This window comes from Streptomyces aureus, from assembly GCF_000725495.1.
GTDB classification, from domain to species: domain Bacteria; phylum Actinomycetota; class Actinomycetes; order Streptomycetales; family Streptomycetaceae; genus Streptomyces; species Streptomyces aureus_B.
Genome location: NZ_JNZD01000034.1, coordinates 1 through 57671, shown reverse-complemented (window position 1 = coordinate 57671; position 57671 = coordinate 1). Strand labels below are relative to the sequence as shown.

The window sequence follows — 57671 nt, the reverse complement described above, 5'->3', positions numbered from 1 at the left end:
TGCCTGCCGTCGCCTTTGGCCGGCGCCGCCCCAAGAGTCCGACAAGCGAGGCCCCCGCAGCAGCAGCCGCCGCCCGCCTTCCGCCGCCTGCCTGGGCCTGCCCGCCGGCCGCGAGGCCACCGGCCCGCCGTCGCGCGGGCCCGTGGCGCGCCGTGCGGCCCGACGCAGGTCGCGGGCCCGGGCACAGCCCCCGTTGATGTCCGGCGTGCACGGTCCGCCCGTACCGCACGCTGGTGGGCCCGCCCATGGCGCGGGACAGGGCGGGCACGCCCCTTCGGCGCGGGACAGGGCGGCCGAGAACCCACGGCGCGGGACGGCGGACCCCGTCGCGCAGGGGCGTGTCATGACTCTGGCCGTCTGACGCTCCGTCAGCTAACGTCCCCCTCCACCCACGAAGGGGGCTCCCCATGCCCGTCACGGTCGTGCGCTTCAACCTCGTCGAACCCGACGCCACCCCCGCCTCGCTCGGCGCCCGCTACCGGGCCGCCGTCGAGATGGCCGCGTACGCCGACGACCGCGGGATCACCACGGTGCAGACCGAGGAACACCACGGCGTCGCCAACAACTGGCTGCCCGCGCCGTTCGCGTTCGCGGGCGCGGTCTTCGGGGCCACCCGGCAGGTCGCGGTCACCGTGTCGGCGATCATCGGCCCGCTGCACGACCCGCTGCGGCTCGCCGAGGAGATCGCCGTGCTCGACCTGCTCAGCGGCGGCCGTCTGGTGACCGTGGCCGGCATCGGCTACCGGCCCGAGGAGTACGCGCAGTTCGACGTGGACTGGAAGCGGCGGGGCGAGCTCCAGGACGAGCTCCTGGAGACACTGCTGAAGGCGTGGACCGGCGAGGAGTTCACGTACCGGGGCCGCACGGTACGGGTCACCCCGCGCCCGCTCTCGGACCCGCACCCCCTGCTGCTGGTGGGCGGCTCCTCCCGGGCGGCGGCCCGGCGCGCGGCCCGGCTCGGGCTGCCGTTCTTCCCCAGCGCGCACCTGCCCGAGCTGGAGGCGTACTACAAGGAGCGGCTCGTCGCGTACGGCACCGAGGGCTGGACCATGATGCCCGCGGCCGAGACTCCGTTGCTGCACATCGCGGAGGACCCGGACCGGGCCTGGGCCGAGTACGGCCGTCACTTCCTGCACGAGGCGCGGACGTACGCCTCCTGGCAGTCCGGCGAGATCCGCTCCGCGGTGAAGTCGGCGGCCACGACGGTCAAGGAGCTGCGGGCCGAGGGCGTCTACCGCGTCCTGACGCCCGACCAGTGCGTGGAGCTGGGCCTGGAGAGCCTCGTCCTGCATCCGCTGTCGGGCGGGATGCCCGTGGACGAGGGCTGGCGGAGCCTGCATCTGTTCTGCGAGAGCGTGCTGCCCCGGCTCTCCTGACCTGACGGTCGAACCGGGGCGACACGGCCTCTTCACGAGTACGGGGAGAGGGGCAGCGGGGACTTGGCCTCTCTCCCCGGGTTCCGGGGAGTGCCACCGGCGGCCGTGGGGGACCGCCGGTGACCTGGCGGTCGTGGGGAACCACCGGGGGACACGACGGCCGTGGGGAGCCGCCGGGGTGCGAGGGGACGGGCGGTCAGCCCATCTCCTCCAGCGCCTTGCCCTTCGTCTCCTTGACGAACTTGAGGACGAACGGGATGGAGAGCACGGCGAAGCACGTGTAGATCACGTAGGTGGCGGAGAGGTTCCAGTCGGCCAGCGACGGGAAGCTCGCGGTGATGGCCCAGTTGGCGATCCACTGCGCGGAGGCGGCGACACCGAGCGCGGCGGCGCGGATCCGGTTCGGGAACATCTCGCCGAGGAAGACCCAGACCACGACGCCCCAGGAGAGGGCGAAGAAGAGGACGAAGACGTGCGCGGCGATCAGGGCGACCCAGCCCTGGGTGGCCGGCAGCTTGCCGTCGACCAGGTCGAAGGAGAAGGCCCACGCCTCCAGGCCGAGACCGATGGCCATACCCACCGAGCCGATGAGGGCGAGCGGCTTACGGCCGATGCGGTCGACGAAGATCATGGCGATCACGGTGCCGATGATGTTGATGATCGACGTGGTGAACGAGTAGAAGAACGAGTCCGTCGGGTCGACACCGACCGACTGCCACAGCGTCGAGGAGTAGTAGAACGCGACGTTGATGCCGACGAACTGCTGGAAGACCGAGAGTCCGATACCGATCCAGACGATCGGCAGGAAGAGGAAGCTGCCGCCGAGCAGGTCCTTGAAGGTGGACTTGTGCTCGCGCTTCATGGCCGTCTCGATCTCCTGGACCCGTGCGTCCAGGTCGATCTTGTCGCCCTCGACCTCCTTGAGCACCTCGCGGGCGCGGTCCCTGCGGCCCACCTCGAGCAGGAAGCGCGGGGACTCGGGGATGACGAAGGACAGCAGACCGTAGAGGACGGCCGGGACGACCATGACGCCGAGCATGACCTGCCAGGCCTCGACGCCCAGCAGATGACCGCGCTGGTCGCCGTCGGCGGCCTTCAGGATGGCGTAGTTGACGAGCTGCGAGATGGCGATGCCGACGACGATCGCGGCCTGCTGGAACGAGCCGAGCCGTCCGCGGTAGGCGGGCGGGGAGACCTCGGCGATGTAGGCGGGGCCGATGACGGAGGCCATGCCGATGGCGAACCCGCCGATGATGCGCCAGAAGGCGAGGTCCCACAGGGCGAAGGGCAGCGCCGAGCCGATGGCGCTGACGGTGAACAGGCTCGCGGAGATCTGCATGCAGCGGATGCGTCCGATGCGGTCGGCCATGCGTCCGGCGGCGGCGGCGCCGATGGCGCAGCCGATCAGGGCGATGGCGATGACCTGGGCCAGGGCCGCGGAGCCGATGTCGTAACGGTCCCGGATGGCCTCGACCGCACCGTTGATCACGGCACTGTCGTAGCCGAACAGGAAGCCGCCCATCGCGGCCGCGGCCGCGATGAAGATGACATGCCCGAGATGCTCGGGATGAGCCTGCGTGGCTCCTGGCACAGGTGCCTGCGATGCGCTGGTCACGTAAGACTCCTCGGGCCACCGGCCTCGCTGCCGGGGGTGGGGGGCGAAAGCCTTCGCTGGTGGTTACCAGTGGCGCACAGGTTGGCGCGAGCCACCACCTGAAGGTAAAAGCAACGTCGGAGAGACTATGCCTTCAATTTTCGAAGTCAAACGCGGGGTCTGGTGAACATGAGCAGCACCGCATGAGGTAGTTGTGTTCAAGAGTTGAACATCAAGTGCCCGAATGGGTCCTTCGGTGAAGGTGCCGTTCGCGTTGCCCGCGGCGGCGCGAGCGGGGAGGATCCGGGCATGCCGCAGACCACGGTCGTCAATCTCAAGGGTCACCGCGACGATCCCGCGTACGCCGATGTGGTGTACGTCGGCCGTGCCATGCACCGGGGCGGCTGGCATCTGGCGGGCTCACCGCTCGCGAGCCCCTTCCGTCCGGGCCACGACGGCACCCGGGAGGAGGTCGTCGCGATGTACCGCGCCTACGTGCTGGAGCGCCCGGAGTTGCTGGCCCGGCTGCCGGCGCTGCGCGGGCACCGCCTCGGCTGCTGGTGCGTCCCCGAGCGCTGCCACGCCGAGGTGCTGGCCGAACTCGCCGACGAGGGCGTGGGCGAGGACCTTCCGGCGCCGGACGACGAGGCGTAGGCGGGCGCGGTCCGCGACCGGGGCCCGGGTCGAGGTCGGGGTTGGGGCCGGGACCGCCGGATCCGGACGCCTCCGCGCCCGGCGCCCGGTGCCCCGGCGGTCAGCGCAGCCGCTGGCTGATGACCTTCGAGACGCCGTCGCCCTGCATGGAGACGCCGTACAGCGCGTCGGCGACCTCCATCGTGCGCTTCTGGTGGGTGATCACGATCAGCTGGGAGGCCTCCTGGAGCTCCTGCATGATCCTGATCAGCCGCTGGAGGTTGGTGTCGTCCAGCGCCGCCTCGACCTCGTCCATCACGTAGAACGGGCTGGGGCGCGCCTTGAAGATCGACACGAGGAGCGCGACGGCGGTCAGTGAGCGCTCGCCGCCCGACAGGAGGCTGAGCCGCTTCACCTTCTTGCCCGGCGGCCTGGCCTCCACGTCGACGCCCGTGGTGAGCATGTTGTCGGGGTCGGTCAGGATCAGCCGCCCGTCCCCGCCCGGGAACAGCCGGCTGAAGACGCCCTCGAACTCCCGGGCGGTGTCCCGGTACGCCTCGGTGAAGACCTGCTCGACGCGCTCGTCGACCTCCTTCACCACCTGAAGGAGGTCGGCGCGCGTCTTCTTCAGGTCCTCCAGCTGCTCGCTGAGGAACTTGTGACGCTCCTCCAGCGCGGCGAACTCCTCCAGGGCCAGCGGATTGACCTTGCCGAGCTGCTGGTACGCCCGTTCGGCCGACTTGAGCCGCTTCTCCTGCTCGGCGCGGTGGAAGTGCCGGGGCTGGTTGCGCGGGTGCTCGGGGTCCTCGGGCAGTTCCTCGCCCTCGGCGGGCAGCGACGGCGGCACGAGCTGGTCGGGGCCGTAGTCGGCGACGAGTCCGGCGGGCTCGACGCCGAGCTCCTCCAGCGCCTTCGTCTCCAACTGCTCTATGCGCATCCGCTTCTCGGCACCGAGCACCTCGCCCCGGTGCACCGAGTCGGTGAGCTTGTCGAGCTCCTCCTTGAGGTCGCGGCCCTGGCTCCGCGCGGCGACGAGCTCCTGCTCGCGGCGGGCCTTCGCGGCGTCGGCGGCGGTCCGCTCCTCCTCGGCGCGGGCGAGCGAGATCTCGACGTGCGCGAGGAGCTGCCGCGCGCCGGAGGCGACGGCCGAGGCGACGGCCGCCTCATGACGGAGCCGGGCGCGCCGCTGTTCGGCACGCGCGCGTGCCTCGCGTTCGGCGCGGGCGGCCCGGTCCAGCGAGTCGGCCCGTCCGGCGAGTCCCTTGACCCGCTCCTCGTGCGTACGGACCTGGAGGCGGGCCTCCATCTCCGTCTGGCGGGCGTTGGCGCCGTCCGCGGCGAGCCGGTCCCGCACCGAGGTGTCGGGTTCCTCCTCGACCGGCATCTCCTCGGCCACGGCGAGCCGTTCGGCCAGTTCCTCCGCCTCGGATACGGCCCGGTCGAGCGCGTCCTGGGCGCGGGCGGCGGCCGCGGTGCTCCGCTCGGCCTCGCCCGCGGCGCCGCGGGCCTGCCCGGCCAGCCGGCCGAGCTGCTGCGCGACGGACGACTTCTCCCGCTCGGCGGCCCGCCGCCTCTCCCCCAACTCCTCGACGAGTTCGGCCCGTTCGCCGCGCAGCTCGGCGGCGAGACGCTGTGTCTCGGCGAACTCCTCGCAGCGGACGGTCAGTTCCTCGATCTCGGCGGTCGCCTCGTCCACGGAGGCCTGTACCTCGAGCAGGCTCGGGGCACCGGCGGACCCGCCGTGCGCGAAGTGCGCCCCGAGCAGGTCGCCCTCGGCGGTCACCGCGGTGATCCCGGGCCGCGCGTAGACCAGGTCCTCGGCCTCCTCCAGGGTGCCGACGACGACGATTCCGCGCAGCAACCGCCGTACGGCGGGCATCAGTTCGGCGGGGCCCCGGACCAGCTCGGCGGCGTACGGCGGCCCGTCGGCTCCGTCCCCTGCCGGGCCCTGGTCCTGGTCCGGGCCGTGTCCACGCTCGCGTGCGTGCTCGTGCTCGTACTCGTGGAGGCGTGCGTCCGTGGGGGTGCCGTCCGCCGGTGCGGCAGCGGCGCCGGGTGTCTCGGGAGCCGACGCGAGCAGCAGGGCCGCGCGGCCGGCGTCCTGCTTGCGCAGCAGCCGGATGGCCTCCGCGGCCGCGGCGGGGGTGGCGACCGCGACGGCGTCGGCGGCTGCTCCGAAGGCGGCGGCGAGGGCGACCTCGAAGCCGGGGGTGACCGTCAGCAGTCCGGCGGCGGGGCCGAGCACGCCGGTGAGCCGGTCGGTGGCGCCGAGCAGCGCTCCGGTGCCGTCCTTGCGGCGCAGGCCGAGGGCGAGGGCGTCCCGGCGGGCCTGGGTGGCGGCCCGCTTCCGTTCGGCGGCGGTGGCGGCCTCGCGGGCCGCGCCGAGGGCGGCCTCCGCGTCGGACAGGGCGCGCCGGGCCGCCTCGTGCTGCTCGGCGAGGTCGGCGTCGCCCGCGTCGAGGCCGTCGACCTCGGCCTTCAGCTGCTCGTACTCCTCCTGGGCCGTGAAGGCGCGCTCCTGGGCCTCGTCGCGGGCGGCGGCGAGGCGGTCGATCTCGGCCTGCGCGGAGGCGGCGCGCGAGCGGGCGGCGTTGACCTGGCCGCCGAGGCGGGCGAGACCCTCGCGGCGGTCGGCGATGGCCCGGGCCACGTCCTTGAGGCGGCGCTCCTCGACGGTCAGCTCGCGCTCCAGCTCGGCGCGGTGCGCGACGGTGTCCTCCAGGGCCCGTTCGGCCGCCTCCAGGGCGGCTTCGAGTTCGGCCTCCTGCTCACGGACGCGGACGGCCTCGCGCTCCATGTCCTCGGGGTCGCGGCCGCGCCGTTCCTCGGCGGGCACCGAGGTGGCGCTCTTGACCCGGGCGTCGGCCAGCGACACCGTGCCGCGCACCCGCTCGGCGAGCTGGGAGAGTTCGTACCAGGTCTGCTGCGCGCGCTGCAGGCGCGGGGTGAGCTGCCGGACCTCGTCCTCCAGCAGGGCCTCCCGCTGGAGCGCCTTCCTCAGCTCGGCCTCGGCGGTCTCCTTGCGCTCCTTGAGCGCGGCCTCGTCGGCGATCTCGGACCGGAGCGCCCCGCGCAGCCGGACGAGGTCGTCGGCGAGCAGGCGCAGCCGGGCGTCGCGGAGGTCGGCCTGGATGACGGCGGCGCGGCGTGCCACGGCCGCCTGCCGCCCCAGCGGCTTGAGCTGCCGGCGCAGCTCGTCGGTGAGGTCCTGGACGCGGGCGAGGTTCGCCTGCATGGCGTCCAGCTTCCGCAGCGCCTTCTCCTTGCGCTTGCGGTGCTTGAGGACGCCCGCGGCCTCCTCGATGAAGGCGCGGCGGCCCATGGGGTCGGCGTGCAGGACGGAGTCGAGCTGGCCCTGTCCGACGATGACGTGCATCTCGCGGCCGATGCCGGAGTCGGACAGCAGTTCCTGGATGTCGAGCAGACGGCAGGTGTCGCCGTTGATCTGGTACTCGCTGCCGCCGTTGCGGAACATGATCCGCGTGATGGTGACCTCGGCGTACTCGATGGGCAGCGCCCCGTCGGAGTTGTCGATGGTCAGCGACACCTCGGCACGGCCGAGCGGCGGACGCCCGGTGGTGCCGGCGAAGATGACGTCCTCCATCTTGCCGCCGCGCAGGGACTTGGCCCCCTGTTCGCCCATGACCCAGCTGAGCGCGTCCACGACGTTGGACTTGCCCGAGCCGTTGGGGCCCACGACACAGGTGATGCCCGGCTCGAACCGCAGCGTGGTCGCGGAGGCGAACGACTTGAACCCGCGGAGGGTCAGGGCCTTGAGGTGCACGCCGCCGGACTCTACCTTTCGGGCCGGTCTCACTCCATGAACGCGCGGTTTCGCCCATGAACGCGCAGGGCAGACCAGACGTTGAAGAGGGGGGTACGTGGGGGAAAGAAAGAAGGGACGCCTGCGGGCGTCCCTTGCAAATCTGACAACTGAGCGGTTGATTCGGGCTGCCCAACCACTGCTGTCGTGGTGTGCGGTGGCAGTGATCAGGTGAGCGCAGGCTCCGCCTGGGGTACGTCGATGCTCTCGAGAAGCGAGTCGTGAGAAGCGGCAGCCGCGAGCGCGTCGTTCTCGGCCTGGATCCGTACGAGCTCGGATTCGAGGTCCTGGACGCGCTGCTGGAGCCGTCGCATCTCGGCAATGAGTCGCGGGTCGGAACCGCCGACGTAACCGAGAAGCGCCTTTGCCATGATGGATGGTCCTCCACACTGAGTGACCGACCGAAGCGGTGTGGGTCGTGAGGGAATCGCACCCGCGATGCTTGACACTGCTGATGTCCTGCTGCCGTTCCACATGCCAAACAGCTAAGGTGCGCGGGGCTTTCAGCGTCTCACCAAAAAGTTTGACGGTCAACACGATCACGCCCTGTATCGGCGGGCAACCCACGGTCGCGCGGCGTTCGAGACGGCGGCGCGGCGACTCCGGCGGGGCCCTCAGGGCGTCGGGATCATCGTTATCTCGGGAGCCTGCCACTTCGTGTCCTCGTTGGCAACCACCAGGGAGTTTCCACTACTGACGGGTGCCGGAGGCATACGCCACGCCACCTTCGGCGGGCCTCCCGGGCGTCGTCGTCAGCGGATCGCGAAGCCGTCGTAGATGCCCCGGGGCGTGTCCCAGATCTCAGTGACTCCGTCCACCCGGCCGGGCGTGTCGTCGCCCTGGAGCCAGTCGAGCAGACTCTGGCAACCGGTCCGGGGGCCCTCCGCGACCACCTGGACCCGTCCGTCGTCGAGATTGAGAGCAAAACCACTCAGCCCGCCGATCTCCAGGGCCCTGGCCCGCGTGAACCAGCGGAAACCCACACCTTGGACGCGTCCGCGGACCCAGACGACCAGCCGTGAAACCTCGTTCATGGCTGCACGCTAACCGGACAATGTCTCCTGGAGCACATCCTCCCCTTGCGCCATGCGGTACCGTCCCGACCCAATGAGTCTCATCAGAAACTCACTCTTTCGGGTGAGGATCAGGTGAGGATCGCTGACTCAAGATCGAGGAAGGCCCAACAGATGGGACGCCACCGACGCTCCGACGCCGGCCGCGCCGCCACAGGGCGCGCCACCGGAGTCACAGAAACGAGCGGGACCCACACGGAAAGCTACGGCCCGGAGAACCTGTACGGCTACGCGGCCGTCGCCGATCTCCCGTCCGCCTCCGCGGCCCGCTCGCACCGCAAGCGGAAGGGTCCGAGCCCGGTCAAGACCGGACTGCTCGGCGTCTCGGCGGCCGTGGCCCTCGGCACCGTGGCCGTCGCGGCCGGTGTCGTGCCGGGCAGCGACAACTACGCGCTCGGCGGTGGCAGCAACAACTCCGACACCATCCAGTCCGCGGGCTCGCCCTCGAGCGTCGCCACCCAGCAGGGCGGCACCTCGGGCAGCGCGGACTCCCGCGAGGGAACGTCGACGAGCCGTGGATCCGGGCGCGCGACCACGCCCGCGACGGTCGAGCCCTCGGCCTCCGCCTCGGCGCCGGCCGCTCCGGCGACGACGGCACCGCCGAAGGAGAAGGACAACCAGGGCAAGGGGGCCGGAGCCTCCAAGGAGAAGGAGACGAAGGAGCCCAAGGCTCCGAAGCCTTCGAAGACCGAGACCAAGGCGCCCGTCGCCAAGACCCCGGTGAACGTGTCCGCCGAGGCGGCCGCCGAGGCCGAGGTCCTCAAGCTCGTCAACGACGAGCGCGCCAAGGTCGGTTGCAGCCCGGTGGCCGCGAACAGCGCCCTGACGGACCTGGCCTCCGCGTTCAGCGAGGACATGGCGGCGCGGGACTTCTTCGACCACACCGACCCCAGCGGGCTCACCCCGTGGGACCGTGCGGCGAAGGCTGGGATATCCAGCCTCGGCGGCGAGAACATAGCCCGCGGCCAGGCCGACGCGGCGGCCGTCATGGACGCCTGGATGAACAGCCCCGGCCACAAGGCCAACATCCTGAACTGCGACTTCAAGACGCTCGGCGTCGGAGTCCACTTCGGCGAGGGCGGCCCTTGGTGGACGCAGGACTTCGGCTACTGAGGTAACCGCAGGTCAGAGGGCCGAGCGTCCTCCTGAACCGTGTCCGGGCCGCCGTGGACGGCATCCTCCTCCGTGAGGATGCCGTCCACGGCGGCCCGTCTCCGTTGTGGCCCGCGTCCGTTTCCCGCCGGTTCCCGGCCGAGCGCCCGGACCGGGAAGGAAGGCGGAACCGGCCGGAATCGAACCGGCGTCCTCGCGATTTTGGAGACCGCGCGCGTCGACCTCTGCGCTACGGCTCCGCCCCGCGGGCCATCCTAGGGATCCGGTCCGCAGCCGAGGCGGTGTTCGCGCCGCCCGCGACGCGCGTTCCGTCCGTTGCTGTCGGATCCGCCCGTTCCGCCGGGTCCGTGGGGAGATCTATCTCTCCAAACGGCTGGAGCTCTGGCACCGGGGGGTCCTCGTCCGTCATGGTGCACGTGAACGGCGACATGGCCGACCCGCTCGGGGGGTCGGCCATGTGGCGTTTGAGGGGACGTCCGGCGCGGACCGCCGCCGCCGACAGCCCGCTAACCAGGAGTCAGCGCAACCTTCTGGATGGCGCTGTGGCTGAGTATGCTGGCGTCATGGAATCGTCCGCGCCGATCACGGAGCGCCCCACCGGCGACGAGGGCACGGCGTGCGCGGGCGGCAAGGACCTCCCGTACAACGTGTTCGCCCGCGGGTGTCCGTCCCGGGGCACGCTGGAGCACGTCACCGGCCGCTGGGGCTCCCTCACCCTGGGGGCGCTGCACGACGGCACGGCCCGGTTCAACGAACTGCGCCGCCGCGTGGACGGCGTGAGCGAGAAGATGCTCTCGCAGACCCTGCACGCGCTGGAGCGCGACGGTCTGGTGCACCGTGACGCACGGCCCACGAACCCGCCGCGCGTCGACTACACCCTCACCCCGCTCGGGCGCGAGGTCGCCGAGCGACTGCTGGCCCTCATCGACTTCGTCGAGGGCCGGATGGACGACGTCCTGGCGGCCCGCGAGACCTACGACGAGGCCCGCGAGGCCCGGCCCGGGGCCTAGCCCCCCTCGACCACGGCGACCCGGCACGGGAGCCGCGCCGCCGGACGGGCGCGGAGCGTCCAACCAACGGGCGCGGTGCGTCAGGCGGACGCGCGCGGTGCTCGCTGGCAGCGCGGGCAGAAATAGCTGGAGCGGTTCATCCAGGCCTTGCGGCGCATCGGCGTCCCGCAGCGGCGGCAGGGCTCGCCCTCGCGCCCGTACGCGTCGAGCGAGCGGTCGAAGTAGCCCGACTCGCCGTTGACGTTGACGTACAGGCTGTCGAAGCTGGTGCCGCCGGCGGCGAGGGCGTCGTTCATGACATCGCGGACGTGGCCGAGGAGTTCGGCGGTGCGCGGCCGGGTCATGGTCCCCGCCGGGCGTTCGTAGTGGAGCTTGGAGCGCCACAGCGCCTCGTCCGCGTAGATGTTCCCGACGCCGCTGATCAGCGACTGGTCGAGGAGGGCGCGCTTGAGGGTCGTACGGCGGGCGCGCAACGCGGTGTGGAAGGCGGCGTCGTCGAACAGGGGGTCCAGGGGGTCGCGGGCGATGTGCGCGATGACGTCCGGGAGGCCGTCCGGGGTGTTCTCGTGCAGCGACAGCCCGCCGAAGGTGCGCTGGTCGACGAACCGCAGCTCGGTGCCCTGGTCGTCCTCGAAGCGGACGCGGATGCGCAGGTGCTTCTCCTCCGCCGCGTCCTCGGGCTGTACGAGGAGCTGTCCGCTCATGCCGAGGTGGGCGAGGACGGAGTACGGGGAGTCGTCGAGCGGCAGCCACAGGTACTTGCCGCGGCGCATGGCCTCGCCCACCCGGTGCCCGGCGAGGGCCTTCGCGAAGCCGTCGGGCCCCGCCAAGTGCCGCCGCACGGCGCGCGGATGGCGGACGTCCACCGAGGCGACGACCCGCCCGCTGACCCAGCGCTCCAACCCCCGCCGCACGACTTCGACTTCGGGCAGCTCGGGCACGGGACTCCTCCGGGGAAGCGGCGGGGGCGGACGATGCCGGAAGGGTACATCGCCCCGGACGGCGCCCGCCGAGAAGCACCCTGCCACGCGAGAGCACCCAGGGTTACGAGGCCGGCCCAGGCCCGCCGGGATCCCCGGCACCCTCGCCTGCCGGGAAGCAGGGCCTGTCAAGGAGCGAGCGGCCCCGCGAGAGCACCCACGGCACGAAACCGGCCGGGTCCACCGGGATCCCCGGCACCCTCGCCCGCCGGGAAGGGGGGCCGGACGGGGAGCGGGGCCCGTTGGGGAGCAGCCCACCTCGCGAGAGCACCCACGGCACGAAGCCTGCCCGAACCTTCCGCGGTCCCCGGCACCCTCACCCGCCGGGAAGCGGGCCCGCCGGGGAGCGGAGGCCCGTCCGGGAGCGCACAGCCTCGCGAGAACGCCACGCCACGAAGCCTGCCCGCACCGGCCGCAGTCCCCGGCACCCTCGCCCGCCGGGAAGCGGGCCCGCCGGGGAGCAGCCGGCCTCGCGAGAACGCCCACGCCACGAAGCCTGCCCGGCCTCGCTGGTGTCCCCGGCAAACCCGCCCGGGGCCACCGAGCACCCCCGGCAGGCACCCTGCTCCCCGGCTGCGCCGGGGTCCCCGGCAAACCTGCCGAGCCCGCCAAGCCCGCCGAGCCCGCCGAGCCCGCCGAGCCCGCCGAGCCCGCCGAGCCCGCCGAGCCCGCCGAGGATCCTCGCAAACCCACCCGGGCCCGCCGAACGCTCCGGCAAACCCGCCCGGGGCCCGCCAAGCACCCCGGACAGGTGCCCCGGTCCCCCGGCCCCGCTCAAGGCCCCCGGCCCGGAAAACGCTTCGGACCCCGTCGCGGCGCGTGAGCGTCGGGGCGGGGTCCGGTGGTGCGGGTACTACGGGTGCCGGCCGTGCCGCGGAGGCCGCGGCACTTCAGCCGGCCGAAGGAGTCAGGCCGTGGCCGTGTCGGTCGTCGGCGTCGAGGAGACGTCGGCGGTCTCCTCGCCGTCCTGGGCCGCCTGCTGGGCGGCACGGGCCACCTCTTCGGCGGCCTGGGCCGACTTCGCGCGTTCGTCCGCGGCGGAGTGGATGGCACGCCACGCGGATTCCGCGGCCTGCTGCTCCGCCTCCTTCTTGCTGCGGCCGGTGCCGGTGCCGTACGAGACGCCTCCGACGCGGGCGGCAGCAGTGAAGACCTTCTCGTGGTCCGGGCCGGTCTCCGAGACCAGGTACTCGGGAACCCCGAGCCCCTCGGTCGCGGTGAGCTCCTGGAGACTGGTCTTCCAGTCCAGGCCGGCACCGAGATTCGAGGACTTCTCGATCAGCGGGTCGAAGAGCCGGTGGACGAGTTCGCCCGCCGCTTCCAGCCCCTGGTCGAGATAGACAGCGCCGATCACCGCTTCGAGGGTGTCGGCGAGGATGGACGCCTTGTCCCGGCCTCCCGTGCCTTCCTCGCCCCGGCCGAGCCGGATGAAGGAGCCGAGTTCGAGGCCGCGCCCCACCTCCGCCAGCGCACGAGAATTGACCACCGCGGCCCGCAGCTTGGCCAACTGGCCCTCGGGCAGGTCCGGGTGGGTGCGGTACAGCGTGTCCGTGACCACGAGGCCCAGCACGGAGTCCCCGAGGAACTCCAGACGCTCGTTGGTCGGCAGACCGCCGTTCTCGTACGCGAAGGAACGGTGGGTCAGCGCACGCACCAGAAGGGCGGACTCGAGCTTGTAGCCGAGCCGCCCTTCCAGAAGCGTGTGGGACGAGGCTGTGTTGTCCGCCGGACCGCCCCCGCTCGCGCGGGGAGAGTGCTTCTTGGCGTCAGACATCAGACCTCTCACCAGCCGCTCAGACCTCGAGGACCTGGCGCTTGTTGTAGGTGCCACAGGCCGGGCACGCGATGTGCTGCAGCTTGGGCTCGTGGCAGCGCTCGCACGCAACCAGGGTGGGGACCGCAGCCTTCCACTGCGACCGGCGGTGGCGCGTGTTGCTGCGCGACATCTTCCGCTTCGGAACAGCCACGGCTACTTCTCCTGCTTCTCGTCGACGCCAGGTTCGGCGCCGCTCAACTCGTCCTTCTCGCCATCTTCGAGTGAACCGGCGAGTCCCTGCAGTGCCGCCCAACGGATGTCGACGGCGTCATGGTGGTGGTCCGGGTCGTCCGCCAGCCGGGCTCCGCATTCGGAGCACAGGCCGGGGCAGTCGTCCTGGCACACCGGCTGCATCGGCAGTGCGAGCACCACCGCATCACGCAGCACGGGTTCGAGGTCGAACAGGCCGTCCTCGAGGAAGAGAGTCTCCTCGTCGTCCTCGGCGTCGTCGACCGGCTCCGCCTTGGGGCGGCCCCGGTCATCGGCGTCAGGGTACGAGAACATCTCCTGGAAGTCCGCTTCGAGCACCTGCTCAAGCGGCTCCAGACACCTTACGCACTCCCCCTTCGCCGATGCACGGGCGGTGCCTGTGACAAGCACCCCTTCCATGACCGACTCCAGTCGGAGGTCGAGCTCCACCGGGGCGCCTTCCGGCACTCCGATGACTCCCTGGATCCCGAGGTCCGTGGGAGCGTCGATCGTGCGGGTCAGGCGCTGCAGCGCGCCAGGACGCCGCCCCAGCTCGTGCGTGTCGAACACGAGAGGATTGCGGTGGTCGAGGCGGGCGTTCAGAGCCATTCCTGCTTTCGATCTTCCAACTCGAGGAACGCCGCCCTCGGTGTCCCTGGGGCAGCGCTGATCGCGGACGTACACGCGACCGAAGAGCCAGGATACTGGACCTTTCGCTCTCGGCCCAATCCGGTCCGTGGCGGCTCCCCGGACAGGTCCGTGGCCGCGCCCCGGGCGACGGCTCGCGCCCCTCCTGACCGCGTGGTCAGTGTCCGCCGCGCCCCTGCTCGTACGCCCTGAGCTGGTCCGCGCTGATCATGCTGGTGTCGAAGAGGCTGACCTCGTCGAGGGGATGGTTCTGCTGGTCCATGGCGTGACCCTGCTGCTGGCCGTAGACCTGCTGGTTCTGGTCGTACCCCTGCTGGTCGTAGCCCTGCTGCTGGTAGGCGGCGTACGGGTCGGCCTGCTGGTAGCCGTAGGCGTCCTGCTGCTGGGCGTACTGCTGCTGGTAGCCGTAGGGGTCGGCCTGCTGCTGATAGGCGTAGGCGTCCTGCTGCCCGTAGGACGGCTGGGAGGCCGGTTCCGGGGTCCGGGGGGCCTGCTCGGGCTCGTCCGCGAGCTCGGCGAGGCCGGCGAGGTAGTCGGCGTCGCTGGTGTGCGCCCCGGGCGTCCCGTCGTCGCCGAAGGAACCGAGCGTGCCGAGGTCGTCGGTGGCGGTTCGGCCCTGGAGCTTGTCCCGGCCGCGGCCGACGGCCTCCAGGGTCTTGGCGAGGACGGCCTCGAAGGCGCCGAGCTTGGCGTCGACGTATTCGTCGGCGTTGCGGCGCAGGGTGTCCGGGTCGTAGCTGCGCTCGGGGGCGTCCTCGTCCTCGTAGCCCTCCTCGTCGAGGCCGGGACCGGTGCCGAGGAGCTTCTCGCGGCCGCGGCCGACGGAACCGAGGGTCTTGGTGAGGACGACCTCGAAGTTGGCGAGCTGGGAGTCGACGTAGTCGTCGGCCTCCGCGCGGATCTCCTCGGCCTCCTTGCGGGACTCGTTCAGGATGCGGTCCGCCTCGTTCTGCGAACGGCGGGCGACCTCGGTGTCGGAGATCAGCGACCCGCGCTCGGCGTGCGCGGTCTCGATGATCCGCTCGGCCTCCTGACGGGCCCGCTCGACCATCTCCTCGCGGCCGCCGATCAGCTCCTGCGCCTGGGCGAGCGAGCCGGGCAGGGCCTGGCGCACCTCCTCCAGCATCGAGAGCAGTTCGGCGCGGTTGACCACGCACGACGCCGACATGGGCATGGAGCGGGCGCTGCCGACCGCCGCGACGATCTCGTCGAGCTTCTTCTGAACGTCCACCGGTGCTCGCCACTCTCTACAGCTGTGTTGGAGACGGACGGGACGACTGTACGACCACTCCCGCACCGGCCGACACCGGGTGACGGACTGTCAGTCGCTCAGTCCTGGCCGAGCCGCTCCGTGAGGGCTTCCAGGACCACCGGCGGCACCAGGTGCGAGATGTCGCCGCCCCAGTTCGCGACCTCCTTGACCAGCGAGGAGGACAGGAAGCTGTAGGTGGGACTGGTCGGGATGAACAGGGTCTCGACGCCCGAGAGGCCGTTGTTCATCTGGGCCATCTGGAGTTCGTAGTCGAAGTCGCTGACCGCGCGGAGGCCCTTGACGATGGCCGGGATGTCCCGCTGCTTGCAGTAGTCGACGAGGAGGCCGTGGTAGGCCTCGACCTGGACGTTGCCGAACTCGGCCGTGACCTCGCGGATCAGCTCGATCCGCTCGTCGACCGTGAACAGGCCCTTCTTGGACTGATTGATCATCACGACGACGTGCACGACGTCGTACAGCGCGGAGGCGCGGGCGATGATGTCGAGATGTCCGTTGGTGATGGGGTCGAATGACCCCGGACAGACGGCGCGGCGCAACAGTGGTCCCTCGCTCTCCGGTCCGGTCATCGTGCGTCTTCGCACGTTGAGGCGGCGCGACCGTACCAAAAGGTGCCCTCGCCGTAGCGACGGGCCCTGAGGGCCTCAAAACCCTCGGGCCAGCCGAATTCACCGCCTCTGGTGCTGCGCTCCACGGTGACGAGCGCTTCCTCCGCGAGCCAGCCCTCCGTGCGGAGTGTGAGCAGAATCTCCCGAAGATCGTCGTCCGGAACGACGTACGGAGGGTCGAGGAAGACCAGGTCGTACGGCTCCGAGGGCGGCGCCGTGCGCACGATCTGCTCCGCTTTGCCCGCTCTGACCTCGGCGCCGGGCAGGCCCAGCGTCCTCACGTTGTCGCGGATGACCCGGGCGGCGCGGGCGTCCGCCTCGACGAGCAGGGTGTGCCCGGCGCCGCGGCTGAGCGCCTCCAGGCCGACGGCGCCGGAGCCGGCGTACAGGTCGAGCACGCGCTCGCCCTCCAGCGGGCCGCCGAGCAGGGACTCCCAGGTGGAGAAGAGGCCCTCGCGCGCCCGGTCGGAGGTGGGCCGGGTGCCGGTGCCCGGCGGGACGGCCAGACGGCGTCCGCCGGCCCGGCCGGCGATCACGCGGGTCATGAGGGTCCTTTGCGCTGGGGGTGGTCGGTTCCTCCCAGTCTCTCAGCCGCCGGACGGTCGGCGCCGCTCAGCCCTTGTCCAGGTACTGCTCCCGTTCCTCGTCCAGGAGGGCGTCCAGGGCGACGCGCAGGCCGGGCAGGTCCGTGAGGTCAGGGTCCGCGGCGACGACCGCGGTGGCCTCGTCGCGGGCCTCGGCGATGATCTCCTCGTCCTCGATGACGGCGAGCATCCGCAGCGAGGAGCGGACGCCGGATTGGGCCTGGCCGAGGACGTCGCCCTCGCGGCGCTGTTCGAGGTCGATGCGGGAGAGCTCGAAGCCGTCCAGGGTGGAGGCCACCGCGTTCAGCCGCTGCCGGGCGGGGCTCGCCTCGGGCATCTCGGAGACCAGCAGGCACAGGCCCGCCGCCGAGCCGCGGCCGACCCGGCCGCGCAGCTGGTGGAGCTGGGAGACGCCGAAGCGGTCGGCGTCCATGATCACCATGGCGGTCGCGTTCGGTACGTTCACCCCGACCTCGATGACGGTGGTGGCGACCAGGACGTGGGTCTCGCCCGCGGCGAAGCGGCGCATCACGGCGTCCTTGTCGTCCGGGTGCATCCTGCCGTGCAGGACCTCGACCCGCAGGCCCTGGAGGGGGCCCTTGGCGAGCTGGTCGGCGACGTCCAGGACGGCCAGCGGCGGGCGCTTCTCCGCCTCGTCCTCGGGGGACTTCTTCCGGGCGCCCTTCTTCGGGTCGTCCTCCTCGTCGCCGATGCGGGGGCAGACGACGTACGCCTGGTGGCCGTTCTCCACCTCCTCGCGCACGCGCTCCCACGCGCGGGCGAGGAAATGGGGTTTGTCGGCGGCCGGGACGACATGGCTGGCGATCGGCGAACGGCCGGCGGGGAGCTGGTCGAGGACCGAGGTCTCGAGGTCGCCGAAGACCGTCATGGCGACCGTGCGCGGGATGGGGGTGGCGGTCATGACGAGCAGGTGCGGGGGCTGTTTGCCCTTGCCGCGCAGGGCGTCGCGCTGCTCGACCCCGAAGCGGTGCTGTTCGTCGACGACGACCAGGCCCAGATCGTGGAACTGCACCTTGTCCTCGATCAGCGCGTGGGTGCCGATCACGATCCCGGCCTCGCCGGTGACCAGGTCGAGCAGCGCCTGGCGGCGGGCCGCCGCGCCCATGGAGCCGGTGAGCAGCACGACCTTCGTCGCGTGCTCGGCCCCGCCGAGCATGCCGCCCTGGGCCAGCTCGCCCATCATCTCGGTGACCGAACGGTGGTGCTGCTGGGCGAGCACCTCGGTGGGCGCGAGCATGGCGGCCTGCCCACCCGCGTCGACGACGGCGAGCATGGCCCGCAGGGCGACCATCGTGTTGTGCGTGACTGTGAAGTTGTCGGTGACGTAGGCGTGGCTCGGGTGAGCGACGCTGATGCACTGGACCGGTTTGCGGCCCACATATTCGACAGCCCGAACGCCGCGTCGGAACGTGTTGTATTTCGGACGAAGGCGGACCCGGTCAGCCTTGCGGGACAGCTGGAACGGTGCGTATTCGTCAGGCATTGCCACCGAGACATTGAAGGCGGCCTTCTTGGGCAACACCCGGGCTCGGCCGCCGAGTGAGCGCACGAGCCACGCGACGTCCTCTGCGAGCCTGGGCGAAACAGAGCAGAAGGAGATACTCATCCCGTTCTTCTGCACCGTGCCGTCCGTGTCCAGCAGCCCTTGAAGGAGGGCGAGTCTGTTCTTGATCGACGTGTTCTTGAATTTCTCGGGGACGAATTTGCTGTGAGACGTCGTTCCCCACAGATCCAGGTCCCGCAGCGCCTGGATCACGGGATTCCGAACACCTCCGGCCCGCTCTTTCAACTGAATCGTGTAGTCGCAGCGGGATCCGGTCACCGGGACCAGACGGCAGTCGGGCGCGACAGCGCCTGCCGCCGCCTCGCGGATCTCGTCATCGATCGTGGACAGGCGGAGGTTGTGCCGGAACGAACCGTCGCCCAGCAGAAGCCCGAGCAGATAGGGATCGAGTGGCAACCCGGCCTCCAGTCCGAGATCGACGGGAGCCGCGACGGGGACGTACCACTTCGACGATCCGTTCGCCTTGAACGTGTCGAGCCGGATCTCCCGGGTGGTCAGGGTCTTGGGCGTCTGTCCCCGGTGCCAGCCACAACTGGTGTCGACGATCCAGAGATGCTCGTCGTCGCACTCCACGGAACTTCCGTCGGAGAGGACCATGCGCCAGACATCCCTCACTCCCTGAGGGAAGACTCCGTCGATCAGGGCGGTCCCGCCGTCGGGCACGACAACCTCGTCGCCCTCCCTCAGGTCCCCCATCCGCCGGAAGCCCGTGGGTGTCAGCACGGTCGCGTCAAGAGGCTGGGCCTTCCCGGAACCCACCTCTCCCTGGAGCAGGCGGTGCATCGGGTGTTCGGTGGCGAGGCCGTCGAAGATCTCGCGGGAGACCTTCTGCTGGCCCTCGGTGAGGGTGAAGGGCAGCCGGGCGTCGAAGGCGGTCAGCAGGCCGTCGGGCAGGGGCTTGCGGGCGACGGCCGGGAGCTGGGTGTCGGCGTGCCGGCGGCGGGCCAGGGCGACCTGGAGGACGAAGGCCTCGTCCCACTTGAGGCGGGCGCGGGCGTCGTGGATGTCGGCCTTGGTGCCCGGGCGGTGGATCTTGAGGAGGGCCTCGGGGAGGCTCACCAGGCCGCGGCCGTCGCGCAGCGGGTCCGGGAGGGGGTCGACCGCCTGCTGGGCGCTGGGCAGCACCGTCTGCACGGACTTGGCGATCTTCCAGGACTCCAGCTTGGCGGTGGCCGGGTAGATCGGGATGAGGGCGCCGGCCCAGCTGTCGACGCTCTCCGCGGCCTCGTCGTCCTCGCCGCGCAGCAGTTCGTAGGCGGGGTGGGCGAGCTGGAGGCGGCGGTTGAAGACGGAGACCTTGCCGGAGAACATCGCGCGGGTGCCGGGCAGCAGGTCCTTGTGGGGCTTGTGCACGCCGTTGCCGAAGAAGACCAGCTGGACGCGGCCGCTGCCGTCCGTGATGGTGACCTCCAGGCGCTGGCCCTTGCCGCGGGGCGCCTTGGCGGAGGCGAAGGTGTGCAGCCGGGCGTCGGCGACCTGGGCGACCACCGTCACGTGCTCGTCCATCGGCAGGTCGGCGAGGTGGGTGAGCTGCCCGCGCTCCTCGTATCTGCGGGGGTAGTGGTGCAGCAGGTCGCCGACGGTGTGCAGGCCGAGGTGCTCGGCCATCACCTTCGCGGTGGCGGCACCGAGCGCCTTCTTCAGTGGTTCTTCGAGCACGGGCACGAGATCCATTGCACACCACCGCACTGACATTGCCGTATACGTCCTGGAAATCCGCTGGTCAGACGGCTGGTTCCGGGCCTAGGATGACGCGCTCCGGCCCTCTTCGCGGTCACCTCCCCCGGGACCGCCCGACCCCGCGCCGTCGCCCGTCCCCCCACCGACCGGCGCAGCGACGATGGACTCCCAGACCTCACAGCCGTCCCAGGCCTCCCCGTCACCTCACACGTTCCAGGTCGACCTGCGCGGTCTGGTCGACCTCCTCTCCCATCACCTCTACTCCAGCCCGAAGGTCTATCTGCGCGAGCTGCTGCAGAACGCCGTCGACGCGATCACCGCGCGGCGCGCCGAGCAGCCGGACGCGCCGGCCGCGGTACGGCTGTACGCCGAAGGCGGGACCCTGCGGGTGGAGGACTCCGGCGTCGGGCTCACCGAGTCCGACGTGCACAGCCTGCTGGCGACCATCGGCCGCAGCTCCAAGCGGAACGACGGCCTGGAGTCGGCGCGTTCGGACTTCCTCGGCCAGTTCGGCATCGGGCTGCTGGCGTGCTTCGTCGTCGCCGAGCGGATCCGGGTGGTCAGCCTCAGCGCCCGGACGCCCGACGCGGTGCCGGTCGAGTGGACCGCGGCCGACGACGGCTCGTACACCGTGCGCACCCTGCCCCGGGAGGCGCGGGCCGAGCCCGGGACCACCGTGCACCTGGTGGCGCGGGCCGGGGCCGGCGAGTGGCTGAGCCCGGAGCGGGTGCGGACGCTGGCGCGCGACTTCGGGGCCCTGCTGCCGTACGACGTACGTGTCGGCGACGAGCCGGTCGCGGACCTTCCCGCGCCCTGGGACCGGCCCTACCCGAGCCCGGCCGGACGCCGGGTCGCCCTGGCCCGGCACTGCCGGGAGCTGTTCGGATTCACTCCGCTGGACTCGATCGACCTGGACGTGCCGCTCGCCGGTGTCCGGGGCGTGGCCTACGTCCTGCCGACGGCGGTCTCGCCCGCGCAGCGCGCGAGCCACCGGGTGCACCTGAAGGGCATGCTGCTCACCGAGCGGGCCGAACAGCTGCTGCCCGACTGGGCGTTCTTCGTGCGCTGCGTCCTCGACACGGACAGTCTGCGGCCCACGGCGTCCCGCGAGTCGCTGTACGAGGACGAGACGCTCGCCGCCGTGCGGGAGGCGCTCGGCGAGCGCATCCGGTCCTGGCTGACCGGGCTGGCGGCGAACGACCCGGAGCGGCTGGCCGCCTTCCTGTCCGTGCACCACCTGGGGGTGAAGTCGCTGGCGCGGCACGACCCCGAGATGCTGCGCACGATGCTGCCGTGGCTGCCGTTCGAGACGAGCGACGGTCGGCTGTCCCTGGAGGAGTTCGCGCAGCGGCACCCGGTGGTGCACTTCACGCGGACCGTCGAGGAGTACCGGCAGGTCGCGCCGATCGCCTCCGCGCAGGGGGTCGGGGTCGTCAACGGCGGCTACACGTACGACAGCGAGCTGGTCGAGGCGCTGCCCGCCGTGCGTCCGGGCACGGCCGTCTCGGAGCTGGACGCGGACACCGTCACGGCCCACCTGGACACGGTGGACCCGGCCGAGGAGCTGGCGCTGGCGGGCTTCCTCGCGGCCGCGCGGTCCCGGCTCGACCCGCTGAACTGCGACGTGGTGCTGCGCGCGTTCCATCCGCTGTCGGTGCCGGCCCTGCATCTGGACGACCGGGCGGCCCGGCACGAGCAGGCCCGTGCGGAGGCCGAGGAGCAGGCCGACGACCTGTGGGCGGGCATTCTCGGCTCGCTGCGCGGCAGCACCCCGCGCGCGCGTCTGGTCCTCAACCACCTCAACCCGCTGATCCGCCGGATCAGTTCGCTCGGCGACCCGGAGCTGATCGGTACGGCCACGGAGTCCCTGTACGGACAGGCGCTGCTGATGGCCCAGCGCCCGCTGCGGCCGGCGGACTCGGCGCTGCTGAACCGCGCCTTCATCGGCCTGCTGGAGTGGGCCACCCACACCGACCCCGGAAAGGACGACCGGCGATGAGCCCGGCCATGGACTTCGACACACTGCGCCGGGCGATGGCGGACAACTACGAGCAGCCGGAGGGGCCGGGCCGCAACGCGCGCGCCGAGCAGCTGCTCGCTGAGGCCGAGAAGCTGGACGTCCCGCTCGCCGTCATCGAGGCGCTCGGACACCAGCTGAAGGTGTACAACTACAGCTCCGAGAAGGGGAAGATGTTCGTCCCCTTCGCCCGCCTGCTGCGCATGTGGGACGAACACCCGGAGGACTTCGACGAGTTCGAGATCCACTCGCTGCACTGGGTCTTCAAGTGGATGTCCGCGGGCATGCTCGACCAGCCGCACGTCCCGCTCGCCTCCATAGAGAAGTGGCTCGGCGAGATGGAGCGGCGCTATCGTCTCGCGGGCCACTCCGAACGGGCCGTGCGTAGCGCCGAGTTCAGCGTCGCCGCCCATCTGGGCGACCTGGAGCGGGCCGAGCTGGCGTACGGCGCCTGGATGGCCGCGGACCGGGACTCGATGGCCGACTGCCACGCGTGCGAGCTGCACGGGCAGGGGTGGTGGCGGGCCGTGCGCGGCGCGGACGAGGAGGCGCTGGAGCTGTGGGCGCCGGTGCTCCAGGGCGAGTACACCTGCGCCCACGAGCCGCACACCGCCCTCGCGTCCTCGCTGCTGCCGCTGCTGCGGCTGGGACGTACGGAGGAGGCGCGCGCCCACCATCTGCGGGGTTTCCGGCTGGTGCGGTCCATGGAGAGCATGCGGGGCGCGTTCGCCGACCATGTGGAGTTCTGCGCCCTGACCGGCAACGAGGCGCGTGCCCTGGAGCTGCTGGCGGAGCACCCGGCCTATTTCACGGACTCCGGGGACCCGCGCAGCCGGCTGGACTTCATGGCCGTCGTGGCGCTCACGATGGACCGGCTGACCGCGCTCGGACTGGGCGGGCAGCCGGTTCCGGGGCCCGCGGGGCGGGAGTGGACGGCTGCGGAACTGGCCGTCCACGCGCGCGAGGAGGCGCTGGCACTGGGGGCCCGGTTCGACGAGCGCAACGGCACGCCGTACATCGGCGAGCGGGCCCGTGCGCGCATGGACCAGCCGGTGCTGGTCGAACGGCTGCCGCTGGGCGTCCGCTCCGCCGGTGCGGCGGCACGCGCCGGTTCCCCCCGGCCGGTGCCGGTGGCCGTGCCGGCCGCCGCGGCGGAGGCCGGCGCACCGGACCTGGACGCGCTGCTCGCCGAGGCCCGGCGGCTCTCGGCGCTGCGGAACCCGGACGCGGTCGGGGCGTGGGAGGCCGTCTCGCGGGCCGCCGAGGGCCGGGAGCTGGACGTCCGCGACCGGGCGGAGATCGCCGATCACGAGGCGATGGGTCTCGGTCCGGGCGGCTCCGGTCACTTCCTGCGGGCCGCCGAGCTGTACGCCGAGGCGGGCGACCCCGGTGAGGCACTGGCGGCGCGTTCCCGCGCCGCGTTCGTCGGGGCCCTGTCGGGCGGTGCGGCGGGGTCGCTGGAGAGCGCCGCGGAACTGCGCGGCGAGGTGCTCGCCCTGTTCGCCGAGGGTGGCACGCAGGTATCGCAGACGGCGTCGGTGCTGGTGAGCCGGGCGCGGACGCTGATGCACCGGGTGGACGAGCTGGAGAGCGCCGCGGTGGAGGGGCGGCCGGTCCCCGGCGGCGACGCCGACGGTGACGTCCTGGCCGTCGCCGAGGAGGCCGCGCGGGAGCTGCTGGCCCTCGCCGAGCCGCACGCCGGGGACGACGTGGGGCTCGCGTCGCGGGCCGCCGAGGCCTACGCGATGCTCGGGGAGCTCGCCGCCCGCGCGGACGACGCCGAGGGGGCCGCCGGATTCCTCCGGCGCGCCGTCGACGGCTTCGTCGCGGCGGGGCTGCCGTGGTTCGCCGTCGAGTACGACTCCCGGCTCGCCGCGATCGCCACGCACCTCGGCGACATGGAGACGGCGGAGCGGGCGACGCGCGACGCGCTGGAGCACGGGGCGACCCATCTGGAGCCCGCCGGCCGGGCCCAGCTGCACCTGCGGCTCGCCGAGACGCTCGCCGCCGGGGGGCGCCCCGGACCGGCCGCGGAGCACGCGCTGGAGGCCGCGCACTGGGCCGACGAGGCGGGCGAGGCCGCCACGTTCGGCGCCTGGGCGCGCCACCACCTCGGCGGGTTCCTGCTCCGCCAGGGGCGGTGGGCGGAGGCCGCGGAGATCCTGGAGTCGGCGCTGCCCGACCTGACCGCCGAGATGCACGGCGAGGGCTCGATCGTGCAGACCCGCTGGTGGCTCGGGGACTGTCTGACCGAGCTCGGCGAACACCGCGGGGCCGCCGAGCACTGGCTGCGCGCGGCCGACGTAGCCCGGCACTGGCCCGAGCAGCGCGACCACGCGATGCTCGCGAACCTCGCGGCCGAGGCGCTCCTGCACGCCGGGATGACCGCCGAGGCGGATCAGGCGTACGCCCGCGCGTGCGACCTGTGGCGCGAGCTGGGGAACACCGACGCCGTGGTCCGGACGCTCCGGGCCCGCGCGTGGGGTGCGGCCCGGCGGGACGGAGGGCTCGGCGAGGCGCGGGAGCTGATGGCGCGGGCGGTCCTGGAGTGCGAGTCGGCGGCCGGACCCCGCCCCGGAGCCGACGACGGCCCCGGGGCGGAGGCGGGGGCTCCGGACGGGCACGAGGACCCGGCCGCGGCCGCGAGGCACCGCCTGGTCGCCGAACTCGGGCACACTCACCGGCAGTTCGGCGATCTGGTGGCCCGTTCCGTACCGGACGCCGCCGAGGAGGGCGCCGCACGGGAGGTGTTCGAGGAGGCGCTCGGGCACATGGACCGGGCGATCGCCGTGTTCGCCTCCCTCGGGGACGCCCTGCTCGGGGCCCGGACCGGGGCCGAGCTGGCGGCGGGCTGGCTGGAGACCGACCTGGGACGGCGCGAGGCGGCCTCGGCACGCGCCCGCACGGCGCTGACCCTGGCCGACCGCCTGGAGGGCGAGCTCGCCGAGGCCCGCCGGACCGAGGCCGAGAAGCTCCTCGCCCTGGCGGAGGCCCCCGACCCGCAGGAGAAGCCCGCGTAGAACACCGGGGCCCGGCCGAACCGGGGCCCGGCCGGACCGGGTGCCCGGGCGTCGGGGTGCCCGGGCGTCGGGGCGTCGGGGCGTCGGGGCGTCGGGGCGTCGGGGCGTCGGGCCGCGGGAACCTCCCGCGACCCGGCCGGGCCGGGCTCGGCGGCACCGCACCGGCGGCGTACGACATCCGGTGGACCCGGGTTCGACGCTGTCGGCGGCGTCGGCGGCCCAGCACTTGGTGGCCGTGGCAGCGGGTCGGCGTGGCGGCTCCCCGGCGAAGCAGACTCCACGGTGCCGCCCGACTCCGCCGCAGCCGCCATGGCCACGGGCGACCCCCACACCCGGCCGACGCACCCGCTCCCCGGCGAACGCGAACTCCACGCTGCGCCCCACTCCGTCAGAGCTGGCATGGGCACGGGCGACCCCGCACCCGGCCGACGCACCCACTTCCCAGCGGACGTGAACTCCACAATGCCGCCCGACTCCATCGCAGCCCGCATGGCCACGGGCGCCCCCCACACCCGACGGGCGCACCCGCTCCCCGGCGGAGCCCGGTTGCACGGTGTTGCCGGCGCAGCCGAGCGGTCGGCGTGAGCGCGGTGCGCCCTGCACCGGGAGCGTCCTACTCCCCGCCCGAACCCGGTGTCGTGGTGTCCATGGTGCGGAGTTCCGCCGCCGCTCTGCGGAGTTCGGTGAGGACCGTTCGTACGGCCTTGCGGGCCGCGCGTTCGGGGCGGTGGAGCACGTCGATGCGGCGCACCGCGTGGACCCCGGTCAGGGGTCTGAGGACCAGCGCGGGATGCGGGCGCGTGGTCCAGCGGGGCATCAGGGCGACCCCGCCGCCCGCGGCGACGAGCTCAGCGACCACGGTGAACTCGTTGACGCGGTGGACGATGTCGAGCCGCCGGTTCGCGGCGGTCGCGACGGCGTCGACGGTGGCCATCAGCGGAAAGCCGTCGTGCACGGTGATCCAGGGCAGCCCCGCGACGTCGGCCGGGGTCAGGCTCTCCCGCCGGGCCAGCGGGTGGCCGGCCGGCAGGGCGACGTCGAGGGGTTCGCTCAGCAGCGTGGTCGCGGTGACGGTGCGCGGCCAGGGCGGTGTGTGCGCGAGGTGGTGGGCGACGACGAGGTCGTACTCCCGGGTCAGCCGGGGAAAGTGGTCCTGCGCCACGTCCTCGTCGGCGAGCGAGAGCCGCGGTGCCCCGGGGTCGCGGTCGCGCAGCAGGACCGGGAAGAACGTGGCGGCCGCGCTGTGGAAGGCGGCCACCGACACGTCCCCGGCCGGCGCGTCGACGAACTCGTCCACGCAGGTCCGGGCCCGGGCGAGGGCGCTCTCCACCTCGATCGCCGCACCGGCCAGCACCCGCCCGGCGTCCGTCAGGACCAGGCGCCGTCCGTCGCGTTCGGTGAGCGGGACCGGGATCGAGCGCTGGAGCAGGCGCAGGTGCTGCGAGATGGCCGACGGCGTCATCAGCAGCGCCTCCGCCACGGCGGTGACGCTTCCGAGTTCGCCCAGTTCCCGCAGGATCCGCAGCTGTCGCTCGTTCACCCGCACAGTGTAGTGATGCTTAAAAGACCCTGAACAACTTCGTACTGGGCTTCAGTGTCGGGGTAAGGGAGCGTGTGGGCGTGTCCCGAGTCCGCAGCACCGACGCGGTGCTTCTCCTCGTCGCCGCCGTCTGGGGGTCCAGTTATCTGGCCGCCAAGTCGGCCACGTCGGCGTTCCCCGTCCTGGTCGTCCTGTTCGCGCGGTACGGCGTCTCCGCCGTCGCCTGTGCCGCGCTCGTCCTCTCCCGGCGCCGGACGAGGCGCTGCACGCGTGACGAGCTGCGGGCCGGGACGGTGCTGGGGCTCACCCAGGCCGCCGTGCTGGTCCTGGAGACGTACGGGGTCGCGCACACCAGCGCGGGCAACGCCGGCCTGCTGATCAGCCTGACCATCGTGCTCACCCCGCTGCTGGACCGCCGGTCCGGGACGGCGGGGCTGCCGCCGCGCTACTTCGCGGCCACCGGCCTGTGTCTGCTCGCCGTCGCCCTCCTGGTGTCCGTCAGCGGCTTCCACCAGCCCCGGAGCGGTGATCTGCTGATCCTCGCCGCCGCCCTGGTCCGTGCGGCCCATGTGGCGCTGGTGGGGCGGCTCACCGCCCGTCGTCCGGTGCGGCCGCTGCACGTCACGACCGTCCAGACGGCCGTCGGCACCGTCCTGTTCGCGGTGCCCGCGGCCGGCTCCCTGTCCGCTCTCGGCGGCCTGGGCGCCTCGGGCTGTGCGCAGCTGCTCCATCTCGCCCTGTTCTGCAGCGTGTTCGCGTTCCTGGCGCAGACGTGGGCGGTGCAGCGCAGTTCCGCGAGCCGGGCCAGTCTGCTGCTGGGGACCGAGCCGGTGTGGGCGGTCGCGGTCGGCATCGGCCTCGGCGGCGAGCACCTCGGTGTCGCGACCGCGCTGGGTGCCGCCCTGATGGTCGCCGGGACCTACTGGGGGCAGGCCCTCGAACGCGCCCACCGGGCGGCCGGCGCCGAGGAGGCCCCGCGCCCGGCGGTTCCGGCGAACGCCTGACCGCCGGAACACCGGTGTCCCCCGGGCGCTACTCGACCCCGATCAGCAGCAGCGCGCCCTGCCGTCCGCCCCGGTAGACCACCGTGTCCACGGCGAGGTACGCCTCGCGCACCCGTGACTCCAGGTGCGCGGCGATGGTGTCGGGCGCGTCGTCGCCGAGGACCAGGGTGACCATCTCGCCGCCCGCCGCGAGCATGCGGTCGAGGACCGTCTCGGCGGTGGCGGTGACGTCGGTGCCGATGACGGCCACGTCGCCGTCGACGAGGCCGAGGACGTCCCCGGCCTGGCAGATGCCGGCCATGGTCCAGGACTGCCGCTCGGCGACGGCGACCTCGGCGTACCGGGTGGCGCCCGCGGCCGAGGTCATGGCGACGACGTCCTCGTCGAAGCGCCGGTCCGGTTCGTGCACGGCCAGCGCGGCGATGCCCTGCACCGCGGACCGGGTGGGGATCAGGGCGACCCGTACGCCCTCGGCGCGGGCCTGTTCGGCGGCGGCCGCCGCGGTGTGCCGCAGGTCGGCGTCGTTGGGCAGCAGCACCACCTCGCGGGCGTGGGCCCGTCGTACGGCCTCCACGAGCTCCCCGCTGGCGGGCGGCTCGTCCGGCCGCGCGAGCACGGTGGTGGCCCCGGCCTCGGCGTAGAGCCCGGCCAGTCCCTCGCCGGGTACGACGGCCACGACGGCCCGCTGCGCGCGCTCCCGGGGCGGACGCCCGGCGCCGGCCCCGGTGTGGGCGTCGCCGAGCCCGAAGTGGGTGATGCGGATGCGGTAGGGGCGCCCGGCCTCGATGCCCGCTTCGACGGCCGCGCCCGCGTCGTCCACATGGACGTGCACGTTCCACAGGCCGTCGCCGCCGACCACGACGAGGGAGTCCCCGAGGGCGTCGAGCCGGTCCCGCAGCCGGTCCACGGCGGAGTCCCGCGCCTCCAGGAGGTAGATGACCTCGAAGGCGGGATGGCCTTCCTCCGCGGCCCCGTCGGCACAGGCACCCGTCGCGTCGGCCTCCTCCGCCGAACCGGGCCCGTGGCCCCGCGCAGCCGCTGTCCCGGCGCCGGCGCCGGTCGGAGCGGCCGGCGCGGTGGCCGGACCGGTCGCGCCCGTGCCGGAGGCGCCGGGGACGGCCCCCGTGCCCGGCCGGGGAAGCCCGGCGCCGGCCGGAAGCCCTCTCGGCGCCTCCCCCGTGAACGTCTCCACCAGGGCCGCGAGCACCGCCACCAGTCCCCGGCCGCCCGCGTCGACCACACCGGCGTGCTCCAGCACGGCGAGCTGTCGGGGGGTCGCGGCGAGCGCGGCGAGCGCTCCCTCGTGGGCCGCGAGCGCGACCGCGCCGGGGTCCCCCTCGACGGAGGAGGCGGCGTCGGCCGCGGCCGAGGCGACGGTGAGGACCGTGCCCTCGACGGGGTGCGCGACGGCCCCGCGGGCCGAGTCGGCGGCGTTCCGCAGGGCGAGGGCCAGGGCCCGGCCGTCGGTGTGAGCCGTCTCACCGTCGGCGGCGAGCACCTGGGCCATGCCCCGCAGCAGCTGCGCGAGGATCGTCCCGGAGTTGCCCCGGGCGCCGATCAGCGCGCCGTGCGCCATCGCCCGTACGGCGTCGGGGAGCGAGACACCGCCCGCGCCGGGGGCCGCGGGGACCGCCTCGTACGCCGTGAACACCGCCTCGACCGCGGCGGCGGCCGACTCCACCGTCAGATACAGGTTCGTCCCGGTGTCCCCGTCGGCGACCGGATAGACGTTGATCGCGTCGATCTCCTCGCGCGCACGGCCCAGGGCCCTGAGCGCGAGCCCGCACCAGGTGCGCACCGCGAGAGCATCGAACGTCTGCGGCACCTGCGGCACCTGCGCCTCCTCGATCTGCCGGACGTGGGACGCAGCGTAGACCCAGAACGGGTTACTGCCGGTAGAGGCCCCCGGGGCCGGGGAGGGCGGAGTGACAACCGGCAGATCATGGTAGTTTCGTTCTCCGGACGCAGTCGTTGTATGCTGCTCCAGTTGCCCGATCCGATCGGGCCATCCCCCTGGCAACGCCCCTCAGATCCTAGATCTTGATCCTCGGCATGCCGGGATCAACCGTAAGTGCATCTGAAGTCTTTGGAGTGACCCGTGGCTGCCAACTGCGACGTCTGCGGCAAGGGGCCGGGCTTCGGCAACAACATCTCGCACTCGCACCGCCGTACACCGCGTCGCTGGAACCCCAACATCCAGCGCGTCCGTACCGTGGTGGGCGGGACGCCGAAGCGCGTGAACGCTTGCACCTCGTGCATCAAGGCCGGCAAGGTCACGCGCTGACAACCGCCAGCGCGCGGCCACTGCTGGTTCGCTTGCACTGAACCCGTCCACCTCACGGTGGGCGGGTTTTTTGCCGTTCCCGTACGGACGGCCCCGGTACCCGCTCCCCCGCGCCCACGAAAGCGCCCCGGCGTCCGGGGTGTGCACCCCGGACGCCGGAAGCCTCAGGACTCGATGTCCCCGAAGTGGTCCCAGCCGCCCTTGCTCGTCCAGGGAGCGCCGTCCACGGTCACCCGGGGCAGGGCCGAGGGGTTGAGGACCTCGCCGATCACCTTCCAGCGGGCCGGCAGCTTCACGTCGGGCGGGAAGGTGGCGACGATCGCGTGGTCCTCGCCGCCGGTGAGCACCCACTGGATGGGGTCGACCCCGACGGCCTGGCCGATGTCGTTCATCTGCGAGGGGATGTCGATGTCGCCGGAGCGGACGTCGATGCGGACCTTGCTCGCCTCGGCGATGTGACCGAGGTCGGCGATCAGCCCGTCGCTGACGTCCGTCATCGAGGTCGCGCCGAGCCCGGCGGCGGCCGGACCCGCGTGGTACGGCGGTTCGGGCCGGCGGTGCGCCTCGACGAAGGCACGCGGCGAGCGGAAGCCCCGGGAGAGCACCGCGAACCCGGCCGCGGACCAGCCCAGCCAGCCCGTCACGGCGACGACGTCTCCGGGCTGGGCGCCGGCCCGGGTGACCGGCTCGTGGTTGCGCAGATCGCCGAGCGCGGTGATCGCGACGGTGATGGTCTCCCCCCGTACGACGTCCCCGCCGACCACGGCCGCGCCCGCGACCTGGCACTCGTCGCGCAGCCCGTCCATCAGCTCCGAGGGCCAGGTGGCCGGGAGTTCGGCCGGTACGACCAGGCCGAGCAGCAGCGCGGTCGGCACCGCGCCCATCGCGGCGATGTCCGCGAGGTTCTGTGCGGCGGCCTTGCGGCCGACGTCGTACGCCGTGGACCAGTCGCGGCGGAAGTGACGTCCTTCGAGGAGGATGTCGGTGCTCGCCACGACCCTGCGGTCCGGCGCGGCCACCACGGCGGCGTCGTCGCCGGGGCCGACCCGGACCGCCGGGGTGGTGGTGAGGCGCGAGGTGAGCTCTCGGATGAGCCCGAACTCCCCCAGCTCGCCCACGGTGCCCTTCATGATCGTCGTGCTCCCTTTGTCGCTGCTCGTGCCCGGTCGCGAGCCGTCTGAGTACTCGGTACGGTCGAGTTGACCGTCAACATGCGCAGTCCCTCCACCCCGGCGCGCGAGCCCCAGTCACCGCGGGTCTCCCCGCGGCGAGCGGCAACGCGATACCGTGGCGTTCCTTTTCCCCACATGATCCTCGTGGCCGCCCTGGAGGTTCCGTGGTACAGGCGTACATCCTGATCCAGACGGAGGTCGGCAAAGCGTCGACCGTCGCCGAGACGATCGGCAAGATCCCGGGGGTGATCCAGGCCGAGGACGTGACCGGACCGTACGACGTGATCGTGCGCGCCCAGGCCGACACCGTGGACGAACTCGGCCGCATGGTCGTGGCCAAGGTCCAGCAGGTGGACGGCATCACCCGCACCCTGACCTGTCCGGTCGTGCACCTGTAGCCCCCGTCTACCCTTGGCCGGTGACCTTCTTCCGCCACCGGCACACCGCTTCCCTCGGGCTGCCCGCTCTCGCGACGCTGATCGCGATCGCGGGCTGCTCCTCAGCAGACGACAACGCGTCCGTCCCGGTTCCGAGCCCGGACACGAAGGTCACCAAGCTGTGCCGGAACCTGGACAAGGTGCTGCCGCGGACCCTGGACGGTCGGCGCCGTGCGGACCCCGAGCCCCGGTCCGCGCTGACGGCGGGCTGGGGAAGCCCGGCGATCATACTGCGCTGCGGTGTCGAGCGGCCTGTGAAGATGTCCGATCCGAAGGTGCCGACGGGCGACGACCCGAAGGCGGTGGCCGGCGGAGTGAACGGCGTCGACTGGCTGATGGAGCCCCAGGACGACGGGACGACCCGCCTCACCACCGCCTCGCGTCTGGCCTACGTCCAGGTCACCGTGCCGAAGGGCGAGGACGCCACCGGTGCGCTCGTCGACCTGGCCCCCTCCGTCAAGAAGGCGATCCCCAAGGGGATCGCCGACTGACGTGCTGGTGGCGCGCGGTGCTCAGCGCAGTCCGGTGGACCGCCGCAGCGCCGCCTGGATGAGCCGGTCGACGAGCTCCGCGTAACCGACGCCCGTCTCCCGCCACATCCGCGGGTACATGGAGATCGGCGTGAAGCCCGGCATCGTGTTGATCTCGTTGATCACGAACTCGCCGTCCTCGGTGAGGAAGAAGTCCGCGCGGACCAGACCCTCGCAGGACGCGGCGTCGAAGGCCTCGACGGCGAGACGGCGGACCTCCGCGGTCTGCTCCTCGGTGAGCGGCGCCGGCACGATCCCGTCGGCCGCGTCGATGTACTTGGCCTCGAAGTCGTAGAACGCGTGCGACTGCACGGGCGGGATCTCCGCGGGGACCGAGGCCCGCGGCCCGTCCTCGAACTCCAGGACGCCGCACTCGATCTCGCGGCCGCGCAGCAGCGCCTCCACGATGATCTTCGGGTCGTGCCGCTGGGCCTCCTCGATCGCCTCGTCGAGGCCCGCGAGGTCGTCGACCTTCGTGATGCCGAACGAAGAACCCGCTCGCGCGGGCTTCACGAAGAGCGGCCAGCCGTGCTCGCCCGCGAAGTCGACGATCTTCTTGCGGGCGGCGGCCTCGTCCTGCTGCCACTCGCGCGGCCGGATCACCACGTACGGGCCCACCTTCAGGCCGAACGAGGTGAACACCCGCTTCATGTAGTCCTTGTCCTGGCCGACGGCCGAGGCGAGGACGCCCGAGCCGACGTAGGGGACGCCGGACAGCTCCAGGAGGCCCTGGAGGGTGCCGTCCTCGCCGTAGGGCCCGTGCAGCATCGGGAAGACGACGTCGACCTCGCCGAGCGCCTTGGGGACCGACCCGGGCTCGTTGTAGACGACTTCGCGGTTGGCGGGGTCGACGGGGAGCACCACGCCGCCCTCGCCGGACTCGGCGAGCTGCTCGACGCTGGGCTGCCTGCGGTCGACGATCGCCATGCGTTCCGGCTCGTCCGCGGTGAGCGCCCAACGGCCGTCCTGGGTGATGCCGATCGGCAGTACGTCGTACTTCGTACGGTCGATGGCGCTCAGGACGGCGCCGGCGGTGACCACGGAGATCCCGTGTTCGGAGCTGCGGCCGCCGAAGACGACGGCGACGCGCGGCTTGCGCGTCGGCCGCTCAGGGGTCTGGGGGAGGTTCTCGGTGCTCATATCGCGTTGAGAGTACCCGGTGGTAGGCGGTGAGTCAGCGCCCCACGGCGGCCGTTGCTCAGCGTCGCACCCGCCGTCGCTGAGCGTCGCCCACCTGGCGGTTCGGCCGGGCGGTCCGGCCGGGCGGCTCAGCGGCGTTCGGGCTTGGCGCTGCGCGACATCAGTTCCTTGAGGGCGACCACCGGGGGCTTGCCCTCGTGGACGATGCTGACGACCGTCTCCGTGATCGGCATGTCGACGCCGTGCCGCCGGGCCAGATCCAGCACCGACTCGCAGGACTTGACGCCCTCGGCGGTCTGCCGGGTGACCGCGATGGTCTCCTGGAGGGTCATGCCCCGGCCGAGGTTGATGCCGAAGGTGTGGTTGCGCGAGAGCGGCGAGGAGCAGGTCGCGGCGAGGTCGCCGAGGCCCGCGAGTCCGGAGAACGTCATCGGGTCGGCGCCCATGACCAGTCCGAGCCGGGTGGTCTCGGCGAGTCCGCGGGTGATCAGCGAGCCCTTGGCGTTGTCGCCGAGGCCCATGCCGTCGGCGATGCCCACGGCGAGGCCGATCACGTTCTTGACCGCCCCGCCCAGTTCACAGCCCACCACGTCGGTGTTCGTGTACGGGCGGAAGTACGGGGTGTGGCAGGCGGTCTGGATGCGCCGGGCCACCTCCTCGTCGCGGCAGGCGACGACGCCGGCCGCCGGCATCCGCTGGGCGACCTCCTTGGCGAGGTTGGGCCCGGTGACGACGGCGACCCGGTCGGCGGAGACCTTGGCGACCTCCTCGATGACCTCGCTCATCCGCTTCACGGTGCCGAGTTCGACGCCCTTCATGAGCGAGACGAGCACGGTGTCGGGGGCCAGCAGCGGCACCCATTCCGCCAGGTTGGCGCGCAGGGTCTGGGAGGGGACGGCGAGGACGGTGAAGTCGGCGCCGCGCGCGGCCTCGGCCGGGTCGGCGGTGGCCTTCAGGTTCTCGGGGAGTTCGATCCCCGGGAGGTAGTCCGGGTTCGTCCGCGTGGAGTTGACCGCGTCGGCGAGTTCGGGCCGGCGCGCCCACAGGGTGACGTCGCACCCGGCGTCGGCGAGCACCATGCCGAAGGCCGTGCCCCACGATCCGGTCCCGAAGACGGCCGCCCTGACCGGCTTGCTCACGTTCCCTGCCCCTCTTCCTGCTGTGCCTTCGACTTGGCCGCGGCCTTGCGGCGCTGCGCGATGCGCACCTCGCGCGGGTCGTACACGGTCTCGGGCGCCTTCTCGCCGCGGATCAGCTCCAGCTGCGCGGTGACGGCGGCCATGATGACCTCGGTGACCTCCCTCAGGAGGTCCGGGTTCATCTCCCGGTCGTAGAAGCGCGAGAGGTCCACCGGCGGGCCCGCGAGCACGCGGTGGGTCTTGCGCGGAAGGAGATCGGGCTTCTTGGCGTACGGGGCCAGCAGTTCGTTGGCGCCCCACTGGGCCACCGGGATCACCGGGCACCGGGTCTGCAGGGCGACCCTGGCCGCGCCGGTCTTGCCGGTCATCGGCCAGCCGTCGGGGTCACGGGTGAGCGTGCCCTCGGGGTAGAACGCGACGCACTCGCCGCGCTCCACGGCGTCGATCGCGGCCCGGAAGGCGCTCAGGGCGTCCGTGCTCTCGCGGTAGACGGGAATCTGCCCGGTGCCGCGCATCGCGGCGCCGACGAATCCCTTCTTGAAAAGACCGGCCTTCGCCAGGAAGCGGGGAACTCGTCCGGTGTTGTACTGGTAGTGCGCATAGGCGAACGGGTCCACATGGGAATTGTGGTTGACCGCGGTGATAAATCCGCCCTCGGCCGGAATGTTCTCCATCCCTCGCCAGTCCCGCTTGAGCAGAACGACCAGCGGCGGTTTGACGAGAACCGCTGCGAAGCGGTACCAGAAGCCGATTCTGCGGCGGGGCACGCGGACACCTTCCTCTAGAGCCTGGGGGGCCGCACAAGTGTCGCTCCAGGCCGCCTGTCTGTCGAGAACACCGTACGCCCCGACACCCCGACCGCCAGGGTGGCCAGGTCACAATAAGGCGTGACTGGAGAGGGTGGAGCACTCGTGCGGTGGACCTTGGTCGTGCCCCTCAAGCCCTTGGCGCGGGCCAAGAGCAGGCTGGCGGACACCGCTTCGGACGTCCTGCGCCCCGGGCTCGCCCTCGCGTTCGCGCAGGACACCGTGGCGGCCGCGCTGGCCTGCGACGCCGTCCGGGATGTGGCGGTCGTCACGGGTGACGCGCTGGCCGGCCGGGAGCTGGCCGCGCTGGGCGCGCGGATCGTCGCGGACGAGCCGGGCGGGGGCCTCAACGCGGCGCTGGCGCACGGAGCGGGGGTGGTGCGGGCCCGGGATCCGGAAAGCGCCGTCGCGGCCCTGAACGCCGATCTGCCCGCGCTGCGGCCGTCGGAATTGGCCCGGGTGCTGGCCGCCGCGGCGGAATTCCCGCGCGCTTTTCTGGCGGATGCGGCCGCAATCGGCACCACGCTCCTGGCCGCTTCCCCCGGCCGGGAATTGCTCCCCGCTTTCGGCGGCGATTCGCGGGCCCGGCACGGGGCCTCGGGGGCCGTGGAACTCCGTCTCGACGCGGTGGATTCCGTACGCCGGGACGTGGACACCCGGGAGGATCTGCGCGCGGCGCTGACGCTCGGCGTGGGCCCGCGCACGGCCGCGGCGGCGGCACGGCTGCTGATTCCCGGCCACTGAGTTCCGCCCGGGACGACCGGTCACGGCTCCCCCAGAGTGCCGGTAATGCCCTGCGGGACGGCCGGTGAGGCACCGCGAGTCGGTCGCCGAGGCGCTGTCGGACAGCCGGTGAGGCCCCAAGGGGCGGCCGGAGAGGGTGCCGCGAGGCGCGGTCGGGGTGTCGGTGGTGGCGCGGGCGGGCGGGCTCGGGCGGGGTGCGGGCGGGCGGGACGGGTTCGGGGGATCAGTAGGCTGCCCCCATGCAGGCGACCTCGTACACGTACGACCCCGAGACCCGCAGCGGACAGGTGCTGCTCGACGACGGCACCCCGGTGCCCTTCGACGGTCCGGCGTTCGACGCCGGCGGGCTGCGGCTGCTGCGGCCGGGCCAGCGCGTGCGGATCGAGACCGAGGGCGAGGGCGCCGGGCTGCGGATCACCCTGATCACGCTGCAGACGTTCTGAGCACCCCGCGGACGCTCTGGACGCGCCGCGGCCCGAACACCGCGCGGGCACCCGGGACACACCGGTCGCCGGACACCACGCGGGCATCCGGGACACGCCGCTCGCCGGACACCACGCAGGCATCCGGGACACACCGGGTGCCTGACACCACGCGAACGGCCCGGGCCCCGCTCGCAGGGCGCCCTGAGGGCACCCGGACACGCCGCGGGCCGGGCTCCCGGTGGGAGCCCGGCCCGGCGCGTGAGGTGCCCGTGCGCCCGTTCTCTAGCGGGCGGTGGCCTTCTTGGCGGCGGTCTTGCGAGCCGTCGACTTCTTGGCGGGGGCCTTCTTCGCCGTGGCCTTCTTCGCCGGAGCCTTCTTGGCGGCGGTCGTCTTGGCCGCGGTGGTCTTCGCCGTCGTCTTCTTGGCGGCGGTCGTCTTCGCCGTCGTCTTCTTCGCCGCCGCGGTCTTCTTCACGGCGGGCGTGGCCTTCTTCGCGACCGTCTTCTTCGCCGCGGTCTTCCTGACCGCCGCCTTCTTCGCGGTGGTCGCCTTCTTGGCCGCGGCCTTCTTCACCGTCGCGGAAGCGCCGCCGGAGAGGCTGCCCTTCGGGGCCTTCTTGACCGCGACGTCGTTCTTCGGGAGCTTCTTCGAGCCGCTCACCAGGTCCTTGAACCCCTGACCGGCACGGAAGCGCGGCACGGAGGTCTTCTTGACCCGAACACGCTCACCCGTCTGAGGGTTGCGGGCGTAACGGGCGGGGCGGTCGACCTTCTCGAAGGAACCGAAGCCGGTGACCGAGACCCGGTCTCCGCCGACAACCGCACGGACGATGGCGTCCAGTACCGCGTCGACCGCGTCGGCGGCCTGCTGACGCCCGCCGACCTTGTCGGCAATCGCTTCTACGAGCTGCGCCTTGTTCACGTCTTCCCCTTCGGAGACATTGCCCGAACGAATGCGTTCAAGCTTTTTCGCACGTTAGGCAGATATATACCGCAAATCAAACACGAAACGGGCTAATCACCCTTGTGCCGCAACGAACTCGGGCCGTAGCGCGGTTCGTCAGTGATCCCCTTCGAGGAACCGGCCCTCGTCGAGGTCCTCGGTGAACCGCTCCAGCCGCCTTGTCGCGTCGGCGAGATCGTGCTTGGCCGCGGCCGTAATGACCAGCAGCTTCCGGGTCAGCGCCATCCGTACGCCCTCCGGGACTTGCAGTGCGCGCACTCTTGTGTGCGCGTCCTTGAGCTGGGTCGCGACCGCCGCGTAGAGCTCGAGTTGGCCGTCACGTTCCATGCACAGATTGTGCCATCTGGGGCGAGTTGTCGCCTGCCCAGGGGGCAACTGCCGTCCCCCGGAAGCCTCCTGGCCCCCTTGGCCGGAAGTCGCCCGTACTCGCGCCTACCCAGACAACCCGCTTTGTAACTAGGGGAGTTGACGGTCCTCGTGAGGGCGGGCGAGGGCCCTTCGGGCGCGAAAACAGCTGTACCCCCAACCGTCCACGATTGGGGGTACAGAGGGGTGTTGCCTGGCTGGAATCAGTCGGATCCCGGCCGCGGCGCGGCCCCGGACGTCAGACGTGCAGCGTCCTCGGCTTGTGCGCGGGCCGCTTGGCCTCGTACGCCGAGATGTCGCCCTCGTTCTGGAGGGTGATGGAGATGTCGTCGAGGCCGTTCAGCAGCCGCCAGCGGGCGTTCTCGTCGAGCTCGAAGGCCGCGGTGACGCCCTCGGCGCGCACCTCGCGCGCTTCGAGGTCGACGGTGATCTCGGCCTGCGGGTCGTTCTCCGACAGCTCCTGGAGCGCTTCCACGATCTTCTGGTCCAGAACCACCGTGAGCAGGCCGTTCTTGAGCGAGTTGCCGCGGAAGATGTCGGCGAACCGCGACGAGATGACGGCCTTGAAGCCGTAGTTCTGCAGCGCCCACACCGCGTGCTCGCGGGAGGAGCCGGTGCCGAAGTCGGGACCCGCGACCAGGACCGTGGCGCCCTGGCGCTCGGGCTGGTTGAGGACGAAGGAGCCGTCCTTGCGCCAGGCCTCGAAGAGGCCGTCCTCGAAGCCGTCCCTGGTCACCTTCTTGAGCCAGTGGGCGGGGATGATCTGGTCGGTGTCGACGTTGCTGCGGCGCAGCGGGACGGCCCGGCCGGTGTGCGTGGTGAATGCTTCCATGACTCTCAGACTCCAGCGGGCACGGGGGCGTCGGACAGGTCGGCCGGGGAGGCCAGGTGGCCGAGGACCGCCGAGGCGGCGGCGACCTGCGGCGAGACCAGGTGCGTACGGCCGCCCTTGCCCTGCCTGCCCTCGAAGTTGCGGTTGGAGGTGGACGCGGAGCGCTCACCGGGGGCCAGCTGGTCGGGGTTCATGCCGAGGCACATCGAGCAGCCCGCGTGCCGCCATTCGGCGCCGGCCTCCTTGAAGACCACGTCCAGGCCCTCGGAGACGGCCTGGAGTCCGACCCGCGCGGAGCCGGGGACGACCAGCATCCGTACGCCGTCGGCGACTTTGCGGCCCCCGACGATCGCGGCGGCCGCGCGCAGGTCCTCGATACGGCCGTTGGTGCACGAACCTACGAAGACGGTGTCGACCTTGATGTCGCGCAGCGGCTGCCCGGCGGTCAACCCCATGTATTCCAGGGCCTTTTCGGCCGCCAGCCGCTCCGAAGCGTCTTCGTACGAAGCCGGGTCGGGGACGTTCGCCGAAAGCGGCGCTCCCTGGCCGGGGTTGGTGCCCCAGGTGACGAACGGCGACAGGGAGGCGGCGTCGATGACGACCTCGGCGTCGAATTCGGCGTCGTCGTCGGACTTGAGCGTCTTCCAGTACGCGACGGCCGCGTCCCAGTCCTCGCCCTCGGGGGCGTGCGCGCGGCCCTTGAGGTATTCGAAGGTGGTCTCGTCGGGGGCGATCATGCCCGCGCGGGCGCCGGCCTCGATCGACATGTTGCAGATGGTCATCCGGGCCTCCATCGAGAGCTTCTCGATGGCGGAGCCGCGGTATTCCAGGATGTAGCCCTGGCCGCCGCCCGTACCGATCTTGGCGATGATCGCCAGGATCAGGTCCTTCGCGGTGACCCCGTCGGGCAGTTCCCCGTCGACGGTGATGGCCATGGTCTTGGGGCGGGCCAGCGGCAGCGTCTGGGTGGCCAGCACGTGCTCCACCTGGGAGGTGCCGATGCCGAACGCCAGGGCGCCGAAGGCACCGTGCGTGGAGGTGTGCGAGTCGCCGCAGACCACCGTGGTGCCCGGCTGGGTCAGACCCAGCTGCGGGCCGACGACGTGCACCACGCCCTGCTCGACGTCGCCCAGCGAGTGCAGCCGGACGCCGAACTCGGCGGCGTTCTTGCGCAGCGTCTCCAGCTGGACCCGGGAGACCGGGTCCGCGATGGGCTTGTCGATGTCGAGGGTCGGGGTGTTGTGATCCTCGGTAGCGATGGTGAGGTCGAGGCGCCGCACCTGGCGGCCCGCCTGACGCAGGCCGTCGAAGGCCTGCGGGCTGGTCACCTCGTGCAGCAGGTGCAGATCGATGAAGAGGAGGTCGGGCTCGCCCTCGGCGCGCCGGACGACGTGGTCGTCCCAGACCTTCTCCGCGAGTGTCCTACCCATCGCTTTCCCTCCGGCCGGCTCGTGTGGCGCCGGCCCAACTAGAGATTTCCGGGGCGGTGAACGTCCGTACCCCTCGTACCGGACGTCGTCCGCCGGACCCGTTGGTTCGCGGGCCGCTGTGCCTACCAGGGTGGCGCGTTTCACCGGAAATTGAACTTGCGTTTCACAGAGTGAGACGCGAGTATCGTTTCATGGACAACAGTAGCGGCGTCGGCGTCCTGGACAAGGCAGCCCTTGTCCTGAGCGCCCTGGAGTCCGGTCCGGCCACCCTCGCAGGCTTGGTCGCGGCGACCGGACTGGCACGACCCACGGCACATCGCCTCGCCGTGGCACTTGAACACCACCGCATGGTGGCGCGCGACATGCAGGGCCGTTTCATCCTCGGGCCCCGACTCTCCGAACTGGCCGCGGCCGCCGGTGAGGACCGTCTCCTCGCGACGGCGGGCCCGGTGCTCACGCACCTGCGGGACATCACCGGCGAGAGCGCGCAGCTCTACCGCCGCCAGGGCGACATGCGCATCTGCGTCGCCGCGGCCGAGCGGCTGTCCGGTCTGCGGGACACGGTGCCGGTGGGCTCCACCCTCACCATGAAGGCCGGTTCCTCGGCCCAGATCCTGATGGCCTGGGAGGAGCCGGAGCGGCTGCACCGCGGTCTGCAGGGCGCCCGCTTCACCGCCACCGCGCTCTCGGGCGTACGGCGCCGCGGCTGGGCCCAGTCGATCGGTGAGCGCGAGCCGGGCGTGGCGTCCGTCTCCGCGCCCGTGCGCGGGCCCTCCAACCGGGTCGTGGCCGCCGTCTCGGTCTCCGGGCCGATCGAGCGCCTGACCCGTCACCCGGGCCGTATGCACGCCCAGGCGGTCATCGACGCCGCCGGCCGCCTCTCCGAGGCCCTGCGCCGCACGGGCTGACCCGCTCCGCTCCTGCTCCCGCTCCCGGGAAGGGCCGGCCTCAACGCCGCGGCAGGCCCTTTCCGCAGCACCGTCCGTACGCGGGGTGCGCCGGCTTCCGGTGCACCCCGCGCCTCGTTCTTCCCCCGTGATCCAACTCACCGTGCCGCGCGCCGGGTTGATCGGGAACGGCCCACGGGTGACCCCCGGGCGGGTCCGTGCGCGAGCGCCGGGGAACGAGGCCGGAAACGCCGCAAGGGCCCCCACCGAAGTGGAGACCCTTGCGGACCTTGTACCCCCGACCGGATTCGAACCGGCGCTACCGCCTTGAGAGGGCGGCGTGCTAGGCCGCTACACAACGGGGGCCTGAATCGTGCGTTGCCGCAGATCCGGGGCTGGGCTACCAGGACTCGAACCTAGAATGACGGTACCAGAAACCGTAGTGTTGCCAATTACACCATAGCCCATGGTGGTTTAGACCATTTTGGTCAGTACCCCCGACCGGATTCGAACCGGCGCTACTGCCGTGAGAGGGCAGCGTGCTAGGCCGCTACACAACGGGGGCCCTAGCGATCCTGCATGAAGGGCAGCGGGTGCGACCCGAACTGCCTTCCTGGGAAGGATCTGTACCCCCGACCGGATTCGAACCGGCGCTACTGCCGTGAGAGGGCAGCGTGCTAGGCCGCTACACAACGGGGGCGTTGCGGATCTGGATCTCCGCGGTGCAGATGAGCTCTGCGAGCTGGCCTACCAGGACTCGAACCTAGAATGACGGTACCAGAAACCGTAGTGTTGCCAATTACACCATAGGCCACAGAAACGCAATCCCGTACGAAGATCTTGTTTCGGCTGACGTCTCCGGGCTCCGGCCTTTCGGCCCGCTCCCGGCGGCGCAGAAAGAACATTACCCGAAGGTGGACCCCGCTCCAAAACGGGTATCGGCGGCGAGGATCCCGGGCAACTCGGCGAGCGTTCCGATGCGGTGCGGACCCGTCCGTCCGACGGTGCCGGCGGCCGGTGCGGGACCGGGTCCGGAGGTGCCCGCACGGTCGATCCAGACCGACAGCAGACCGGCGTCGGCGGCGCCCCTGCCGTCGATCTCCGGGTGGTCGCCCACGTAGGCGACCCGGTCCGGCGGCAGCCCCAGGGCGTCGCAGGCCGCGTGGAAGGCCTCCGCCGCGGGCTTGGAGACGCCGAGCTCGGCGGCGCACAGGATCGCCTCGAAGCGGTCGTGCACACCGAGGACGCGCAGCTTGCGGTCCTGCACGAGGAGGCTGGAGTTGGACAGCACCGCGTGCCGGTGGCCGGCGGCGAGCGCGTCCAGGGCGGGCAGGACGTCCGGGAACAGCGCCCAGGCGCCCTCGTAGTGCGCGACGTACCGGTCGAACCACGCGTCGGCCTCCGGGTCGCTCAGCGGCCGTCCGAGGAACACCCGGACACGGTCCCGGCGCTGGCCCTGCCAGTCGGTCTCACCGGCCGCGTACCGCGCCCACTGGGTGTCGGTGATCTCCCGCCAGCGGGCCAGGGCCTGTTCGACCGTCGTGCCGTCGTCGAGCAGGCCCTCGGCCGCGAGATGGCCGCGCATGCCGGCGCGGTCCGCGGCCGTGTAGTCGAAGAGCGTGTCGTCGATGTCCCACACCACGGCGTCGATGCTCATGCGCCGACGGTATCTCCGGGCACGCACGGCTGTCCCCCGGTCGCCGCCACGGGCCTTCGGGCGGCACGGGGATCGGGGCGCTCGGGGTGCGGGCCGAGAGAAGCGCGCGGTACGGGCCGCGGGAGGCGCGGGATGCGGGCCGCGCGGAGTGCCGGGCGCGCGGGGCCCGGGGCGGCGACTCGGAGCACGGTGGGGCGGTGGGGCCACAAGTGGCCTATTTCCAGAGGAAGTTGCCCGACGGGCCCGACCCGGTTCAGCCGGCGCCGGGGCATACGAGAGGGGCGGTGCCCGTAGCGGACACCGCCCCTCTCACTCATGCGCGGCGGCTACGCGGCGAGCCGCTCCAGCGCGGCGTCGACGCGCGCCAGCGTCGTCTCCTTGCCCAGGATCTCCAGGGACTCGAAGAGCGGCAGGCCGACCGTGCGGCCGGTGACGGCGACGCGGACCGGGGCCTGCGCCTTGCCGAGCTTGAGGCCGTGCTCCTCGCCGGCGGCCAGAACGGCCTCCTTGAGGGACTCCGCGGAGGACCAGTCGGCCGCCTCCAGCTTCTCGCGGGCCGTGCGGAGCAGGGCGTCGCTGCCCTCCTTCATGGCCTTCGTCCAGGACGCCTCGTCGACGGCCGGCTCCGGCAGGAACAGGAAGTCGACGTTGTCCGTGATCTCCGAGAGGACCTTCATCCGCGACTGGGCGTGCGGGGCGATCGCCTGCCACTTCGCCTCGTCGAAGTCCTCCGGCGCCCAGGGCGCGAAGGGGGCGCGCAGCCAGGGGGCGCAGCGCTCGGTGAAGTCCTTCACATCGAGCATGCGGATGTGGTCGGCGTTGATCGCCTCGCACTTCTTCAGGTCGAAGCGGGCCGGGTTCGGGTTGACGTCCGTGACGTCGAACGCGGCGACCATCTCCTCGATCGAGAAGATGTCGCGGTCGGCCGCGAGCGACCAGCCGAGCAGGGAGAGGTAGTTCAGCAGGCCCTCGGGGAGGAAGCCGCGCTCGCGGTAGAGGTTGAGCGAGGACTCCGGGTCGCGCTTGGAGAGCTTCTTGTTGCCCTCGCCCATCACGTACGGGAGGTGGCCGAAGGCCGGGGTCTCCTTGGCGATGCCCAGCTCGGTCAGCGCCTTGTAGAGGGCGATCTGCCGGGGGGTGGAGGAGAGCAGGTCCTCGCCGCGCAGGACGTGGGTGATCTCCATCAGGGCGTCGTCGACGGGGTTGACGAGCGTGTAGAGCGGCGCGCCGTTCGCGCGGACGATGCCGTAGTCCGGGACGTTCTCCGGGAGGTACGTGATCTCGCCGCGGACCAGGTCCTCGAACGTGATCGCCTCGTCGGGCATCCGGAAGCGGACGATGGGCTTGCGGCCCTCGGCCTCGTAGGCGGCCTTCTGCTCGGCGCTCAGGTCGCGGCAGTGGCCGTCGTAGCCGGAGGGCTTGCCGGCGGCACGGGCCGCGTCGCGGCGGGTGTCCAGCTCCTCGGTCGAGCAGTAGCAGTGGTACGCGTGACCCGCGTCCAGCAGCTTGGCGGCGACGTCCGCGTAGAGGTCCATGCGCTGCGACTGGCGGTACGGCGCGTGCGGGCCGCCGATCTCGGGGCCCTCGTCCCAGTCGAAGCCCAGCCAGCGCATCGAGTCGAGCAGCTGCTCGTACGACTCCTCGGAGTCGCGGGCCGCGTCGGTGTCCTCGATGCGGAAGACCAGGGTGCCCTCGTTGTGCCGGGCGAACGCCCAGTTGAACAGGGCGGTGCGGACCAGCCCGACGTGGGGGTTGCCGGTCGGGGAGGGACAGAAACGTACACGGACGTTAGCCACGCTTGATCACCTTGTTGGTGAGAGTGCCGATGCCTTCGATGGTGACGGCGACCTCGTCGCCGACGTTCAGGGGGCCGACCCCAGCCGGGGTGCCGGTGAGGATCACGTCGCCGGGGAGCAGCGTCATGGCCTCGGTGATGTTGACGATCAGGTCCTCGATGGAGTGGATCATCTCGCTGGTGCGGCCGAGCTGGCGCTGCTGCCCGTTGACCGTGCACTGGATGGTCAGGTCGGCGGGGTCGAGGTCCGTCTCCACCCAGGGGCCGAGCGGGCAGGAGGTGTCGAAGCCCTTGGCGCGGGCCCACTGCTTCTCGCGCCGCTGTACGTCGCGGGCGGTGACGTCGTTGGCGCAGGTGTAGCCGAGGATGACGTCCTTGACGCGCTCGCGCGGGACCTCGCGGCACATGCGGCCGATGACGACGGCGAGCTCCGCCTCGTGGTGGAGCTCGCTGGAGAAGGAGGGGTACTGGATCGGGTCGCCGGGGCCGGTCACCGAGGTCGACGGCTTGAAGAAGGCGAACGGGGCGTCGGGCACCTCGTTGCCGAGCTCCCTGGCGTGCTCCGCGTAGTTGCGGCCGAAGGCCACGACCTTGTTGGGGAGCACCGGCGGCAGCAGCCGGACCTTGTTCAGCGGGACCTTCGTACCGGAGAGCTCGAAGTCCGCGAACGGGATGCCCTTGATGATGTCGAGGACGAGTTCGTCCGGCTTGTCGCCCTCGACCGCGCCGAACGCGACGTTGCCGTCGATGGAGAATCTGGCGATGCGCACGGGATCCTTGCGCCCCTCACTGAGCTGGCTGGAGTCTGACGCTCCAGGCTAACGCGGCAGGGGCTGCGGGCTTCGCGTATATCGGCCGACGGTGGGCGGCGGGGCGTCCCTACGGACGCCGGGGGGGGGCGTCGCTCCCGGGAAGGCCGGGAAGGACCGAAGGGCCGCGCCCCGGGGCGCGGCCCTGTCAGCGGCCGGCGGGGTTCACTCCGCGGCGGCGACCGCGACCGGGGCGTCCATCAGGACGGTGCGGCGGGGGTTGGCCGTCTGCAGGGGGAGGTCGACCGAGTGCTCCGGCCGTTCCGGCGTCCGCAGGGCGTCGGCGTCCTCGAGGTGCGCCAGCGTCGTGCGCCGCGGGTTGGCAATGTTGCGGAACATCATCGTCGTCTTCACCGTTTTGCTCGACCTTGTCGTCCTGGGCGCCGGTCGGGGTCAAAGGGCCCCACATGGGCGCGGGTTGTCGGATTCGCCATCCCTGTAAAGCGCCAGGCTAAACATTCAATTCCCTGGCGAGGCCGCGAAGAGGCCATGATCGCCGTGTGAGTTTCCTCACTCACCAAGGGGCAAACCGGTCAATCGCGGCCCCCGATTCGGTGCGACCAAACGGACATTACTCCACTGAACCAGCCATTCCGCTCCTGATCATCGCGACTGGGACAGGGCGGGGACGCCAGTGGCTCGTAGGCCTATGCCCGGTTTGTACGAGAACCCCTTGCACGTCCGGTGACAGTCCCCTCACATGCTGTCACGGAGGTCACAGCCTGGTACACGGGCCTTGTTGGAGATCCTGCACTGTGCTGGAATTCCTCGGACCGCCGCGGATTCACGATCCGGCGCGCAGGGGCGCTACTCAGCGCCGAGTGGCGGCGGGAAGGGGGAACCTGCGCCGGTCACTCAGACCACCTACACAGAGCGCATCTGCGTCTGTGTAAAAAGCCGACACCGTCCCGCCGTTCCAGCGGAGGGGCGCCTGGTCCAGAGGTTGCGACGCTAGTGCAGGGACGTTTCAAGAGGGATGGCAGCGCTTCGGCGGAGCCGGAGCCGCGCGGCGGGACCGACCGCGGTTCCTCGCCCCAGCACGCCCAGAACCCGGGACCGGCAGAGGTCGGAGGCAGCGGTGAACACGCCGCTCGCGCCGGCGCCAAGCCCAAGGCTCCCGCCACCACGACCGACGCCGCGCAGCCGGCCGCGCCGAGCCACGGCTCGCGCGTAGCCCTGCGGAACTGGCGCATCTCGACGCGACTGGTGTCGCTGCTCGCCCTCCCCGTGGTGGCGGCGACCTCGCTGGGAGCGCTCCGCATCAACGAGTCGCTGGACAACATCCAGCAGCTCGACAACATGCGGCTGCTCACCGAGATGACCAAGCAGGCCACCGAGCTCGCCGCCGCGCTCCAGAAGGAGCGCGACGAGACGGCCGGTCCGCTGGCCCACGGCGCCCTGTCCAACGACTACGAGGTCAAGTCGGTCCGCGACGCCACCGACGTGGCGAAGAAGCACTTCCTCGAGGGCACGCAGCAGGTCGACGACGCCACGGCCAAGGGCCAGCTGGCGGGCGTCCACGACAGCCTCGTCGGTGTCGTGTCCGAGCTCTACAAGCTCAACGAGATCCGCAGCGACGCCTACAACGACCCGCAGAACGCGACCCAGACGGTCGACGCCTACCACCGCCTGGTCACCGAGCTCCTCGCGCTCTCCCAGGACATGGCCGAGGCGACCAGCAACCCGGAGATGATCCAGCGCACCCGCGCGCTGGCGTCGTTCTCCTCCGCCAAGGAGTACGCCTCCGTCCAGCGGGCCGTCATCGCCGCCGCGCTCCCCAAGCAGCCGACGACGTTCGGAACCCTCTCGAAGAACGACCAGCAGTACGCGTTCTCCGCGCTCGAGAGCCAGGAGTCCGAGAACCAGGCGTTCAAGAACATCTACGGCACCGGCAGCACGGACCTGCTCCTGCCCATCGAGGGTGACAACCCGACGATCAAGTCGGCCGACCAGTACGCCAAGCGCGTGCTGAGCAACCCCGAGGGTCTGAAGACGCAGAACAAGCGGTCCTTCAAGGACTGGATCGACGACGACTCGGCCAAGATCGACCAGATGTCGAAGATCGAGACCACGCTGCTCAGCGAGATGGAGCAGAAGGCCCGTGAGCTGCGCAACGAGTCGCAGAGCGAAGCGATCATCTCCGGTGTCCTGATCCTGCTCGTCCTCGGTGTCTCGCTCGTCGGCGCCTTCGTCGTGGCCCGGTCCATGATCCGCTCGCTGCGCCGCCTCCAGGACACCGCCACCCGGGTCGCCCAGGACCGTCTGCCCGAGCTCGTCAAGCAGCTCTCGGAGTCGGACCCGCAGGACGTCGACACCTCCGTGGAGTCGGTCGGTGTGCACTCCCGGGACGAGATCGGCCAGGTGGCCGCGGCCTTCGACGACGTGCACCGCGAGGCCGTCCGCCTCGCCGCCGAGCAGGCCCTTCTGCGAGGCAACGTCAACGCGATGTTCACCAACCTCTCGCGCCGTTCGCAGGGTCTCATCCAGCGCCAGCTCTCCCTCATATCCGAGCTGGAGTCCCGCGAGGCCGACCCCGACCAGCTCTCCTCGCTGTTCAAGCTCGACCACCTCGCGACCCGCATGCGCCGTAACGGTGAAAACCTCCTGGTTCTCGCCGGTGAAGAGCCCGGCCGCCGCTGGACCCGCCCGGTCCCGCTGGTCGACGTCCTCCGCGCCGCCGCCTCCGAGGTGGAGCAGTACGAGCGCATCGAACTCGCCTCGGTGCCGGGCACCGAGGTCGCCGGCCGGGTCGTCAACGACCTCGTCCACCTGCTCGCAGAGCTGCTGGAGAACGCCACCTCGTTCTCCTCCCCCCAGACCAAGGTCAAGGTCACCGGTCACGCCCTGCCCGACGGCCGCGTGCTGATCGAGATCCACGACACCGGTATCGGTCTGTCCCCCGAGGACCTGGCCGCGATCAACGAGCGGCTCGCCGCTCCGCCCACGGTGGACGTCTCCGTCTCCCGACGCATGGGTCTGTTCGTGGTCGGTCGTCTGTCGCAGCGTCACGGCATCCGCATCCAGCTGCGCCCGTCCGACTCCGGCGGTACGACCGCGCTGGTCATGCTGCCCGTGGACGTCGCCCAGGGCGGCAAGAAGCCCATGCCGAACAAGCCCGGCCAGGGTGCCGCCGGCGGCCCCGCCGCCTCGCAGGCCTCGGCCGGTGTGGCCGCGGCTCGTCGCTCGGGCGGTCCCTCGCTCGGCGCCGGTTCCCCCTCCGCCCCCGGCGGTCCCCTCGGCGCCCCGCCGCAGCGCGGACAGGTCGGAGCGGGCCAGGGCGCGCGGGCGGCACTGCCCGGAAGCAACCAGGGCGGCCGTCCGGGTGCGCCCGGCGGCGCTCGTGGTCCGCAGGGCCAGGGCGGCGGTCAGGGCCGGCAGGCCCCGGCCGGTGCGAACGCCTTCGGGCAGAGCCCGCAGCAGGGCTTCGGCGGCGACACCGCCGCCGGCCAGAACGCCTTCGGTGACACCTCCGGCGGCCGGAAGAACTCGTTCGGCAACAACGCCGGCGCGGGCCAGAACGGCTTCGGCGAGGGCAACGCGGCTCCGGCCGCGCCCGCGAAGGCCCCGTCCGGCGGCAAGGGCGGCCGTCGCCGGCCGCAGCTGCCCGGCCGCGGCGGCAACGCGCGCGCCGAGCTGCCCGGCGGCAACGCCGGCGCCCGCACGCCGAGCTGGAGCGACGACAACGCGCAGCCCCCGGTTCCGCGTACGTCCCCCGACACTCCCCGTGGTCACGAGGACCCCGACGCGACCTCGCGCATGCCGCGGATCGACGAGCGGGGCCCCGCCTCCACCGCGGAGTTCGCCCGTCCCGACTTCGACGCCCCGCGCCCCGGCGCGAGCGCGCCGCAGAACAACGGCCAGCACAACGGCCAGTACGGCTACTCCGGCAACCAGTCCGCGGCGGGCCAGAACCCGGCCGCCACGGGACAGTTCGCCGCACAGGGCTACGGGGCCACCGCGTCCCCGTCGTCCACCGGCCAGTTCGCCCAGCCCGGCTACGCGCCTTCCCAGGACCCCGCGTCCACCGGGCAGTTCGCGGCACCCGGCTACGGCAACGGGCAGGGCTCGTCGTCCACCGGACAGTACGAGCGGCCGGCCACCCCACAGCCGCCCGCCCGTCAGCAGGCTCCCGAGGCGCTTCCGCCGGCCTCGAACCCCGGTGACGGCCGTACGCCGCTCTACGACACGCTGGAGACCAACTGGTTCCACGGTCAGGCGAACGGCTCCGAGGGCACCCCCGCGAACGGCACGCCCGTCAACGGCGCACCGGCCAACGGCACCGCCCAGCACAACGGCTCCCAGGGATACGCACAGGCCGCCCCCCAGCAGCCGCAGACTCCCCCGGCTCCGCAGCGTCCGGCCGCCGCACCGGCCGCCACCACCTCGTGGCGCAGCTCTCCGAACGACGATCTCGTCAAGCAGGCGGAGCGCTCCCGCAAGCCGTCGGCAGGAGGGGTCACCACCTCGGGCCTGCCGCGCCGCGTCCCGCGAGCCAACCTCGTCGCGGGTACGGCACAGCAGCAACAGCACCAAAGCGGTCCGCAGGTCTCCCGTGCGCCCGATGACGTACGCGGCCGGCTGACCAATCTCCGTCGGGGCATTCAGCAGGGTCGACAGGCCGGCAACGGCCAGACCGGCAGCTTCCCCAGCCCCACTCACCAGCAGGAGCGTTAGTTGAGCCCGATGAGCCAGGCGGCACAGAACCTCAACTGGTTGATCACCAACTTCGTGGACAACACCCCTGGTGTGTCCCACACCGTCGTCGTGTCCGCCGACGGACTCCTTCTGGCGATGTCCGAAGGCTTCCCCCGCGACCGCGCGGACCAACTGGCGGCCGTCGCCTCCGGACTCACCTCGCTGACGGCCGGGGCCTCCCGGATCTTCGAGGGCGGCTCGGTTGCCCAGACGGTCGTGGAGATGGAGCGCGGTTTCCTCTTCCTGATGTCGGTTTCGGACGGATCGTCTCTCGCGGTCCTCTCCCACCCGGAGTGCGACATCGGCCTTGTCGGCTACGAGATGGCACTGCTCGTCGACCGTGCGGGCGCCGTCCTCACGCCGGACCTGCGTGCCGAACTACAAGGCAGTCTGCTTCACTGACCGCCGCCGGATCCAGACACCGCACGAAATCACCGTCCGGCCGCCACAATCCCCCCACCGGCCCTTACAGACGGCACGACTGACCGACTTGCTGTCCCGCCCGGAGGATTCATGACCCCGCCCCCCGCCTCTCATGATCCGTACGCCGAGTCGTACGGGGATGAAGGCGACCAGCCGCTGGTACGTCCGTACGCGATGACCGGCGGCCGGACCAGGCCGCGGTACCAACTGGCCATAGAGGCTCTGATCAGCACCACGGCCGATCCGGCCCAGCTGATGGGTCTGCTCCCCGAACACCAGCGCATCTGCCATCTGTGCCGGGAAGTGAAGTCGGTGGCCGAGGTGTCGGCCCTCCTGTCCATGCCGCTCGGCGTGGCCAGGATCCTTGTCGCGGACCTCGCCGAGGCCGGACTTGTCGCCATTCACCAGCCTGGCGGCGATGAGAACAACGGCGGCGCGCCGGACGTGACACTGCTCGAAAGGGTGCTCAGTGGACTTCGCAAGCTCTGACGGAGGCCGGGCGACCACCTCCGCGAAGATCGTCGTAGCGGGTGGCCTTCGGCCGTATCACCCTCGACCAGGACCTGATCCTGTACCTCTTCGGTACGCCGGGCCAGGACCGCTTCTGGTTCATGTGGGACGACCTGGTCCGCGGTGCCATCGGTGCCGTGGTCCTGGTGGACACCCGGCGTCTCGCCGACTGCTTCCCGGCGGTCGACTACTTCGAGAACAGCGGCCTGCCGTTCGTCATCGCCCTCAACGGCTTCGACGGTCACCAGCCGTACAACCCGGAGGAAGTGCGCGAGGCCCTTCAGATCGGCCCGGACGCGCCGATCATCACGACGGACGCGCGACACCGTGCAGATGCGAAGAGCGCTCTGATCACCCTGGTCGAGCACGCGCTCATGGCCCGTCTGCGTTAACGATCAAGTCGACGGTCCTGTATGGAAGTTGTGGTAGTCACATGGGAGCCGGCTGTGTCATTTGACACGGCCGGCCTCGGTGTTCATAACGTTTCGACAGAGAATTTCGCTGGCCCTGACACGCATAGCGGTCGCCCGGTGCCGCTGCGTTCATGAAAGCCCCGTCTTTTGGCGGGGCTCGCTCTTTATGACCGATTTATCTGTGGCCAGCACCACTCGGAATCATCCGTTCCGAGTGTTTGGAATGGCGCTGCTTGACGTGCTGGAATGCGCTGAACTGCCCAGTAGTCAAGGGCGCTGGTAGATACGGCGGCACACAGTAGGTGCCGACGCCGAGAGGTTGTTGGTCGAGTGAGGCGAAGCATGAACGGTCCCGAGCCGTCGGCACGGGGCAACTTCACCCCGCCGGCGCGCGGAGCGGCGCCCGCACAAGTGGCCGCCGGTCCGGAGCCCACGCCGGCGCCCGCGCCGAGCGGAGGCCGATTCTCCCCGCGCAACTGGCGCGTGCCGACCAGGCTGAACGCGATCCTGCTCATCCCCGTGGTGGTCGGCCTCGTCATGGGCGGCTTCCAGGTGAAGAGCTCGATCGACACCTGGCAGGAAGCCCAGGACGCCGAGAAGACGGCCCTCCTCGTGCAGGCGGCGCTGAACTACGGCGACAAGCTGTTCGTCGAGCGCGACCTCAGCGCCGCCCCGCTGCTGTCGGGCAAGGGCACGAAGGACGCGACCGTCGTCAAGGTCCGCCGGGACACCGACCTGGCCGCCGACGCCTTCGACGAGGCCGCCCAGAACATGCCCAAGACGCCGGGCCTGGAGCGCCGTCTCCAGATATTCCGCGACGTCGAGCCCGGTCTCGAGAAGCTCCGGGGCGCGGCCTACACGACCGCGCTCCCCGGCGTGAAGACCGAGGAGGGCTACCTCCAGATCCAGCACCCGCTGATGGAGTTCGCCAACGAGCTCGGTCTGGGCACCGGAAACATCACCAGCTACGGCCGTACGGTCTACGCGATCTCGCTGTCCAAGGCCGCGCTGTCGCTGGAGCGCTCCATCGGTGTGCACATGCTGGTCAAGCCGGGCCCCGGCAACAGCAGCCTCGCCAGCCAGCGCGTCGCCCTGTCCTCGTACGCCTACCTCGAGGGCATCGCCATCGAGGAGTACAAGGGCGGTGGCACCGAGGACGACGCCGCCAAGCTCACCGCCGCGACGGCGACCGTCAAGGCCGAGCTGACGCAGGCGGCCCAGGAGGCCGCGGCCAAGGACCCGAACTACATACCGCCGCCGGCGAAGACGACCGAGATGGTCAAGGAGCTCTCCTCGCTCCCGTCGTCGCTGGAGAGCGACCGGGCCAAGCTCGCCGCGAACGGCATCACCGCGCAGAACTGGATGGCGGTCAACACCGCCAAGTACAACGCGTACCGCAAGATCGAGTCCGACCTCGCCGACAAGGCCGTGGCCGAGGCCGGCGACATCTCCGACACGGCCAAGACCGACGCCTTCATCACCGGTGCCGTCGTCGTCGTCGCCCTGCTCGCCGCGTTCATCCTGGCCGGCATGGTGGCCCGCCAGATGAGCCGCTCGATGCGCCAGCTGCGCAGCGCGGCCTTCAACGTCGCCGAGCAGCGTCTGCCGATGCTGGTCGACCAGCTCTCGCGCACCGACCCCGGCCGGGTCGACACCCGCGTGCAGCCGATCCCGATCAACAGCACGGACGAGATCGGCGAAGTCGCCCGGGCCTTCGACCAGGTCCACCGCGAGGCCGTACGACTGGCCGCCGAGCAGGCCCTCCTGCGAGGCAACATCAACGCGATCTTCACGAACCTCTCGCGCCGCAACCAGTCGCTGATCGAGGGCCAGCTGACCCTGATCACCGACCTGGAGAACAACGAGGCCGACCCGGACCAGCTGGAGAACCTCTTCCGCCTGGACCACCTCGCGACCCGTATGCGCCGCAACGGCGAGAACCTCCTGGTCCTCGCGGGCGAGGAGCCCGGACGCCGCTGGGACCAGCCGGTCCCGCTGGTGGACGTGCTGCGCGCCGCCTCCTCCGAGGTGGAGCAGTACGAGCGCATCGAGCTCTCCGGCGTCCCGGAGGCCGAGATCCACGGCCGCGCCGTGACCGACCTCGTGCACCTGCTCGCCGAGCTGCTGGAGAACGCGACCACGTTCTCCTCCCCGCAGACCAAGGTCCGCGTCACCGCGACCCGTCTGCCCGACGGCCGCATCATGGTCGAGATCCACGACAAGGGCATCGGCCTCACCGCCGAGGACTTCGCGGACATCAACCACAAGCTGGCCAACCCGCCGACCGTGGACGCCGCGATCTCGCAGCGCATGGGCCTGTTCGTGGTCGGCCGGCTGTCCGACCGCCACGGAATCCGCGTCCAGCTCCGCCCCTCGGGCGAGCAGGCCGGCACCACCTCCCTGGTCATGCTCCCCGACGCCATCACCCACGGTGGCGGTGGCGAGCAGCCGATGCGCGACGAGTTCACCGTGTCCCAGATCATTCCCGAGCAGCAGCAGCAGTCGTTCCCGGGGGAGAACTTCGGGACCCAGCAGCAGCCGGTGCTCACGGCCGCGGACCTCGGCTTCGACGACAGCCGCTACGAGGTGCCGGACGACATCCGCGACCTGGACCCCGTGGGCCGCTCCCTGATGCGCGAGGAGCGCCGTGCGGCCCTGGAGGCCCAGACGCACGGCCCCGACGCCATCGAGGCGCCCCAGGGCTACGCCGAGGGCTTCGACGCCGGCCAGCCCGCGTACGACAACGGACAGCCGTCCTTCGACGCCCCGGCGTACGACGGCGCCCAGGGCGTGCACGAGGAGCAGCAGACCACGTACAACCAGCAGACGTCGTACGAGGAGCCGCAGCAGGCTGCGTACGACGAGGCGTACTTCCCGTCCAACGGCGGCTACCCTGATCCCTCCTACCAGGAGCCGGTCCAGCAGGAGCACGCCGGAACGGGCAACTCCGCCCAGGATTCGCTGTCGGGCTTCGGTGAGCCGTCCTACCAGGACGACTGGCCGCAGCAGCAGGACGCGTACCAGGGCGGGTACCGGTCCGACTACGCTCCGGAAGCGGAATCTCCGCAGGTCGCTGACGCGAGTGAGCGGGACAGCGTAGGCTTTGGTCGTCCGGGACCGGCCACTTCGGCCCCCCACACGATGACCGACGCGGGTCTCCCCCGTCGCGGCCCCGCCCCCGCCGGCAACGCCCGGCGCCCGGCGCAACCGGCGAGGGAGCAGGCGGCGCCCATGTCCTCCGGGAACACGGGCGACGACTGGCGGTCGTCGAACGACGATCGGTGGCAGCGCGCCGAGCAGCTGAAGAAGCCCAAGGCGGGCGGGGTCACCTCGTCCGGTCTCCCGCGGCGGGTGCCCAAGGCCAACCTGGTCGAGGGAACCGCGGAATCGACCCCCCAGGGAGGCCCCCAGGTCTCCCGTGCTCCCGAGGACGTCCGGGGCAGGCTGAGCAACCTGCGTCGCGGCGTGGAGCGGGGACGCAATGCAGGCAGTGACACGAACGGCCAGGGCCTCGGTCCTGACAGCACCTACAACCAGGAGCGTTAGTTGTGAGCCCGATGAGCCAGGCGGCACAGAACCTGAACTGGTTGATCACCAATTTCGTGGACAACACCCCCGGGGTGTCGCACACGGTGGTGGTCTCCGCCGACGGACTCCTTCTGGCCATGTCCGAAGGCTTTCCCCGTGACCGTGCCGACCAGCTGGCGGCCGTCGCGTCCGGTCTGACCTCGTTGACCGCGGGTGCGTCCCGTATCTTCGAGGGCGGCCACGTGAACCAGACCGTTGTGGAGATGGAGCGAGGATTCCTCTTCCTCATGTCCATTTCGGACGGTTCTTCACTCGCAGTACTCGCACACCCTGAGGCGGACATCGGTCTCATTGGGTACGAGATGGCGCTTCTGGTGGACCGTGCGGGCACGGTTCTGACTCCGGATCTTCGTGCGGAGCTCCAGGGCAGCCTTCTCAACTAATAGACAGACGGTGCGAATTGTCGTCCCGGGGCCGTAAGGTTTCGGGACGCGGTCCCAGCGTTGGGTGCCCGGCACAGTCGGAGGAGGAGAGAGAGTGGTAACACCCCCAGGCGGTTCGTCTTCGGGCAATTGGTCGTACGGCCCCGGCCAGGGGCAGGGCGACGGCTCAGGCGACCCCAACCGGTACAACTTTCCCTCCGCCCCCAGCCAGCGACGCCAGCCGTACGCGCCCCAGGGTCCGCAGGGCCCGGGGCCGTCCCCGTACGACCAGCCGTCGGCACCGCGCATCCAGCCCGTGCAGCCGCACCGACGCTCCCCCGAGGCTTCGCCCGCCGGGGGGTCGAACAACAACCCCCTGGTGCGTCCGTACGCCATGACGGGTGGCCGCACCAGGCCGCGTTACCAGCTCGCCATCGAGGCGCTGGTACACACCACCGCGCAGCCGCACCAGATGCAGGGCCAGTTGCCCGAGCATCAGCGCATCTGCAACCTCTGCCGGGAGATCAAGTCGGTGGCCGAGATCTCGGCCCTGCTGACCATCCCTCTCGGCGTGGCCAGGATCCTCGTCGCCGACTTGGCGGAGGCGGGCCTGGTCGCCATTCATCAGCCGGGCGGCGACGAGAGCGCCGGCGGTCAGCCAGCCGTGACATTGCTCGAAAGGGTGCTCAGTGGACTTCGCAAGCTCTAGCGGAGGGCCTTCCCGCTCCACCACGTCCGCGAAGATCGTGGTGGCGGGCGGCTTCGGCGTGGGCAAGACCACGTTCGTCGGCGCCGTCTCGGAGATCAACCCGCTGCCTTCGGCCGTATCACCCTCGACCAGGACCTGATCCTGTACCTCTTCGGTACGCCGGGCCAGGACCGCTTCTGGTTCATGTGGGACGACCTGGTCCGCGGCGCCATCGGCGCGATCGTCCTGGTGGACACCCGCCGTCTCGCCGACTGCTTCCCCGCGGTCGACTACTTCGAGAACAGCGGCCTGCCGTTCGTCATCGCCCTCAACGGCTTCGACGGCAGCCAGCCGTACAACCCGGAGGAAGTGCGCGAGGCACTCCAGATCGGCCCGGACGCCCCGATCATCACGACCGACGCCCGGCACCGCGCGGACGCCAAGTCGGCGCTGATCACGCTGGTCGAGCACGCCCTCATGGCGCGCCTGCGCTAGCGTCCCCCGCTCGCACGTACGACGGCCCCTGCCTCTCCGCCCGGAGAAGCAGGGGCCGTCGCGCGTCCCGGGCCGCCCCGGTCCGGACGCTCCCGCCTCCCCGGTCCGGACGCTCCCGCCGCACCGGCGGCCGTTCCCGGCGCGCCCGTACGGCGCCGCCCTGCCGAACCGGCGCCCCGCAGGGGCCCGTCGGGCGGCGGGCCGGACCGGGAAGGCCGAACACCCGCCGAACGGACCCCAGTTGGCCCTGGAGGGCCTCTGCGGGCCCGGAACGCACGACAGCCCCGCCCTCCATCGGAGGACGGGGCTGTCGGTGTCAGACCCTCAGCGCCAGCTGTGCGGGGCGCGGAAGCCGGGCTCGCGCTCCAGGCGGCGCCAGCCCGCCTTGCGGTGGGCGCGGTGGGAGGGAGCGGCATCAGTGGGAGCGGAGGCGGCACGGGCCAGGAGGATCGCCGTGATGGCGGCGACCTCCTCGGGCTCGGCGTGGCCCTTCTCGACGCGGATGTCAGGGGTGCTCATAGGTTTCAGTCTCCATGAGAGAGGTTTCCGCGGGGGTACCGCGAAGGATCCGCCGGGTTACTGCGGGGGGTTGCCGTGCTTGCGGGAGGGCAGGTCGGCATGCTTCGTGTGCAGCATCGCGAGCGACTTGATCAGGACCTCGCGGGTCTCGCTCGGGTCGATGACGTCGTCCACGAGGCCGCGCTCGGCCGCGTAGTACGGGTGCATCAGCTCGGCCTTGTACTCCTTGACCATGCGGACCCGCATGGCCTCGGGATCGGCGGCGTCGGCGATCTGGCGGCGGAAGATGACGTTGGCGGCGCCCTCGGCGCCCATCACGGCGATCTCGTTGGTGGGCCAGGCGTAGGTGAGGTCCGCGCCGATGGACTGGCTGTCCATGACGATGTACGCACCTCCGTACGCCTTGCGCAGGATCAGCGAGATCCGGGGCACCGTCGCGTTGCAGTAGGCGTAGAGCAGCTTGGCGCCGTGCCGGATGATCCCGCCGTGCTCCTGGTCGACACCGGGCAGGAACCCGGGCACGTCCAGCAGCGTGAGGATCGGGATATTGAAAGCGTCACACATCTGCACAAAGCGTGCAGCTTTTTCGGACGCCTCGATGTCGAGGACACCCGCCAGGCTCTGCGGCTGGTTGGCGACGATGCCGACGACCTGGCCGTCGAGGCGGGCCAGGGCGCAGATGATGTTGCGGGCCCAGCGCTCGTGGACCTCGAGGTAGTCGCCGTCGTCGACGAGCTCCTCGATGACCTTGGTCATGTCATAGGGGCGGTTGCCGTCGGCCGGGACCAGGTCCAGGAGGACCTCGCTGCGGCGGTCGGCCGGGTCGGAGGACTCGGCGCGCGGCGGGTTCTCGCGGTTGTTCTGCGGGAGCATCGACAGGAGGTAGCGGACCTCGGCGATGCAGGTCTCCTCGTCGTCATAGGCGAAGTGGCACACCCCGGAGGTCTCGGCGTGCACGTCGGCGCCGCCCAGGCCGTTCTGGGTGATCTCCTCGCCGGT

Annotated in this window: 47 protein-coding genes, 6 tRNA genes and 2 pseudogenes; 21 read left to right on the top strand and 34 right to left on the bottom strand. The window is 71.6% G+C overall.

The annotated features are described in order from the left end of the window. Positions 1-407 precede the first annotated feature (407 nt). Positions 408-1376 (top strand): LLM class flavin-dependent oxidoreductase, encoded by a 969-nt coding sequence (locus tag IO36_RS32250; protein WP_037625072.1) that lies wholly within the window; start codon positions 408-410, stop codon positions 1374-1376. A 196-nt stretch (positions 1377-1572) separates the two neighbouring features. Here the strand turns inward: IO36_RS32250 and IO36_RS32245 are convergent, their stop codons facing one another. After that, positions 1573-2991: a sugar porter family MFS transporter gene (locus tag IO36_RS32245; RefSeq protein WP_037625070.1), complete on the bottom strand. Its 1419-nt coding sequence runs from the start codon at positions 2989-2991 to the stop codon at positions 1573-1575. A gap of 288 nt (positions 2992-3279) precedes the next feature. On the opposite strand from IO36_RS32245, the gene IO36_RS32240 reads away from it, so the two are divergent. Further along, positions 3280-3624 carry a DUF4326 domain-containing protein gene (locus IO36_RS32240; protein WP_037625068.1) on the top strand — a complete coding sequence of 115 codons (345 nt, stop codon included), beginning with the start codon at positions 3280-3282 and terminating at the stop codon, positions 3622-3624. 100 nt (positions 3625-3724) lie between these two features. On the opposite strand, the gene IO36_RS32235 is transcribed toward IO36_RS32240, so the two are convergent. The 3 genes from IO36_RS32235 to IO36_RS32225 form a co-directional block, all read right to left on the bottom strand. Continuing rightward, positions 3725-7387: an AAA family ATPase gene (locus IO36_RS32235; protein WP_037625066.1), complete on the bottom strand. Its 3663-nt coding sequence runs from the start codon at positions 7385-7387 to the stop codon at positions 3725-3727. A gap of 206 nt (positions 7388-7593) precedes the next feature. Next, entirely contained in the window at positions 7594-7797 is a 204-nt protein-coding gene (locus IO36_RS32230; RefSeq protein ID WP_028802434.1) for a hypothetical protein, read from the bottom strand. Positions 7798-8178: 381 nt separating this feature from the next. Continuing rightward, on the bottom strand, positions 8179-8460 hold the full coding sequence (locus tag IO36_RS32225; RefSeq protein ID WP_037625063.1) for an acylphosphatase: 282 nt from the start codon (positions 8458-8460) through the stop codon (positions 8179-8181). Between the two features lie 153 nt (positions 8461-8613). Between IO36_RS32225 and IO36_RS32220 the strand changes: the two genes are divergently transcribed. Further along, complete coding sequence (locus tag IO36_RS32220; protein ID WP_037625061.1) at positions 8614-9612, top strand: CAP domain-containing protein; 999 nt, start codon at positions 8614-8616, stop codon at positions 9610-9612. Positions 9613-9776: 164 nt separating this feature from the next. Here the strand turns inward: IO36_RS32220 and IO36_RS32215 are convergent. Continuing rightward, positions 9777-9851, bottom strand: a tRNA-Trp gene (locus IO36_RS32215). Positions 9852-10175: 324 nt separating this feature from the next. Here IO36_RS32215 and IO36_RS32210 point away from each other — a divergent pair. After that, positions 10176-10622 carry a winged helix-turn-helix transcriptional regulator gene (locus IO36_RS32210; RefSeq protein WP_037625057.1) on the top strand — a complete coding sequence of 149 codons (447 nt, stop codon included), beginning with the start codon at positions 10176-10178 and terminating at the stop codon, positions 10620-10622. An 80-nt stretch (positions 10623-10702) separates the two neighbouring features. On the opposite strand, the gene mutM is transcribed toward IO36_RS32210, so the two are convergent. The 8 genes from mutM to IO36_RS32170 all read right to left on the bottom strand — a co-directional run bounded on the left by mutM (position 10703) and on the right by IO36_RS32170 (position 19976). Continuing rightward, positions 10703-11563 carry a bifunctional DNA-formamidopyrimidine glycosylase/DNA-(apurinic or apyrimidinic site) lyase gene (mutM, locus tag IO36_RS32205; RefSeq protein ID WP_037625056.1) on the bottom strand — a complete coding sequence of 287 codons (861 nt, stop codon included), beginning with the start codon at positions 11561-11563 and terminating at the stop codon, positions 10703-10705. A gap of 946 nt (positions 11564-12509) precedes the next feature. Further along, entirely contained in the window at positions 12510-13376 is an 867-nt protein-coding gene (rnc, locus tag IO36_RS32200) for a ribonuclease III (RefSeq protein WP_037625054.1), read from the bottom strand. A 19-nt stretch (positions 13377-13395) separates the two neighbouring features. After that, entirely contained in the window at positions 13396-13569 is a 174-nt protein-coding gene (rpmF, locus tag IO36_RS32195; protein WP_006139588.1) for a 50S ribosomal protein L32, read from the bottom strand. Between the two features lie 2 nt (positions 13570-13571). Further along, complete coding sequence (locus IO36_RS32190; protein WP_037625050.1) at positions 13572-14216, bottom strand: YceD family protein; 645 nt, start codon at positions 14214-14216, stop codon at positions 13572-13574. A 196-nt stretch (positions 14217-14412) separates the two neighbouring features. Further along, positions 14413-15486, bottom strand: coding sequence for a cell division initiation protein (locus IO36_RS32185; RefSeq protein WP_037625048.1), 1074 nt, complete (start codon positions 15484-15486; stop codon positions 14413-14415). A 98-nt stretch (positions 15487-15584) separates the two neighbouring features. Beyond that, on the bottom strand, positions 15585-16064 hold the full coding sequence (gene coaD, locus IO36_RS32180; protein WP_209441301.1) for a pantetheine-phosphate adenylyltransferase: 480 nt from the start codon (positions 16062-16064) through the stop codon (positions 15585-15587). A gap of 26 nt (positions 16065-16090) precedes the next feature. Next, positions 16091-16678 (bottom strand): 16S rRNA (guanine(966)-N(2))-methyltransferase RsmD, encoded by a 588-nt coding sequence (gene rsmD / locus IO36_RS32175; protein ID WP_037625043.1) that lies wholly within the window; start codon positions 16676-16678, stop codon positions 16091-16093. A 67-nt stretch (positions 16679-16745) separates the two neighbouring features. Continuing rightward, positions 16746-19976, bottom strand: coding sequence for a helicase-related protein (locus IO36_RS32170; protein WP_037625041.1), 3231 nt, complete (start codon positions 19974-19976; stop codon positions 16746-16748). Between the two features lie 166 nt (positions 19977-20142). On the opposite strand from IO36_RS32170, the gene IO36_RS32165 reads away from it, so the two are divergent. After that, positions 20143-21981, top strand: a complete 1839-nt coding sequence (locus IO36_RS32165) for an HSP90 family protein (protein ID WP_037625038.1) — start codon at positions 20143-20145, stop codon at positions 21979-21981. Further along, positions 21978-25019 carry a tetratricopeptide repeat protein gene (locus IO36_RS32160; RefSeq protein WP_209441298.1) on the top strand — a complete coding sequence of 1014 codons (3042 nt, stop codon included), beginning with the start codon at positions 21978-21980 and terminating at the stop codon, positions 25017-25019. Before IO36_RS32165 ends, IO36_RS32160 begins: the two co-directional genes overlap by 4 nt. A 613-nt stretch (positions 25020-25632) precedes the next feature. Here the strand turns inward: IO36_RS32160 and IO36_RS32155 are convergent. Continuing rightward, positions 25633-26559: a LysR family transcriptional regulator gene (locus IO36_RS32155; RefSeq protein WP_037625180.1), complete on the bottom strand. Its 927-nt coding sequence runs from the start codon at positions 26557-26559 to the stop codon at positions 25633-25635. Positions 26560-26639: 80 nt separating this feature from the next. Here IO36_RS32155 and IO36_RS32150 point away from each other — a divergent pair, with 80 nt between their 5' ends. Continuing rightward, positions 26640-27563, top strand: coding sequence for a DMT family transporter (locus IO36_RS32150; RefSeq protein ID WP_037625178.1), 924 nt, complete (start codon positions 26640-26642; stop codon positions 27561-27563). Between the two features lie 28 nt (positions 27564-27591). On the opposite strand, the gene IO36_RS32145 is transcribed toward IO36_RS32150, so the two are convergent. Continuing rightward, entirely contained in the window at positions 27592-29397 is a 1806-nt protein-coding gene (locus IO36_RS32145; protein ID WP_037625036.1) for a DAK2 domain-containing protein, read from the bottom strand. A 264-nt stretch (positions 29398-29661) separates the two neighbouring features. Here IO36_RS32145 and rpmB point away from each other — a divergent pair, with 264 nt between their 5' ends. Beyond that, complete coding sequence (rpmB, locus tag IO36_RS32140; RefSeq protein ID WP_037625034.1) at positions 29662-29847, top strand: 50S ribosomal protein L28; 186 nt, start codon at positions 29662-29664, stop codon at positions 29845-29847. A gap of 164 nt (positions 29848-30011) precedes the next feature. On the opposite strand, the gene IO36_RS32135 is transcribed toward rpmB, so the two are convergent. After that, positions 30012-30977, bottom strand: coding sequence for a thiamine-phosphate kinase (locus tag IO36_RS32135; RefSeq protein ID WP_037625032.1), 966 nt, complete (start codon positions 30975-30977; stop codon positions 30012-30014). Positions 30978-31183: 206 nt separating this feature from the next. On the opposite strand from IO36_RS32135, the gene IO36_RS32130 reads away from it, so the two are divergent. Continuing rightward, a complete protein-coding gene (locus IO36_RS32130; RefSeq protein ID WP_037625030.1) occupies positions 31184-31417 on the top strand; it encodes an Lrp/AsnC family transcriptional regulator in 234 nt (77 codons plus the stop codon). Positions 31418-31437: 20 nt separating this feature from the next. Further along, the gene (locus tag IO36_RS32125; protein WP_037625028.1) at positions 31438-31947 is read left to right on the top strand and encodes a DUF3515 domain-containing protein; all 510 of its coding nucleotides are present in this window, start codon (positions 31438-31440) and stop codon (positions 31945-31947) included. A 21-nt stretch (positions 31948-31968) separates the two neighbouring features. On the opposite strand, the gene IO36_RS32120 is transcribed toward IO36_RS32125, so the two are convergent. The 3 genes from IO36_RS32120 to IO36_RS32110 form a co-directional block, all read right to left on the bottom strand. Next, positions 31969-33126 (bottom strand): D-alanine--D-alanine ligase family protein, encoded by a 1158-nt coding sequence (locus IO36_RS32120; protein WP_037625026.1) that lies wholly within the window; start codon positions 33124-33126, stop codon positions 31969-31971. Between the two features lie 128 nt (positions 33127-33254). Then, positions 33255-34265 (bottom strand): NAD(P)H-dependent glycerol-3-phosphate dehydrogenase, encoded by a 1011-nt coding sequence (locus tag IO36_RS32115; RefSeq protein ID WP_037625024.1) that lies wholly within the window; start codon positions 34263-34265, stop codon positions 33255-33257. Continuing rightward, positions 34262-35032: a lysophospholipid acyltransferase family protein gene (locus tag IO36_RS32110; protein WP_037625022.1), complete on the bottom strand. Its 771-nt coding sequence runs from the start codon at positions 35030-35032 to the stop codon at positions 34262-34264. Before IO36_RS32110 ends, IO36_RS32115 begins: the two co-directional genes overlap by 4 nt. Before the next feature lie 144 nt (positions 35033-35176). On the opposite strand from IO36_RS32110, the gene cofC reads away from it, so the two are divergent. Both cofC and IO36_RS32100 read left to right on the top strand, forming a co-directional pair. Next, positions 35177-35815: a 2-phospho-L-lactate guanylyltransferase gene (gene cofC / locus IO36_RS32105; RefSeq protein WP_037625020.1), complete on the top strand. Its 639-nt coding sequence runs from the start codon at positions 35177-35179 to the stop codon at positions 35813-35815. 239 nt (positions 35816-36054) lie between these two features. Then, positions 36055-36258, top strand: coding sequence for a hypothetical protein (locus tag IO36_RS32100; RefSeq protein WP_037625018.1), 204 nt, complete (start codon positions 36055-36057; stop codon positions 36256-36258). Between the two features lie 264 nt (positions 36259-36522). Here IO36_RS32100 and IO36_RS32095 read toward each other — a convergent pair whose 3' ends face one another. The 4 genes from IO36_RS32095 to leuC all read right to left on the bottom strand — a co-directional run bounded on the left by IO36_RS32095 (position 36523) and on the right by leuC (position 39831). Continuing rightward, on the bottom strand, positions 36523-37161 hold the full coding sequence (locus IO36_RS32095) for an HU family DNA-binding protein (RefSeq protein ID WP_037625015.1): 639 nt from the start codon (positions 37159-37161) through the stop codon (positions 36523-36525). Between the two features lie 138 nt (positions 37162-37299). Beyond that, on the bottom strand, positions 37300-37530 hold the full coding sequence (locus tag IO36_RS32090; RefSeq protein ID WP_037625013.1) for an SCO5555 family protein: 231 nt from the start codon (positions 37528-37530) through the stop codon (positions 37300-37302). 277 nt (positions 37531-37807) lie between these two features. Continuing rightward, on the bottom strand, positions 37808-38401 hold the full coding sequence (gene leuD / locus IO36_RS32085; RefSeq protein WP_037625011.1) for a 3-isopropylmalate dehydratase small subunit: 594 nt from the start codon (positions 38399-38401) through the stop codon (positions 37808-37810). A gap of 5 nt (positions 38402-38406) precedes the next feature. Then, positions 38407-39831: a 3-isopropylmalate dehydratase large subunit gene (leuC, locus tag IO36_RS32080; protein ID WP_037625009.1), complete on the bottom strand. Its 1425-nt coding sequence runs from the start codon at positions 39829-39831 to the stop codon at positions 38407-38409. A 191-nt stretch (positions 39832-40022) separates the two neighbouring features. Here leuC and ndgR point away from each other — a divergent pair, with 191 nt between their 5' ends. Beyond that, positions 40023-40739: an IclR family transcriptional regulator NdgR gene (ndgR, locus tag IO36_RS32075; protein WP_037625007.1), complete on the top strand. Its 717-nt coding sequence runs from the start codon at positions 40023-40025 to the stop codon at positions 40737-40739. Positions 40740-41011: 272 nt separating this feature from the next. Here the strand turns inward: ndgR and IO36_RS32070 are convergent. The 9 genes from IO36_RS32070 to IO36_RS32030 all read right to left on the bottom strand — a co-directional run bounded on the left by IO36_RS32070 (position 41012) and on the right by IO36_RS32030 (position 45333). Further along, positions 41012-41084, bottom strand: a tRNA-Glu gene (locus IO36_RS32070). A gap of 29 nt (positions 41085-41113) precedes the next feature. After that, positions 41114-41185 (bottom strand) — tRNA-Gln (locus IO36_RS32065). 25 nt (positions 41186-41210) lie between these two features. Then, positions 41211-41283: transfer RNA gene (locus IO36_RS32060), tRNA-Glu, on the bottom strand. Positions 41284-41345: 62 nt separating this feature from the next. Further along, a tRNA-Glu gene (locus IO36_RS32055) sits at positions 41346-41418 on the bottom strand. A gap of 42 nt (positions 41419-41460) precedes the next feature. Next, a tRNA-Gln gene (locus IO36_RS32050) sits at positions 41461-41532 on the bottom strand. Positions 41533-41622: 90 nt separating this feature from the next. Then, positions 41623-42375 (bottom strand): HAD family hydrolase, encoded by a 753-nt coding sequence (locus IO36_RS32045; protein WP_037625005.1) that lies wholly within the window; start codon positions 42373-42375, stop codon positions 41623-41625. A 326-nt stretch (positions 42376-42701) separates the two neighbouring features. Then, complete coding sequence (gene gltX / locus IO36_RS32040) at positions 42702-44171, bottom strand: glutamate--tRNA ligase (protein WP_037625003.1); 1470 nt, start codon at positions 44169-44171, stop codon at positions 42702-42704. Further along, a complete protein-coding gene (locus IO36_RS32035) occupies positions 44164-44940 on the bottom strand; it encodes a fumarylacetoacetate hydrolase family protein (RefSeq protein ID WP_037625001.1) in 777 nt (258 codons plus the stop codon). The genes gltX and IO36_RS32035 overlap by 8 nt, the downstream gene beginning before the upstream one ends. A gap of 204 nt (positions 44941-45144) precedes the next feature. Beyond that, complete coding sequence (locus IO36_RS32030; RefSeq protein WP_037625000.1) at positions 45145-45333, bottom strand: hypothetical protein; 189 nt, start codon at positions 45331-45333, stop codon at positions 45145-45147. A gap of 600 nt (positions 45334-45933) precedes the next feature. On the opposite strand from IO36_RS32030, the gene IO36_RS32025 reads away from it, so the two are divergent. The 8 genes and pseudogenes from IO36_RS32025 (at position 45934) to IO36_RS31990 (ending at position 56153) form a co-directional block, all read left to right on the top strand. Continuing rightward, a complete protein-coding gene (locus IO36_RS32025; RefSeq protein WP_037624998.1) occupies positions 45934-49653 on the top strand; it encodes a sensor histidine kinase in 3720 nt (1239 codons plus the stop codon). Between the two features lie 9 nt (positions 49654-49662). Next, on the top strand, positions 49663-50076 hold the full coding sequence (locus IO36_RS32020; protein ID WP_037624995.1) for a roadblock/LC7 domain-containing protein: 414 nt from the start codon (positions 49663-49665) through the stop codon (positions 50074-50076). A 111-nt stretch (positions 50077-50187) separates the two neighbouring features. After that, a complete protein-coding gene (locus IO36_RS32015) occupies positions 50188-50586 on the top strand; it encodes a DUF742 domain-containing protein (RefSeq protein ID WP_037624993.1) in 399 nt (132 codons plus the stop codon). A gap of 47 nt (positions 50587-50633) precedes the next feature. Further along, positions 50634-50999 (top strand): annotated as a pseudogene (locus tag IO36_RS32010) (GTP-binding protein); the annotation flags it as partial. A 351-nt stretch (positions 51000-51350) separates the two neighbouring features. Next, positions 51351-54566, top strand: a complete 3216-nt coding sequence (locus tag IO36_RS32005; RefSeq protein ID WP_037624991.1) for a sensor histidine kinase — start codon at positions 51351-51353, stop codon at positions 54564-54566. Positions 54567-54577: 11 nt separating this feature from the next. Continuing rightward, positions 54578-54991, top strand: a complete 414-nt coding sequence (locus IO36_RS32000) for a roadblock/LC7 domain-containing protein (RefSeq protein ID WP_037625176.1) — start codon at positions 54578-54580, stop codon at positions 54989-54991. A 94-nt stretch (positions 54992-55085) separates the two neighbouring features. Continuing rightward, positions 55086-55679, top strand: a complete 594-nt coding sequence (locus IO36_RS31995) for a DUF742 domain-containing protein (RefSeq protein WP_037624990.1) — start codon at positions 55086-55088, stop codon at positions 55677-55679. Next, positions 55660-56153, top strand: a pseudogene (locus tag IO36_RS31990) (GTP-binding protein). Before IO36_RS31995 ends, IO36_RS31990 begins: the two are co-directional and overlap by 20 nt. 324 nt (positions 56154-56477) lie before the next feature. Here the strand turns inward: IO36_RS31990 and IO36_RS31985 are convergent. Together IO36_RS31985 and IO36_RS31980 are read right to left on the bottom strand one after the other, a co-directional pair. Further along, positions 56478-56672, bottom strand: coding sequence for an acyl-CoA carboxylase subunit epsilon (locus IO36_RS31985; RefSeq protein WP_037624988.1), 195 nt, complete (start codon positions 56670-56672; stop codon positions 56478-56480). A 57-nt stretch (positions 56673-56729) separates the two neighbouring features. Then, a partial coding sequence (locus tag IO36_RS31980; protein ID WP_037624986.1) for an acyl-CoA carboxylase subunit beta occupies positions 56730-57671 on the bottom strand: 942 nt, incomplete at its 5' end.

What these genes read in the sequence shown, in the direction of transcription:
- IO36_RS32250 (WP_037625072.1), top strand. Translation starts at nt 408, where the DNA reads ATGCCCGTCACGGTCGTGCGCTTCAACCTCGTCGAACCCGACGCCACC.
- IO36_RS32240 (WP_037625068.1), top strand. Translation starts at nt 3,280, where the DNA reads ATGCCGCAGACCACGGTCGTCAATCTCAAGGGTCACCGCGACGATCCC.
- IO36_RS32230 (WP_028802434.1), bottom strand. Translation starts at nt 7,797, where the DNA reads ATGGCAAAGGCGCTTCTCGGTTACGTCGGCGGTTCCGACCCGCGACTC.
- IO36_RS32225 (WP_037625063.1), bottom strand. Translation starts at nt 8,460, where the DNA reads ATGAACGAGGTTTCACGGCTGGTCGTCTGGGTCCGCGGACGCGTCCAA.
- IO36_RS32220 (WP_037625061.1), top strand. Translation starts at nt 8,614, where the DNA reads ATGGGACGCCACCGACGCTCCGACGCCGGCCGCGCCGCCACAGGGCGC.
- IO36_RS32210 (WP_037625057.1), top strand. Translation starts at nt 10,176, where the DNA reads ATGGAATCGTCCGCGCCGATCACGGAGCGCCCCACCGGCGACGAGGGC.
- rnc (WP_037625054.1), bottom strand. Translation starts at nt 13,376, where the DNA reads ATGTCTGACGCCAAGAAGCACTCTCCCCGCGCGAGCGGGGGCGGTCCG.
- IO36_RS32190 (WP_037625050.1), bottom strand. Translation starts at nt 14,216, where the DNA reads ATGGCTCTGAACGCCCGCCTCGACCACCGCAATCCTCTCGTGTTCGAC.
- rsmD (WP_037625043.1), bottom strand. Translation starts at nt 16,678, where the DNA reads ATGACCCGCGTGATCGCCGGCCGGGCCGGCGGACGCCGTCTGGCCGTC.
- IO36_RS32170 (WP_037625041.1), bottom strand. Translation starts at nt 19,976, where the DNA reads ATGGATCTCGTGCCCGTGCTCGAAGAACCACTGAAGAAGGCGCTCGGT.
- IO36_RS32165 (WP_037625038.1), top strand. Translation starts at nt 20,143, where the DNA reads ATGGACTCCCAGACCTCACAGCCGTCCCAGGCCTCCCCGTCACCTCAC.
- IO36_RS32160 (WP_209441298.1), top strand. Translation starts at nt 21,978, where the DNA reads ATGAGCCCGGCCATGGACTTCGACACACTGCGCCGGGCGATGGCGGAC.
- IO36_RS32135 (WP_037625032.1), bottom strand. Translation starts at nt 30,977, where the DNA reads ATGAAGGGCACCGTGGGCGAGCTGGGGGAGTTCGGGCTCATCCGAGAG.
- IO36_RS32120 (WP_037625026.1), bottom strand. Translation starts at nt 33,126, where the DNA reads ATGAGCACCGAGAACCTCCCCCAGACCCCTGAGCGGCCGACGCGCAAG.
- IO36_RS32100 (WP_037625018.1), top strand. Translation starts at nt 36,055, where the DNA reads ATGCAGGCGACCTCGTACACGTACGACCCCGAGACCCGCAGCGGACAG.
- IO36_RS32090 (WP_037625013.1), bottom strand. Translation starts at nt 37,530, where the DNA reads ATGGAACGTGACGGCCAACTCGAGCTCTACGCGGCGGTCGCGACCCAG.
- leuD (WP_037625011.1), bottom strand. Translation starts at nt 38,401, where the DNA reads ATGGAAGCATTCACCACGCACACCGGCCGGGCCGTCCCGCTGCGCCGC.
- leuC (WP_037625009.1), bottom strand. Translation starts at nt 39,831, where the DNA reads ATGGGTAGGACACTCGCGGAGAAGGTCTGGGACGACCACGTCGTCCGG.
- ndgR (WP_037625007.1), top strand. Translation starts at nt 40,023, where the DNA reads ATGGACAACAGTAGCGGCGTCGGCGTCCTGGACAAGGCAGCCCTTGTC.
- IO36_RS32045 (WP_037625005.1), bottom strand. Translation starts at nt 42,375, where the DNA reads ATGAGCATCGACGCCGTGGTGTGGGACATCGACGACACGCTCTTCGAC.
- IO36_RS32020 (WP_037624995.1), top strand. Translation starts at nt 49,663, where the DNA reads ATGAGCCAGGCGGCACAGAACCTCAACTGGTTGATCACCAACTTCGTG.
- IO36_RS32015 (WP_037624993.1), top strand. Translation starts at nt 50,188, where the DNA reads ATGACCCCGCCCCCCGCCTCTCATGATCCGTACGCCGAGTCGTACGGG.
- IO36_RS32000 (WP_037625176.1), top strand. Translation starts at nt 54,578, where the DNA reads ATGAGCCAGGCGGCACAGAACCTGAACTGGTTGATCACCAATTTCGTG.
- IO36_RS31985 (WP_037624988.1), bottom strand. Translation starts at nt 56,672, where the DNA reads ATGAGCACCCCTGACATCCGCGTCGAGAAGGGCCACGCCGAGCCCGAG.